Origin of the sequence: Pseudomonas sp. GD03858, assembly GCF_029840925.1 — a bacterium.
Taxonomy (GTDB): domain Bacteria; phylum Pseudomonadota; class Gammaproteobacteria; order Pseudomonadales; family Pseudomonadaceae; genus Aquipseudomonas.
This window is the reverse complement of record NZ_JAOCDM010000016.1, coordinates 1-57476: the sequence shown is the minus strand read 5'-3', so window position 1 is coordinate 57476 and position 57476 is coordinate 1. Positions and strand designations below refer to the sequence as shown.

Here is a 57476-nt window from a genome sequence, read left to right as displayed (position 1 = left end):
TCGGCGCAGGCGCCGCAGCCGGTGCTTCGGCCGCCTGACGACGGGCTTGCTCTTCGTTGCGCTGGCGTACTTCGGCCTCGACCTTCTCGCGGGCGGCGTTTTCCGCCGCGCGGCGCTCTTCCTGCTCGCGCTTCTGCTCGGCCTGGATCTCTTCCGGGCTGCGCTGCACGAAGACTTTCTTCTTGCGTACTTCTACGCTGATGCTCTTGCTACCGGCGACACGCAGAGTGCTGGTGGTCTTGCGCTGCAAGGTGATCTTGCGCGGCTCTTCCGCCTTGCTCTTGTGGCTGCTCTTCAAATGGGTCAGCAGGGTCTGCTTCTCATTGTCGGTCACTACCTGACCGGCGTCGGTGTGCGGCAGACCTGCCTCACGCATCTGCTGCAGCAGGCGCTCTACCGGTGCCTCGACCTCTTGGGCCAGTTCTTTCACCGTGACTTGCGTCATGCACTTCTCTCCTCAGGCCGCGCCTAATTACTCGAACCAGTGGGCTCGGGCGGCCATGATCAACTTGCCGGCACGCTCTTCGTCGATGCCGTCGATGTCGAGCAGATCGTCGATCGACTGCTCGGCCAGGTCTTCGCGGTTAACCACGCCGCGCACCGCCAGTTCCGCCGCCAGGTCCTTGTCCATGCCCTCGAGGGAGAGCAGGTCGTCGGCCGGATGGGCGTCTGCCAGTTTTTCTTCGGTAGCGATGGCCTTGGTCAACAAGCGGTCCTTGGCACGAGCGCGGAGCTCGTTGACGATGTCCTCGTCAAAGCCATCGATGTTGAGCATTTCTTCCAACGGTACGTAAGCAATTTCTTCGAGGCTGGTGAAGCCTTCGTCGACCAGCACTTGTGCCAGCTCCTCGTCGACTTCCAGTTCCTCGATGAAGTTACGCAGGATGTCGCCTGTTTCCGCCTGTTGCTTGGCCTGGATGTCCTTCTCGGTCATCACGTTCAGGGTCCAGGCGGTCAGCTGGCTGGCCAGGCGGACGTTCTGACCGCCACGGCCGATGGCCTGGGCCAGGTTGTCCTCGGCCACGGCGATGTCCATGGCATGGGCATCTTCATCAACGATGATCGCGGCAACCTCTGCCGGCGACATGGCGTTGATGACGAACTGCGCCGGGTTCTCGTCCCACAGGACGATATCCACACGCTCGCCACCCAGCTCGCCGGATACGGCCTGGACGCGCGAACCACGCATGCCGATACAGGCACCTTGCGGGTCGATGCGCTTGTCCTTGGAGCGGACGGCGATCTTGGCGCGCGACCCCGGATCACGGGAGGCGGCCATGACTTCGATGAGACCTTCGGCGATTTCCGGCACTTCGATGCGGAACAGCTCGATGAGCATCTGCGGCGCGGTGCGCGACAGGATCAACTGCGGACCGCGGTTCTCGGTGCGGATTTCCTTGAGCAGCGCACGCAGGCGCACGCCGACGCGGAAGGTCTCACGCGGGATGATGTCTTCACGAGCCAGCAGCGCCTCGGCATTGTTGCCCAGGTCGACGATGACGTTGTCGCGGGTGACCTTCTTCACGGTGCCGGAGATGATCTCGCCGACGCGCTCGCGATAGGCGTCGACCACCTGGGCGCGCTCGGCTTCGCGAACCTTCTGCACGATGACCTGCTTGGCGGTCTGGGCGGCGATACGGCCGAATTCGATCGACTCAATCTTCTCTTCGATCACGTCACCGATCTTGGCGTCCGGGTGCGTGTCCTGGATCTTTTCCAGCCAGGTCTCGATCGCCGGATCGTCCAGGTCGTTCTCGTCGACCACGGTCCAGCGGCGGAAGGTCTCGTAGCTACCGGTGTGGCGGTTGATTTCCACACGCAGGTCGACTTCGTCCTCAAAACGTTTTTTGGTTGCAGTGGCCAGGGCCACTTCCAGCGCTTCGAAAATGACGCCGGGCGGTACACCCTTTTCGTTGGATACCGATTCAACAACCAGCAGTACTTCTTTGCTCATCGTACGCCTCGCCTTGCGCAAGCCATTGGGCCCGGAAAGTCCGCCGGGCCCGGCACGTCTCAGTCAAAACTGGGAATAATATTGGCCTTGTCGATCGAGTCGATCGGCAGCAGGAACTCGTTGTTGTCCACCTGGACCACCACATCCTGCTCCTCCACACCACGGAGAAGGCCCTGGAAGTTACGACGACCCTCGAAGGGCGTACGCAGCTTGATCTTCACCTGCTCGCCGGCATGCGAAGCAAACTGTTCAAGGGTGAACAGCGGGCGGTCCATGCCTGGAGAGGATACCTCGAGGGTATATTCAGAGCTGATCGGATCTTCCACATCGAGGATGGCGCTGGCCTGACGGCTGACCGCTTCGCAGTCGTCCACCAGGATCCCGTCTTCCTTGTCGATGTAGATACGCAGTACCGAATGCTTGCCTTGGGAGACGTATTCGATCCCCCAGCATTGATAGCCCAGACCCTCGACAACCGGGGCCAACAAGGCCTGCAACTGTTCTAGCTTGCTCGACACCTGAACCCCCTCGTGCATGCTGTGCAAATAAAAAATGGGCGAAGCGCCCATCCCTGAAAGCGCCGTTGGACAACGGCACCTAAAACTGTTCGGCTAGCAAAAAGCCCCTGAAAAGGGGCTCCGCTGAGACTGGTTGCGGGGGCTGGATTTGAACCAACGACCTTCGGGTTATGAGCCCGACGAGCTACCAAGCTGCTCCACCCCGCGACAAAGCTGGGGCGAAAGTATAAGACTGAACCCTTTGCTGGGTCAATCCGACCTCCACCTGCAAGAAAGCCCGCTACAGCGGGCTCTCATGCTTCAATTGGTACCGAGAAGGGGACTCGAACCCCTACACCCTATGGGCACAACCACCTCAAGGTTGCGTGTCTACCAATTCCACCACCTCGGCAATACTACTTCTTGAAACCCGTTACTGCTGCTCTTTGGCTGGAGGAGGTACGTCACCAGAGTTGGTGGTTTCGCTCTTCTGCTGCTGGAGCACCGGTACATCATCATTGACTGCCGGCTTTGGCTCTTTGACTTCCAGCACCGCTGGATCTGGCAAGCCAGCTTGATTCAGCTGGTGAGCCTGCTGCTTGGCGAAGTATCCTAACCCAAGTGCAGTCAAAAAGAAAGTGGCAGCAAGTATAGCAGTAACTTTACTCAAAAAGGTAGCGGAACCTTGGCTTCCGAACACAGTATTTGAAGCACCTGCGCCGAAAGATGCACCTGCTTCCGCACCTTTACCCTGTTGCAGCAGCACCATTACAACCAGTGCCAACGCTGCCAACAGATGAAAAACAACGATGACTGTTTCCAGCATTTGTTCAGTTTCCTGCGGCGCGACAAATTGCACCGAATTCGTCTGCGTTCAGGGACGCTCCACCAATGAGCCCCCCATCGATATCCGGCATGCCGAACAGTTCGGCCGCATTGGCCGCCTTCACGCTGCCGCCGTAGAGAAGTCGCACATTCGCTGCAACTTCGGCGTCCTTCGCCGCCAACTGCTTGCGGATGGCTGCATGCACATCCTGGGCTTGCTGTGGCGAGGCCGTCAAACCAGTACCAATGGCCCATACAGGCTCATAGGCAATTACTGCATTGGCGAAAGCCTTGATACCGAACATCTCGATAACACTGCTTAGTTGACGCTCTACAACTTCGAGCGTTTCGCCCGCTTCGCGCTCCGCGAGAGTTTCCCCTATACAGAGCACCGGCGTCAAACCACTTTTCTGAGCGGCTGCAAACTTCTGATTCAGCACTTCGTCACTTTCACCAATAATCTGGCGACGCTCGGAGTGCCCGACCAAAACATACTTGCAACCTGCTTCAGCCAACTGACTCGGTGCAACTTCCCCGGTCAGCGCGCCTTGTTCAAGCTGTACAGCAGAATTCTGTGCGCCTACGGCGATTTCCTTGCCCTCGAGCCCATCAACAACTTGATTGATGAACAAGGCCGGTGGAAACACCGCGACTTCCACACCGTTCGGCAGGGGCATATTGCCCAAGCCCTGGGTCAGCTCAGCGACGCTGGCGCGGGTACCGTGCATCTTCCAGTTACCAGCTACCATGGGGCGACGCATGCTTTACCTCGTCGGTCAAAGTGGGCGCAGATCTTACCCAACACGATCTGCGCTGGCAAGCCTCTTTCAGGCACAAACTTCTTCGACGAGCTTGGCCAGGGCCTCGGCATGGCCGCGCACCTGCCCTTCGTCGTCACCTTCGACCATCACCCGCACCAGCGGCTCGGTACCGGACTTGCGCAACAGCACGCGCCCACGCCCCGCCATGGCTTCGGTCGCCTTGGCGCTGGCTTCCTTGACCAGTGGGTTTTCCAGTGGGTCGCTCTTGCCCGCCGCGAAACGCACATTGATCAGCACCTGCGGGCACTTGCGCACGGCCTGACGCGCCTGGGACAGGTTCTCGCCCCGGCGCTTGAGCGCCATCAGCACCTGCAAGGCCGCGATGATCGCATCCCCCGTGGTGGTGTGGTTGGCGCACACGACGTGCCCGGAGTTCTCGCCACCCAGCAGCCATTCGCGCTCGAGCAGTTCGGCCATGACGTAACGATCACCGACTTTCGCCCGCACGAACGGGATATCCAGCTCCTTGAACGCCAGTTCCAGGCCCAGGTTGCTCATCAACGTGCCAACGACGCCACCCTGCAGCTTGCCGCGCTCCTGCAGGTCACGACCGATGATGAACAGCAGCTCGTCACCGTCGACGATGGCGCCGGTATGGTCGACCATCAGCACGCGATCACCATCGCCATCGAAGGCGATGCCGAGGTCCGCATGCCCAACCAAGACCGCAGCCTGCAGCGACTCGATGTGGGTCGAACCACAGTTTTCGTTGATGTTCAGACCATCCGGAGCGGCATGCAGCACCGTGACATCGGCACCCAGCTCACGGAATACGCTCGGCGCTACCTTGTAGGTGGCGCCGTGAGCGCAATCCACGACGATCTTCAGGCCGTCGAAGCTGGTGCTGCTAGGCACGCTGCTCTTGCAGAATTCGATGTAGCGCCCGGCGGCATCATTGATGCGCGAGACCTTGCCCAGCTTGCTGGAGTCGACGACGTTCATCGGCTGATCGAGCAGCTCTTCGATCATCAGCTCGACTTCGTCCGGCAGCTTGGTGCCGGCACCGGAGAAGAACTTGATGCCGTTGTCGTCATGAGGATTGTGCGAAGCACTGATGACGATCCCGGCTTCGGCATGAAAGGTACGGGTCAGGTAGGCGATGGCCGGGGTCGGCATCGGCCCGAGCAGCATCACATCAGCCCCCGCTGCGGACAGGCCGGCCTCCAGGGCGGACTCGAACATGTAGCCGGAAATCCGTGTGTCCTTGCCCACCAGCACCCGGCAATTGCCTTGCTTGCGGAACGCCATGCCGGCGGCCCAGCCGAGCTTCAGCATGAAGTCGGGGGTGATGGGGTACTGGCCAACACGACCACGGATACCATCGGTACCAAAGTATTTTCTGCTCATAGTGACTCCAATGTTCTTATTCGGCGCTCTGCACGGCGGCGATCATGCGCACGACATCGACGGTTTCGGCGACGTCGTGTACCCGCAGGATGCTCGCGCCCTTGGTCATGGCCAGGGCGGCCAGGGCCAGACTGCCGTAGAGCCGCTCGCCAACCGGACGATCCAGCGCGAGGCCGATCATGCTCTTGCGCGAGACGCCCACCAGGAGTGGCCGCCCCAGGCGGTAGAGCGCTTCCATGTGTTTGAAAAGGCTGAGGTTGTGCTCAAGAGTCTTGGCAAAGCCGAACCCCGGATCGAGGATGATGCGCTCAGCCCCGATGCCGGCCGCCGCGCAGGCGGCCATACGCTGTTCAAGATAGCGCGTTACATCGGCTGTCACATCCTCGTACTGCGGATTGTCCTGCATGTTGCCCGGCTCGCCACGCATGTGCATGAGGCAGACCGGCAGGCCGGTATCGGCCGCCGCATCGAGCGCGCCATCACGCTCCAGGGCACGCACGTCGTTGATCAGCCCTGCACCAAGGCGGGCCGTCTCACGCATGACCGAAGGTGTCGAGGTGTCGACCGAGATGATCACATCGAGCCGACTGCTGATCGCCTCGACAATGGGCGCCACGCGCTCCAATTCCTCGATAGGCGAGACGGCGCGAGCCCCAGGACGGGTGGACTCGCCACCTACGTCGATCAGGGTCGCACCGGCCGCCACCATCTCCTCGGCATGGCGCAACGCTGCATCGCGCTGACTGAAGCGCCCACCATCGGAGAACGAGTCTGGGGTGACATTGAGGATACCCATGACATGGGTACGGGACAAATCAAGAACCCGGTTGCCGCAAGGCAACCGGGTCGGGTACTGCGTCAAGCTCATAGATACCCTTAGTGTTGAGCCGCTGGACCGCCGATCGGCGACTCCGGACGATCGTCCTGGGAAGCCTGGTTACCGGAGGTACCCGAGTCATTATCCCAGTCACGCGGCTCGCGCGGGGTACGACCCGCCATGATGTCGTCGATCTGGTCGGCATCGATGGTTTCGTACTTCATCAAGGCTTCGGCCATGGCGTCGAGCTTGTCGCGGTTGTCGGTGAGAATCTGCTTGGCCGTGGCGTAGCACTGGTCGATGATGCTGCGCACCTCGGAGTCGATCATCTTGGCGGTCTCGCCCGAGACGCTGGCGTGCTGGCTGCCAGCGCTGCGACCGAGGAACACCTCGCCCTCCTCTTCCGCGTACATCAGCGGGCCGAGTTTCTCGGACAGGCCCCACTTGGTGACCATGTTCCGGGCAATCTGGCTGGCACGCATGATGTCGTTGGAAGCACCGGTGGTGACGCCATCGAAGCCCAGGGTCATCTCTTCGGCGATACGGCCGCCGTACAGCGAACAGATCTGGCTGATCAGCGCGCGCTTGGACAGGCTGTAGCGATCTTCCTCCGGCAGGAACATGGTCACGCCCAGGGCACGACCACGAGGAATGATCGACACCTTGTAGACCGGATCATGCTCGGGAACGACGCGACCGACGATGGCGTGGCCCGCCTCGTGGTAGGCGGTGTTCTGCTTCTCTTTCTCGGACATGACCATGGTCTTGCGCTCGGCGCCCATCATGATCTTGTCCTTGGCCAGCTCGAACTCCTTCATTTCGACCAGGCGCTTGCTGGCACGGGCGGCGAACAGCGAGGCCTCGTTGACCAGGTTGGCCAGGTCGGCACCGGAGAAGCCAGGCGTACCACGGGCGATGACCGCGGCATTGACGTTCTCGCCGACCGGTACTTTGCGCATGTGGACTTTCAGGATCTGCTCGCGACCACGGATATCCGGCAGGCCGACCACGACCTGGCGGTCGAAGCGGCCAGGGCGCAGCAGCGCCGGGTCGAGCACGTCCGGACGGTTGGTGGCGGCGATGACGATGATGCCATCGTTCATCTCGAAGCCATCCATCTCGACCAGCAACTGGTTCAGGGTCTGCTCGCGCTCGTCGTGACCGCCACCCATGCCGGCGCCACGGTGGCGACCGACGGCGTCGATTTCGTCGATGAAGATGATGCACGGCGCGTGCTTCTTGGCCTGCTCGAACATGTCACGAACACGGCTGGCACCCACGCCGACGAACATCTCGACGAAGTCGGAACCGGAAATGGTGAAGAACGGTACCTTGGCTTCACCGGCAATGGCCTTGGCCAGCAGGGTCTTACCGGTACCGGGCGGGCCGACCATCAGCACGCCACGCGGGATGCGACCACCCAGACGCTGGAACTTGCCCGGGTCGCGCAGGAATTCGACCAGCTCGCCGACTTCTTCCTTGGCCTCGTCGCAACCGGCAACGTCGGCCAGGGTGGTCTTCACCTGGTCTTCGGACAGCAGGCGCGCCTTGCTCTTGCCGAAGCTCATCGGCCCGCCCTTGCCACCGGCGCCGCCCTGCATCTGACGCATGAAGAACATGAACACGGCGATGATCACCAGGATCGGGAAGCTGGCCACCAGCAGCTGGGTCCAGATGCTCTGCTGCTCCGGCTGCTTGCCTTCGACGGTCACGTGATTGTCGACCAGGTCGCCGATCAGGCCGTTGTCGGTGATGGCCGGGCGCACGGTCTTGAAGTTGTCGCCATCGGTGCGCTTGCCGGTAATGATGTAGCCGTCGACGGTCACGCGCTCGACCTTGCCATCCTTGACCTGCTGGATGAAGTCGGAATAGTTGAGGGTCTGCGGCTCGTTAGGGCTGGAGAAGTTGTTCATCACCGTCACCAGGACGGCGGCGATGATCAACCACAGGATCAGATTCTTTGCCATGTCGTTCAATTCGCTACCCTCTGAGGCCGGCGCACGACGCAGCCGTGCCTCGCATGATATTCATCGCCCTAACTTACTACATTACCTACGCATCCGCAGGCACCGTCTGTAACCCTTTGTGAAAGCTAGACTACACGAAGTTCGGACGATCCAGACGGGGCTGCCGATTGGAAATAACTATCGGCAACCCCGCAAAACGCCTCTCATGCCCCCTTGAAGCCCCTGGCCAGCAGGTACTGCTCGCGGGAGCGATCCCGCGAAGACGACGGCTTGCGCATCTGCACCTTGTCGAACTTGCCTCGTACCTCCTTGAGGTACACATCGAAACCTTCACCTTGGAAGATCTTGATCAGGAAGTCGCCGCCAGGGCGCAGTACACGGGTTGCCAAATCGAGCGCGAGCTCGCAGAGGAACATGGCGCGCGGGATGTCCACCGCGGGCGTACCACTCATATTGGGGGCCATGTCGGAAATCACAAGGTCCACGTGTGAATCGCCCACCGCCTGCAGGATGTCGGCGAGCACTTCGTCCTTGGTGAAATCGCCCTGGATGAAGGTCACGTCGGCGATCGCGTCCATCTCCAGGATGTCCGAGGCGATCAAGCGACCCTGGCCACCGATCAGACGACTGGTCACCTGGGACCAGCCTCCGGGCGCCGCGCCGAGGTCGATGACGCTCATGCCGGGACGGATCAGCTTGTCCTTTTCCTGGATCTCCAGCAGCTTGTAGCTGGCGCGCGAACGGTAGCCGTCCTTCTGCGCCTGCTTGACGAAGGGGTCGTTGAAATGCTCTCGCAGCCAGTTTGCGCTGCTTTTGGAACGTTGTACCACGGGGCACCTCGATGATATGCGTCGTGATTGACTGGGCGGAGCCACAGGCCCTCGGGTAAAATGCCCGTCAATTTTACAGAATCAGACGAAAAGGGTCAGATTATGCCGCTCAACAACGAGCAGAAGAAGCAATACAAGTCCATTGGTCATGACCTGAAGCCGGTTCTGATCGTCGCGGGCAATGGTTTGAATGAAGGTGTCATCGCCGAACTGGAGCGCGCCCTGGCTGATCACGAGCTGATCAAGGTCGAAATCCGCTCGGAAGACCGTGAAGAGCGCGCCGCCGCCATCGCCGAACTGTGCAAGGCCGGCCGCGCAGAGCTGGTGCAGACCATCGGCAAGAAAGCGCTGATCTATCGCAAGAACCCACAGCCGAACAAGCAGCTGTCCAATATCCACCGCTACAAGTAATTGAGCGTATGGGACTGCTGCGCAGTCCTTTCGCGGCACAAGGCCGCTCCTACAGGAGATCGCGCCTCTTGTAGGAGCGGCCTTGTGTCGCGAAAGGGCCGCAAAGCGGCCCCGGCGAACCTGGACTGCTTACCGCCGCGCCCTGACCGGGACCGGCTGGGCCACCAGCACGATGCCGGAGAAGCCCAGCACCAGGAAGCAGAACATCTGCCAACGCTCGCCCACGGAAATTCCGTAGCGCAGCGTGTAGTAGCTGACACAGGCGCCAAAGCCGAGCAGCAGCATCTGGCCACGGAATTGCCGCCACCAGGCCGCCAGGCCATCTACCCTCGCCAACACCGCCAGCTGGGTCAACAGCCCGAGCATCGCCACGCCGATCAACCAGCGGTCGATCTGCGCGGCCACATCATGCACCAGCAACGGCGCCAGGCCACTGACCTTCAGCGCCGGCACCAGCCCCACGTGGAACACCCACAGGCCGCCGACCCAGAACACCTGGGCCAGCTGCCAGAGGATACCCTCGAGGGATGGCGCCCGCAGGCGCCGGTCAGATGTGCTTGACTTCGACAATCTCGTACTCGACCGTGCCGCTTGGCGTCTTGACGACGACAGTATCACCTTCTTCCTTGCCGATGATGGCCTTGGCGATCGGAGCACCGCTCGAGAGCTTGCCCTGCTTCACGTCGGCTTCGTCCTCGCCGACGATCTGGTAGGTCACCTCTTCATCGGTCTCGGTGTTCGCCAGCACCACGGTGGTGCCGAAGATCACCTTGCCGGTGTGGGCGATGGTGGTGACGTCGATCACCACCGAGTTCTGCAGACGGCCTTCGATATCGCGGATACGCGCCTCGACCATGCCCTGCTCCTCACGGGCGGCATGGTACTCGGCGTTTTCCTTGAGATCGCCCAGCTCGCGAGCCTCGCCGATCGCCTGGCTCAGGCGCGGGCGCTCGGTCTTGCTCAGGAACAGATGCTCTTCTTCCAGGGCGCGAGCGCCCTGGACGGTCATCGGGTACTTGGTAATGCTCATGCTTTGAGTCCTGCATGCAGATCCTGCAGGCGACGAACGGTCTTTTCCGGACCGAATTTCAGCGCCTCGCAGATGGCTTCACCAGCCGCAATGGTCGTGGTGCAGTAGATCTTGTGCTGCAACGCATTGCGACGAATCGAGTAGGAATCGGCGATCGACTGGCGGCCTTCGGTGGTGTTGATGATCAGCGACACTTCGTCGTTCTTGATCATGTCGACCACGTGCGGGCGACCCTCGGTCACCTTGTTCACGCGACGCACTTTCAGGCCAGCCGCCTCGATCACCTTGGCGGTGCCGGCAGTGGCGACCACTTCGAAGCCCAGGGCGATCAGGTCGCGGGCAACGCCAGCCACTTGCGGCTTGTCGTCGTCACGCACGCTGATGAAGGCGGCACCGCCGGTCGGCAGCACTTCGCTGGCGCCCATCTGGGCCTTGGCGAAGGCTTCGCCGAAGCTGTCGCCAACCCCCATGACTTCACCGGTGGATTTCATCTCAGGGCCGAGGATCGGGTCAACCCCCGGGAACTTGGCGAATGGGAAGACGGCTTCCTTGACGCTGTAGAAGTTCGGGATGATTTCCTGGGTGAAGCCCAGCTCTTTCAGGGTTTTGCCAGCCATTACGCGAGCCGCGATCATCGCCAGGGAGGTGCCGATGCACTTGGACACGAATGGCACGGTACGCGAGGCGCGCGGGTTGACTTCGATCACGTAGATCTTGTCTCCCTGCAGGGCCAGCTGCACGTTCATCAGGCCGACCACGCCCAGCTCCAGGGCCATTTTCTTGACCTGTACGCGGACTTCGTCCTGCACTTCCTTGCTCAGCGAGTAAGGCGGCAGCGAGCACGCCGAGTCACCGGAGTGAACGCCGGCCTGCTCGATGTGCTGCATGATCGCGCCGATCACCACGTCGGTGCCGTCGCAGACCGCATCCACGTCCATCTCGATGGCGCAGTTGAGGAAGTGGTCGAGCAGTACCGGGCTGTCGTTCGAGACCTGTACCGCTTCACGCAGGTAGCGCTTGAGCTCGTCCAGTTCGTAGACGATCTCCATGGCGCGGCCGCCCAGCACGTAGGACGGACGCACCACCAGCGGGTAGCCGATGCCGCCCGCGGCGCTGATGGCTTCTTCCTCGCTGCGCACGGTGGCGTTTGGCGGCTGCAGCAGGTTCAGGCGCTGAACCATCTGCTGGAAGCGCTCACGGTCTTCGGCGCGGTCGATGGCGTCCGGGCTGGTACCGATGATCGGTACACCGGCTTCTTCCAGGGCGCGAGCCAGTTTCAGCGGGGTCTGGCCGCCGTAGTGGACGATCACGCCTTTCGGCTTCTCGACGCGGCAGACTTCCAGCACGTCTTCCAGGGTCAGCGGCTCGAAGTACAGGCGGTCGGAGGTGTCGTAGTCGGTGGAGACGGTTTCCGGGTTGCAGTTGACCATGATGGTCTCGTAACCGTCTTCACGCAGCGCCAGCGCGGCGTGCACGCAGCAGTAGTCGAACTCGATGCCTTGGCCGATACGGTTCGGGCCGCCACCGAGGATCATGATCTTGTCGCGGGTCGACGGGTTGGCCTCGCACTCTTCCTCATAGGTCGAGTACAGGTAGGCGGTGTCGGTGGCGAACTCGGCGGCGCAGGTGTCGACGCGCTTGTACACCGGGAACACTTCCAGCTTGTGGCGGTGACGGCGCAGGTTCTTGTCGGTGATGCCGAGCAGCTTGGCCAGGCGCTGGTCCGAGAAGCCCTTGCGCTTGAGGCGCAGCATGTAGTCCTTGTCGATCGCCGACAGGGCCAGGGTCTTGACCTTCTCTTCTTCCTTGATCAGGTCTTCCATCTGCACCAGGAACCACAGGTCGATGCCGGTCAGCTCGAAGATCTGTTCGATGGTCATGCCGGCACGCATGGCGTCGGCCACGTACCAGATGCGCTCGGCGCCCGGCACGGTCAGCTCGCGCTTGAGCGTGCTCATGGCATCGGCGCTGGCCAGGTCGACTTTCGGGTCGAGGCCGCAGGCGCCGACTTCCAGGCCGCGCAGGGCTTTCTGCAGGGACTCCTGGAAGGTACGACCGATGGCCATGACTTCGCCCACGGACTTCATCTGGGTGGTCAGGCGGGCGTCGGCTTTCGGGAATTTCTCGAAGGCGAAGCGCGGCAGCTTGGTGACGACGTAGTCGATCGACGGCTCGAAGGAGGCCGGAGTGCGACCGCCGGTGATGTCGTTCTGCAGCTCGTCCAGGGTGTAGCCGACGGCCAGCTTGGCGGCGATCTTGGCAATCGGGAAGCCGGTGGCCTTCGAGGCCAAGGCGGACGAACGCGAAACGCGCGGGTTCATCTCGATCACGACCATGCGACCGGTGTTCGGGCAGATGCCGAACTGCACGTTGGAACCGCCGGTCTCGACACCGATTTCACGCAGCACCGCCAGCGAGGCGTTGCGCATGATCTGGTATTCCTTGTCGGTCAGGGTCTGGGCCGGCGCGACGGTGATCGAGTCACCCGTGTGCACGCCCATCGGGTCGAAGTTCTCGATGGAGCAGACGATGATGCAGTTGTCCTTCTTGTCGCGGACCACCTCCATCTCGTATTCCTTCCAGCCGATCAGCGATTCGTCGATCAGCAGTTCCTTGGTCGGCGACAGGTCCAGACCACGGGCGCAGATTTCCTCGAACTCTTCACGGTTGTAGGCGATGCCGCCACCGGTGCCGCCCATGGTGAACGACGGACGGATGATGCACGGGAAGCCCAGGCGCTCGAGAACGGCGTTGGCTTCTTCCATGCTGTGGGCAATACCGGAACGCGGGCATTCGAGACCGATGTCTTTCATGGCCTTGTCGAAGCGCGAACGGTCTTCGGCCTTGTCGATGGTGTCGGCGTTGGCACCGATCATCTCGACGCCGAACTTCTCCAGAACGCCGTGGCGCTCCAGGTCCAGGGCGCAGTTCAGCGCGGTCTGGCCGCCCATGGTCGGCAGCAGCGCGTCAGGGCGCTCCTTCTCGATGATCTTGGCCACCGATTGCCACTTGATCGGCTCGATGTAGGTGGCATCGGCCATGGCCGGGTCGGTCATGATGGTGGCTGGGTTGGAGTTCACCAGGATGACGCGGAAACCTTCCTCGCGCAGCGCTTTACACGCCTGGGCGCCGGAATAGTCGAACTCGCAGGCCTGGCCGATCACGATCGGGCCAGCGCCGAGAATCAGGATGCTTTTGATGTCTGTACGTTTTGGCATGGTTGTCACTCAAATCCGCGGGTCAGTCGGCAAGCCGTCTTGAACAATCTGGGTCAGGCGCTTCCGGGCGCGGCACAAGCCGCCCCGGGGCCTTGATGCAGGATGCTCAGCGGCGCTTGGCCATGGCATCGATGAAACGATCGAACAGTGGCGCGACGTCGGTCGGGCCTGGGCTCGCTTCAGGGTGGCCCTGGAAGCTGAACGCGCTCTTGTCGGTGCGCTCGATGCCCTGCAGGGTACCGTCGAACAGCGACTTGTGGATGGCGCGCACGTTGCCCGGCAGGGTGGCTTCGTCGACGGCGAAACCGTGGTTCTGGCTGGTGATCATGACCACGCCGGTGTCCAGGTCCTGGACCGGGTGGTTGGCACCGTGGTGGCCGTGGCCCATCTTCACGGTCTTGGCGCCGGAGGCCAGGGCGAGCAGCTGGTGGCCGAGGCAGATGCCGAACACCGGGATCTCGGTGTCGAGGATCTCTTTGATCGCCTGGATCGCGTAGTCGCAAGGCTCGGGGTCGCCAGGACCGTTGGACAGGAACACGCCATCAGGGTTGAGCGCCAGGACTTCGCTGGCCGGGGTCTGGGCCGGTACCACGGTGACGCGGCAGCCACGGGCGACCAGCATGCGCAGGATGTTCAGCTTCACGCCGTAGTCGAAGGCGACGACGTGGTACGGCAGGTCGGCGGCGTCGATGGTCGGGTGGCTGTCGGTCTTCAGCTCCCACACGCTGGAGCGCCATTCGTAGCGTTCCTTGGTGGAGACGACCTTGGCCAGGTCCATGCCTTTCAGGCCCGGGAAGGCGCGAGCAGCGGCGATGGCGGCTTCTTCGCTGATGTCGTCGCCGGCCAGGATGCAGCCGTTCTGGGCGCCCTTCTCACGCAGGATGCGGGTCAGGCGACGGGTGTCGATGCCGGCGATGGCGACGACGTTGTTGGCTTTCAGGTATTCGGGCAGGGACTGGGTGTTGCGCCAGTTGCTGGCCAGCAGCGGCAGATCGCGAATCACCAGGCCGGCGGACCAGACGCGATTCGATTCGGCGTCCTCGGCGGTGGTGCCGGTGTTGCCGATGTGCGGGTAAGTCAGGGTAACGATTTGCTGGGCGTAGGAAGGGTCTGTGAGGATTTCCTGGTAGCCGGTCATTGCAGTATTGAACACGACCTCACCAACGGTCTGACCGTCGGCTCCAATGGCTTCACCGCGAAAAATGCTGCCATCGGCAAGGGCGAGTATGGCTGGCTTAGTCAAGAAGACCTCCCGTAAATCAAGCCTGAAAGGGCGATCGCAGGTTGCAAAAAAGCGGAATGACGTATGGACACGTCACCCCGCTTTTATGCTGAATTAGTCTGCGCGCTTTTAGTGGACACACTAAAGCTGTAGCTTACAGGAATTGTGGTTTTCGGTCTACCGCGTATGTGTCTCTAAAACACAGGATTGCGACAGGCAGACTTCGGCGGCGCCTGCTTCGCGGGCTTGCCCGCGAAGAAGCCAACACCGATCGAACTGATCAACGCAGCTCGAGCACATCCTGCATGTCGTACAGCCCCGGCTCGCGCCCATCCAGCCACAGCGCCGCACGCACCGCGCCCTTGGCGAAAGTCATGCGGCTCGACGCCTTGTGGGTGATCTCCAGGCGCTCGCCCTCGGCGGCGAACAACACCGTGTGGTCGCCGACCACGTCACCGGCACGCACGGTGGCGAAGCCGATGGTCTTGCGATCACGGGCGCCCGTCTGGCCTTCACGACCATAGACCGCCACTTCCTGCAGGTCACGCCCCAGCGCATTGGCGACCACTTCGCCCATGCGCAGCGCGGTCCCCGACGGCGCATCGACCTTGTGCCGATGGTGAGCCTCGATGATCTCGATATCCACATCGTCGCCCAGCACCCGTGCCGCCATGTCCAGCAGCTTGAGACTGAGGTTCACACCGACGCTGAAGTTCGCGGCGAAGACGATCGGGATCTCCTTGCCCGCCTCGACCAGCAACTGCTTCTCTTCGACACTGAAACCGGTGGTGCCGATGACCATGGCCTTGCCCGCCTTGCGGCAGAACGCCAGGTTCTTCAGGGTGACCGACGGATGGGTGAAGTCGATCAGCACATCGAACTCGTCGACGACCTTGACCAAGTCGTCGCAGATGGTCACGCCGATACGCCCCAGGGCCGCCAGCTCGCCGGCATCGGCCCCGACCAGCGAACTGTCCGGGCGATCGATCGCCGCCGTCAGGCCAGCCTGAGGGGCCTGCTGCTGCACGGCCTCGATGAGGGTCTTGCCCATCCGCCCCGCCGCACCCATTACCGCAATACGTCGCATAGCCTGTTCCTTGTCAGAGATCGCCGAAGAAGCGCTTCATGCCGTCGAACCAACCGGTGGCCTTGGGCGAATGGGAATTGTCACCCTCGAGCGAATCGCGCAGCTCTTCGAGCAGCTCACGCTGGCGACGGCTAAGGTTGACCGGCGTTTCCACCGCCACGCGGCACAGCAGGTCGCCGGCCGCGCCGCCGCGCACCGGCGCCACGCCCTTGCCGCGCAGACGGAACTGCTTGCCGGTCTGGGTCCCTTCGGGAATCTTCAACTTGACCCGGCCATCGAGGGTCGGCACTTCCAGCTCGCCGCCCAGCGCCGCATCGGTGTAGCTGATCGGCACTTCGCAATAGAGATGCTTGCCATCACGCTGGAAGATCTCGTGCTCGCGCACATTGACGACCACGTACAGGTCACCGGTCGGACCGCCATGGGCGCCCGCCTCGCCTTCGCCCGACAGGCGAATGCGATCACCGGTATCGACGCCCGCCGGCACCTTGACCGACAGGGTCTTGTACTCCTCGACACGGCCTTCGCCATGGCACGAGGTGCAGGGGTCGGTGATGATCTTGCCTTGGCCATGGCAGCGCGGGCAGGTCTGCTGTACCGCGAAGAAGCCCTGTTGCATGCGCACCTGGCCGATACCGCCGCAAGTCGGGCAGGTCGACGGCGTCGAGCCTTTCTTGGCGCCGGAGCCATCGCAGGGCTTGCAGTTGACCAGCGTCGGGACACGGATGTTGACCGTGGTGCCACGCACTGCCTCTTCGAGGTTGAGCTCGAGGGTGTAGCGCAGGTCGCTGCCACGCTGGGCACCACCACGACCACCGCCACGCCCGCCACCGAAGAAGTCGCTGAACACGTCGCCGAAGATGTCGGAGAAGTTGGCGCCGCCGAAGCCAGCACCGCCGCCGCCCATGCTCGGGTCGACACCGGCATGACCGTACTGGTCGTACGCGGCGCGCTTGCTGGCGTCGGACAGCACCTCGTAGGCCTCGTTGGCCTCCTTGAACAGGTCTTCCGACTCTTTGTCGCCCGGGTTGCGGTCCGGGTGGTACTTCATCGCCAGGCGGCGGTAGGCCTTCTTGAGGTCACCCTCGCTGGCGCCACGCTCGACACCCAGGACCTCATAAAAATCACGCTTTGCCATAGGTCATTTGCACTCTTGGGGGCGTTCGGCATACCTCGGCGCCTCAGTGCGCCATGCCGTCAGCACCTGTCGACTTACGCGAACGCGCCCTGACAGATGCTGTAAATAATTCTCGTGTTCCAGACACGCCAACGCGGGAGCAAGCTCCCGCGCGGCGACATCCTAGCAGTTCACCGCCAAACGGCGGTGAACTGACCGACAACATGCAGCAATTACTTCTTGTCGTCGCCTTTGACTTCTTCGAACTCGGCGTCAACCACGTCATCGTGCTTGGCTTCCGGCTCGGCCTGCTGGGCACCGCCCTGCGGTTGCTCGGCCTGCTCGGCGTACATCTTCTGAGCGACAGGCGCCGAGACCTTGGACAGCTCCTCGACCTTGGCGTCGATGGCGGCCTTGTCGTCACCTTTGACGGCGGCTTCCAGGGCGACCACGGCGGCCTCGATGGCGGTCTTCTCTTCAGCGGTGACCTTGTCACCCGCTTCGCTGACCATCTTGCGGGTCGAGTGGACCAGCGCGTCACCCTGGTTGCGGGCAGCGGCCAGCTCTTCGAACTTGCGGTCTTCCTCGGCATTGGCCTCGGCGTCACGCACCATCTTCTCGATCTCTTCGTCGGACAGGCCGGAGTTGGCCTTGATCACGATCGACTGAGCCTTGCCGGTGGCCTTGTCCTTCGCGCCGACGTGCAGGATGCCGTTGGCGTCGATGTCGAAGGTCACTTCGATCTGCGGTACGCCGCGCGGTGCCGGCGGAATGTCGGCCAGGTCGAACTTGCCCAGCGACTTGTTCTGCGAAGCTTGCTTGCGCTCGCCCTGCAGCACGTGGATGGTCACGGCGCCCTGGTTGTCGTCGGCGGTCGAGAACACCTGCGACTTTTTGGTCGGGATGGTGGTGTTCTTCTCGATCAGCGCGGTCATCACGCCACCCATGGTTTCGATACCCAGGGTCAGCGGGCTGACGTCCAGCAGCAGCACGTCCTTCACGTCACCGGCCAGAACGGCGCCCTGGATGGCGGCGCCCATGGCGACGGCTTCGTCCGGGTTGACGTCCTTGCGCGCTTCCTTGCCGAAGAAATCGGCAACGGCCTTCTGCACCATCGGCATACGGGTCTGGCCACCGACCAGGATCACGTCGTCGATCTTGCTGGCGTCGATACCGGCGTCCTTCAGGGCGATGCGGCATGGCTCGATGGTACGGGTCACCAGGTCTTCGACCAGCGATTCCAGCTTGGCGCGGGAAATCTTCACGTTCAGGTGCTTCGGACCGGTCGCATCTGCAGTGATGTACGGCAGGTTGACGTCGGTCGACTGAGCGGAGGACAGCTCGATCTTGGCTTTTTCAGCGGCTTCTTTCAGACGCTGCAGGGCCAGAGGATCGTTCTTCAGGTCCATGCCGGACTCTTTCTTGAACTCGTCGACGAGGTAGTCGATCAGGCGCATGTCGAAGTCTTCGCCACCCAGGAAGGTGTCGCCGTTGGTGGCCAGTACTTCGAACTGGTGCTCACCGTCGACTTCGGCGATTTCGATGACCGAGACGTCGAAGGTACCACCACCGAGGTCATAGACGATGACGGTGTGGTCGCCCTTGGCCTTGTCCATGCCATAGGCCAGCGCGGCGGCGGTCGGCTCGTTGATGATGCGCTTGACGTCCAGGCCGGCGATGCGACCGGCATCCTTGGTGGCCTGGCGCTGGCTGTCGTTGAAGTAGGCCGGAACGGTGATGACCGCCTCGGTGACTGGCTCGCCGAGGTAGTCTTCGGCGGTCTTCTTCATTTTCTTCAGGACTTCGGCGCTGATCTGCGGCGGCGCCATTTCCTTGCCGGAAGCCTCGACCCAAGCGTCACCGTTGCCGGCCTTGACGATCTTGTAAGGCACCAGCTTGATGTCTTTCTGCACGACGTCTTCTTCGAAGCGGCGACCGATCAGGCGCTTCACCGCGAACAGGGTGTTGTGCGGGTTGGTGACGGCCTGGCGCTTGGCCGACTGGCCGACCAGGATTTCGCCGTCGTTGGCGTAGGCCACGATCGACGGAGTGGTGCGCGCGCCTTCGGCGTTCTCGATGACCTTGGCGGTGCCGTTTTCCAGCACGGAGACGCAGGAGTTGGTGGTCCCCAGGTCGATACCGATGATTTTGCCCATGTTAACTCTCCCGAAACTTGAATTGGGTGGCAGCGGCTACATTGGCCAACTGCGGTAATATTTGAATGCTTGACACCTAGATGGGGATGCCCGGAAGGATTTCAAGCCTTTTCATCAATAGAAGGCTGAGCGGCCGATGGCGCCTTGCTGACCACCACCATGGCGGGGCGCAGCAGACGGCCGTTGAGCAGGTAGCCCTTCTGGAACACCTTGAGCACGCTATTGGGCTCGACATCGGCGCTTTCCTGCATGGCCATGGCCTGGTGGTGCTCGGCGTTGAACGGCTCGCCGTGCGGCTCCAGGGCCTCGAGGTTGTAGCGCTTGAGGGTGTCGTGGAACATCTTCAGGGTCAGCTCGATGCCTTCGCGCATCGGCTTGATGGTCTCGTCGTCGGCGCTGGACAGCTCCAGGCCACGCTCCAGGCTGTCGATGATCGGCAGCAGGTCGCCGGCGAACTTCTCCAGGGCGAACTTGTGGGCCTTCTCGACATCCTGCTCGGCGCGACGGCGAATGTTCTGCAGGTCGGCGGCGGCGCGCAGGGACTGATCCTTGGCCGCGGCCAGCTGCTCCTCGAGCTCCAGGACGCGGGCATCGACATTCGCTGCACCAACTTCTTCGGAATTCAGGTTCTTCTCATCCAGCTGTTCGTCAGCCATTAGGTTTCTCCTCCACAATTTCTGTCGTGCGAGCCAGGCTCGCCATGTCTTGCCGGCTATATGGGGCCGGAAAATCCAGGTTCAAGGGGCAGGCCCGTTTTCCACATTCATCGGGCGGGCATTGTCAGCCCGGGGAAAAGCACTGTATAAATATCCAGACAAGACCCTTCGGGAGCCGACCCATGCTGGTGCACCTGTCCATTCACAACTACGCCATCGTCGAACACCTCGACCTCGAGATCGCCCGCGGCATGTCCGTCATCACCGGCGAGACCGGGGCCGGCAAGTCGATCATGCTCGACGCCCTGGGCCTGGCCCTGGGCGATCGCGCCGATAGCGGCGTGGTGCGCCCGGGCACCGACAAGGCCGATATCCTCGCCACCTTCGACCTGGTCGACATCCCCGAGGCGCACACCTGGCTCGCCGAGCGCGACCTGGAAAGCGACGGCCCGTGCATCCTGCGCCGAGTGATCACCGCCGAAGGCCGCAGCCGGGGCTATATCAACGGCACGCCCTGCCCGCTTGGCGACCTCAAGGCGCTGGGCGAACTGCTGATCGACATCCACAGCCAGCATGAGCACCAGTCGCTGCTCAAGCTCGATACCCACCGCCGCCTGGTGGACGAGTACGCCGGCGCCAGCGACCTGGCCCGCCAGGTGCAGCTGGCAGCCAAGCGCTGGAACCAGACGCGCCTGGAACTGGAGCGCCTGAGCAATTCCGGCGACGAGCAGCGCGCGCGCCACCAACTGCTCAGCTACCAGCTGGAAGAGCTGGACAACCTGGGCCTGGGCGAGAACGAGCTGGAGCACCTGGAACAGGAACACAAGAACCTGACCAATGCCGAAGCGCTGTTCGGCATCTGCCGCCAGGTCATCGACCAATGCAGCGAAAGCGACTCGGGCAATGTGTTGAGCGCCCTGACCGTCAGCCTCAACCGCCTGACCGCCGTCGCCAACACCCCCAAGGCGCTGGGCGAGGCGGTCAACCTGATTGCCAGCGCACAAATCCAGATCGAGGAAGCCGTCGGCGAGCTGAACCGCTTCCTCGACCACTTCGACGCCGACCCGCTGCGCCTGCAGGCGCTCGAGGAGCGTCTCGACACTATCTACACCCTCGCCCGCAAGCACCGCGTGCACCCCACCGAACTTCCCCACCTGCAACAGCGCCTGATGGAAGAGCTGGAGGGGCTGAATGCCAGCGATGAATCCATCGAGCGCCTGGGCGAAGAGCTGACCGCCTATGCCCACCACTATAAAGAGAAGGCCGGCGAGCTCAGCGCCCTGCGCCAGCACGCCGCCAAACAGCTGGCCACAGCCGTTGAGCAGGAAATCCAGCGCCTGGGCATGCCTGGCGGGCGCTTCTGCATCGAACTCACGCCTTTCGAGCAGGGCGACCTGTCACCCCACGGCCTGGAGCAGATCGAACTGCTGGTCAGCGCCAACCCCGGCCAGCCGCTCAAGGGCCTGGCCAAGGTCGCCTCGGGTGGCGAGCTGTCACGCATCAGCCTGGCGATCCAGGTGATCACCGCGCAAACCTCGCGCATTCCCACCCTGGTATTCGATGAAGTGGACGTGGGCATCGGCGGCCCTACCGCGGAGATCGTCGGCCAGCTGCTGCGCCGCCTGGGCGAACGCGGCCAGGTGCTGACCGTGACCCACCTGCCGCAGGTGGCGGCGCAGGGGCATCACCACCTGTTCGTGCACAAGGTGCGCAACAGCGACACGACCCACACCGCCGTCGCCAGCCTGGGCAAGCGCGAACGGGTCGAGGAGGTGGCACGCATGCTGGGCGGGATCGACCTGACCAAGGAGTCCCTGGCCCACGCGCGCAAGATGGTAGTGAGCAGCAAGGCCTGATACCAAGACAACGCCCTTTCGCGGGCAAGCCCCACCCACATCAGTGAGCCAAGGCCAGAAAGCACAAAGGCGACCCTAGGGCCGCCTTTGTCATGAGCAACGACCGAAATCGTTACTTCTTCTTACGCACATACAGGACCAGATTGTGGTCCACCAGCTCGAAACCATGCTCTGCCACGATTTCCTTCTGGCGCCGTTCGATCTCGGCATCCATGAACTCGATGACTTCGCTGGTATCCACGTTGACCATATGGTCGTGGTGACCGCCATCCGCCAGCTCGAACACCGCGTGGCCGCCGTCGAAGTTGTGGCGAACCACCAGACCCGCCGCTTCGAACTGGGTCAGCACGCGATACACGGTCGCCAGACCGACGTCCTCGCCAGCTTCCATCAGCGCCTTGTAGACATCCTCGGCACTCATGTGCCGCTGTTCGGTGGAGTCGAGCATCTGAAGAATCTTGACCCGAGGCAGGGTTACCTTCAGGCCCGCTTTGCGCAATTCGCTATTTTCAACCATGGTCAGCTTTCTCGCCGATGCTGCTTCGCAGCTTCTCTTAATACGGGTATGATCGGGGTTTACGTTGTCCAGCCAAGATAGTGGAAGTCGCCCACCGATGCAAAACAACACCAAGCTCTTGCTAACCAGTTTCACTCTCGTGGGACTGCTCGCACTCGCCGGTTGCTCGTTTCCCGGGGTTTACAAAATCGACATCCAGCAGGGCAATGTCGTTACGCAGGACATGATAGACCAATTGCGCCCGGGAATGACCCGCCGGCAAGTAAGGTTTATCATGGGCAACCCGCTGATCCAGGACACCTTCCACACCAATCGCTGGGATTACCTGTACAGCCTGCAGCCCGGTGGCGGCCAGCGCCAGCAAGAGCGCATGAGCATCTTCTTCAACGAAAGCGACCAACTGGTCAGCCTTTCCGGCGACTTCATGCCGGGCGTCAGCCGCGACCAGGAGATCCTCGGCGGCAGCGGCGATACCACCGTCAGCCCGGACAAACAGCCGAGCCAGCCTGAAAAGCCGGCCAAGCCAGGCTCGCTGGAAGACACCCTGCAAAAAGAAATCGACAACATCGAGACTACTCCGGTACCCACCCCGGCCCCGCTCGAAACCTCGCCACAGTAAGCACAGGCGACCACGAAAAAGCCCGGACATGTCCGGGCTTTTCTATGGGCGCCTGCTTGACGGCTCTGTCAGCTGTAGAGCTGCTTGGCGCGCTGGCAGAATGCATCGACCATGGTGTTGGCCGCTTGGTTGAACAGCGGCCCCAAGGTGGCCCGCACCAGCGCCCCCGCATAGTCGAAGGACAGGTCAAGGCTGATCTTGCAGGCCTTTTCGCCCAATGGCTTGAAGATCCACAACCCATGCAGCTGGGTGAACGGCCCCTCCTCCAGATTCATCTCGATCGACTGCCCCGGCACCAGCACATTGCGCGTGACGAACTGCTGGCTCATGCCGCCCTTGGCCACCTCCAGCCGGGCGCGCATATGCGTGTCGCTGGCCTCGAGCACCGTGGACGCCGAGCACCAGGGCAGGAACTCCGGGTAGCCGGCCACATCGTTGACCAGATCGTAGAGCGCCTGGGCGGGGTACGGCAGCAGAGCGGAGCGTTGAATATGGGTAGTCATCCAGGCGTCACTTCCAAACGGGGCGGCAGCGCTTTTCAGCGCCTCGGAAACGGTTCCGCGGGGCAGAACGAGGGTTGCATTGTCCGGGATTCACCCAACAGGCTCAAGCGCACCTAAACCCCATAGCCGAGGACGCGGACTCTCCCTATAATGCGGCCCCTATGGCTAAGCAAAAGAAACATCCGACCGGGACCATCGCGCAGAACAAGAAAGCGCGACACGATTACTTCATCGAACACAAGTTCGAGGCCGGGCTGGTCCTGTCCGGCTGGGAAGTAAAGAGCCTGCGGGCCGGCAAGGCGCACCTGACCGACAGCTACGTGCTGCTCAAGGATGGCGAAGCCTGGCTGTTCGGCAGCCACATCACCCCGCTGACCACCGCCAGCACCCACGTCATCGCCGACCCGATCCGCACGCGCAAGCTGCTGCTGAACAAGCGCGAGCTCGAGCGCCTGGAAGCGGCCGTGGCACAGAAGGGTTATACCTGCGTGGCGATGTCGCTGTACTGGAGCAAGCACCTGATCAAGTGCGAAATCGCGCTCGGCAAGGGCAAGAAGGAGTTCGACAAGCGCGACACCGTGCGCGAACGCGACTCCAACCGCGAGCTGCAGCGCACCATGCGCAACAAGGGCAAGGAAGAGTAAAACCCTGCCCTTTGCAGCCCGTGGGAGCGGGCTTGCCCCGCGATAGCGTCAGGCGGACCAACACGATTGGCCCTGCAATCGCCATCGCGGGGCAAGCCCGCTCCCACGAATGAAGCTGTTCTCAGCGCCCGCTGCGCCGCTCCGCCCGCGCCAGCCGCTGGGCTTCTTCCTGGGCCTCTTCCAGCACTTCCTGCACATACAGAATGTGCCGGCTGGACACCTCCCGCGCCTCTTCGGCACGCCCCTCGACAATTGCCTCGTACAGCTCACGATGCTGGCTGATCAGCATGTCACGCGTCTCGCTGCGCTGCTGGTACATGCCGCCGATGTTGGTCACCACATTGCGCTTGAGCAGGTCGAACAGCCCGCGAATGGTATGCAGCAGCACGGCGTTGTGGCTGGCCTCGGCAATCGCCAGGTGGAAACGCGCATCGGCCGCGCCCTCCTCTGCCCGATCGACTTCTCCGACCCGGTTATAGCAATCCTGGAGCGCATCGAACGCCACCTTCAGCCGCTCACGATCCGGCCCGGTGGCCCGCTGGGCCGCGTAATAGGCGCAGGATGCCTCCAGCGTATGGCGAAACTCCAGCAGGTCGCGCTGCGCCTCGGGACTGCCCTCGAGCAGCTTGAGCAACGGATCGCTGAAGGTCGAACCCAGCGACTCGGCCACATAGTTGCCGCCACCCTGGCGACTGACCAGCAGCCCCTTGGCCACCAGCTTCTGGATCGCCTCGCGCAGCGAAGGCCGAGACACACCGAACTGCTCGGCCAATGCCCGCTCGGCCGGCAGGCGCTGCCCCGACGTGAGCGTGCCTTCGAGAATCATCCCTTCCAACCGATCGACGATGTCGTCGGACAGGCGCCGCTGGCGGACCTGATCAAAAACCATCACATGCTCTCCACGAACCCCGGGATGCGGATCCGGGGGCGCCTATTCTGCGCCTAACAGGCCCGCCCCGACACCTATCAGATGGCGTTTTTCGCCACCCACCAGCCGCCCGTTCATCGGCATCCGCGCAAACTTTTCCACAGGACAAATTGACACACCCGCAACGGCGCTTTTAACCTAGCGACCAGCCATTGTAAATTGGTCTTACCAATTATCCAATGCCAGTGCCTTGACCAACAACAATTAGGGGCCACCCCATATGCAAACCTGGCAACAACTCTATACCCCGCTTGGTAGCCTCGGCCTGTCCGCGCTGGCGGCGGTCATTCCCATCGTGTTCTTCTTCCTCGCCCTCGCCGTGTTCCGCCTCAAGGGCCACGTCGCCGGCAGCATCACCCTCGCGCTGTCGATCCTGGTGGCGATCTTCGCCTTCCAGATGCCCGTCGACATGGCCCTGGCCGCCGCGGGTTATGGCTTCCTCTACGGCCTGTGGCCGATTGCCTGGATCATCGTCGCCGCGGTGTTCCTCTACAAACTCACGGTCAAGAGCGGCCAGTTCGAAGTGATCCGCAGCTCGGTGCTGTCGATCACCGACGACCAGCGCCTGCAAGTGCTGCTGATCGGCTTCTGCTTCGGCGCCTTCCTCGAAGGCGCGGCCGGCTTTGGCGCCCCGGTGGCCATCACCGCCGCGCTGCTGGTGGGCCTGGGCTTCAACCCGCTGTACGCCGCCGGCTTGTGCCTGATCGCCAACACCGCGCCAGTGGCCTTCGGCGCCCTCGGCATCCCGATCATCGTCGCCGGCCAGGTGACCGGCATCGACGCCTTCCATATCGGCGCCATGACCGGCCGCCAGCTGCCGCTGCTGTCGCTGTTCGTGCCGTTCTGGCTGGTATTCATGATGGACGGCATGCGCGGCGTGAAGGAGACCTGGCCAGCAGCCCTGGTCGCAGGCGCAAGCTTCGCCGTCACCCAGTACTTCACCTCCAACTTCATCGGCCCGGAGCTGCCGGACATCACCTCGGCCCTGGCCAGCCTGATCGCCCTGACCCTGTTCCTGAAAGTCTGGCAGCCCAAGCGCGCGTTCACCGAAGCCAAGGGCAGCGTCGGCGCCGCCGTGGTGCAATCGGGTGGCAGCCAGCCTAGCCCGTACAGCTTCGGCGAGATCTTCAAGGCCTGGTCGCCGTTCCTGATCCTCACCGTGCTGGTGACCATCTGGACCCTCAAGCCGTTCAAGGCCGCGTTCGCCCCGGGCGGCGCGATGTACAACTTCGTGTTCAACTTCGCCATCCCGCACCTCGACCAGCTGGTGATCAAGACCGCGCCGATCGTCACCGCGCCGACCGCCATGCCAGCGGTGTTCAAGCTCGACCCGATCTCCGCCACCGGCACCGCGATCTTCCTCTCGGCGCTGATCTCAATGTGGGTGCTGAAGATCAACTTCAAAACTGGTCTTACCACTTTCAAAGAGACCTTCTGGGAGCTGCGCTGGCCGATCCTGTCGATCGGCATGGTGCTGGCCTTCGCCTTCGTCACCAACTACTCGGGCATGTCCTCGACCATGGCCCTGGTACTGGCCGGCACCGGCGCCGCGTTCCCGTTCTTCTCGCCGTTCCTTGGCTGGCTGGGCGTGTTCCTGACCGGCTCCGACACCTCGTCCAACGCCCTGTTCAGCTCGCTGCAGGCCACCACCGCGCACCAGATCGGCGTCAGCGACACCCTGCTGGTGGCCGCCAACACCAGCGGCGGCGTCACCGGCAAGATGATCTCGCCGCAATCGATCGCCGTGGCCTGCGCCGCCACCGGCCTGGTCGGCAAGGAATCCGATCTGTTCCGCTTCACCGTCAAGCACAGCCTGTTCTTCGCCACCATCGTCGGCCTGATCACCCTGGTCCAGGCCTACTGGCTCACCGGCATGCTGGTTCATCACTAAAGTGAAAGGGGCCGGGCGCCGTGGCGCGCCCGGCATCACCTTCAACCCACGCTGCGAGAATCCATGATCATTTCCGCCTCCACCGACTATCGCGCCGCGGCCCAACGCAAGCTGCCCCCGTTCCTCTTCCACTACGCCGACGGCGGCGCCTACGCCGAGCACACCCTGCGCCACAACGTCTCGGACCTGGCCAGCATCGCCCTGCGCCAGCGCGTGCTGAAGAACATGTCCGAACTGAGCCTCGAGACCCGGCTGTTCGACGAGACCCTGAGCATGCCCGTGGCCCTGGCCCCGGTCGGCCTCACCGGTATGTACGCCCGCCGTGGCGAAGTGCAGGCGGCGCGCGCGGCGGCGGCCCATGGCATCCCCTTCACCATGTCCACCGTGTCGGTGTGCCCGATCGAGGAAGTGGCCCCGGCCATCGACCGGCCGATGTGGTTCCAGCTCTACGTACTGAAAGACCGCGGCTTCATGCGCAACGCCCTGGAGCGCGCCAAGGCCGCTGGCGTGAAGACCCTGGTGTTCACCGTCGACATGCCCGTGCCCGGCGCCCGCTACCGCGACGCCCACGCCGGCATGAGCGGTCCGAACGCGCCGCTGCGCCGCGTATGGCAAGCCATGACCCACCCACAGTGGGCGCTGGACGTCGGCCTGCTCGGCCGCCCCCACGACCTGGGCAACATTTCCAAATACCGTGGCAACCCCACGGGCCTTGCCGACTACATCGGCTGGCTCGGCGCCAACTTCGACCCGTCCATCTCCTGGAAAGACCTGGAGTGGATCCGCGAATTCTGGGACGGCCCGATGATCATCAAGGGCATTCTCGATGCCGACGACGCACGCGACGCGGTCAAGTTCGGCGCCGACGGTATCGTCGTCTCCAACCACGGCGGCCGCCAGCTCGACGGCGTGCTGTCCAGCGCCCGCGCCCTGCCGGCCATCGCCGACGCGGTCAAGGGCGACATCAAGATCCTCGCCGACTCCGGCATCCGCAGCGGCCTCGATGTGGTGCGCATGATCGCCCTGGGCGCCGACACCGTGCTGATCGGTCGCGCCTTCCTCTACGCCCTGGCCACCCACGGCGAAGCCGGCGTGAAGAACCTGCTGGAGCTGTTCGAGAAAGAAATGCGCGTGGCCATGGTGCTGACCGGCGCCAAGTCCATCAGCGAGATCACCCGCGACTCGCTGGTCCGCGAACTGGGCGCCTGAACGCGCCCGCCACCGCCTGATTGCCCGGGGCACGCCGCGCGCCAGACGCCGCGGCCCCGCGAGGAGACTGCATGAGCCTGCCCGCTGCGTTCCTGCGTGATGCCGAGCGCCTGATCCCCGCCGAACGCCGTTTCGACGACCCCACCTCGACCCTGGCCTTCGGCACCGACGCCAGCTTCTACCGGCTGATCCCCAAGCTGGTGGTGCGCGTGGAATCCGAGGACGAAGTGGTCGCGCTGATCCAGCTGGCCCAGCGCGACCGCGTGCCGGTGACCTTCCGTGCCGCCGGCACCAGCCTGTCTGGCCAGGCCATCAGCGACTCGGTGCTGATCGTGCTCGGCGACAACTGGAACGGCCGGGAAATTCGCGGCCAAGGTGAGCAGATCCGCCTGCAACCCGGCGTGATCGGCGCCCAGGCCAACGCCTGGCTGGCCCCGTACGGACGCAAGATCGGCCCCGACCCGGCCTCGATCAACGCCTGCAAGATCGGCGGCATCGTCGCCAACAACGCCAGCGGCATGTGCTGCGGCACCGCGCAGAACACCTACCATACCCTGGCCGGCCTGCGCCTGGTGCTGGCCGACGGCACCCGCCTGGACAGCGAAGACCCGGCCAGCGTCGCCGCCTTCGAACAGAGCCACGCCACGCTGCTCGACGAACTCGCCCGCCTGGGCCGCGAGACCCGCGCCAACACCGAACTGGCCGATCGCATCCGCCACAAGTACCGACTGAAAAATACCACCGGCCTGTCGCTCAACGCCCTGGTGGACTACGACCAGCCGCTCGATATCCTGCAGCACCTGCTGGTCGGTTCCGAAGGCACCCTCGGCTTCATCAGCGCCGTCACCTACGACACCGTGCCCGACCACCCGCACAAGGCCAGCGCCCTGCTGGTGTTCCCCAGCGTCGAAAGCTGCTGCCGCGCCGTCACTGTGCTCAAGCGCCAGCCCGTGTCCGCCGTGGAGCTGCTCGACCGCCGCAGCCTGCGCTCGGTGCAGGCCATGCCAGGCATGCCGGCCTGGGTCAAGGACCTGTCGGCCAACGCCTGCGCTCTGCTGATCGAATGCCGCGCCGCCAGCCAGAGCCTGCTGCACGAACAGCTCGACCAGGTGATGGACTCCATCGCCGACTACCCGCTGGAGCAGAAGGTCGCCTTCAGCGAAGACCCAGCGGTGTACAACCAGCTGTGGAAAATCCGCAAGGACACCTTCCCCGCCGTCGGCGCCGTGCGCCAGACCGGCACCACGGTGATCATCGAAGACGTCACCTTCCCCATCGAGCAACTGGCCGAGGGCGTCAACCGCCTGATCCAGCTGTTCGACAAGCACCGCTACGACGAGGCGATCATTTTCGGCCACGCGCTGGAAGGCAACCTGCACTTCGTCTTCACCCAGGGCTTCAACAGCGCCGAAGAAGTGGCCCGCTACCAGGCCTTCATGGACGACGTGGCACAACTGGTGGCCGTGGAGTTCGGCGGCTCGCTCAAGGCCGAGCACGGCACCGGGCGCAACATGGCGCCTTTCGTCGAGCTGGAATGGGGCAAGGACGCTTACCAATTGATGTGGCAGCTCAAGCACCTGCTCGACCCCAACGGCATCCTCAACCCCGACGTGGTGCTGAGCAGCGACCCGGATATCCACCTGAAAAACCTCAAGCCGCTGCCGGCCGCCGACGAGATCGTCGACAAGTGCATCGAGTGCGGTTTCTGCGAGCCGGTGTGCCCGTCGAAAGGGCTCACCCTCAGCCCACGCCAGCGCATCGTCATGTGGCGCGATATCCAGGCCAAGCAGCGCGCCGGCCTCGATACCCGCGAACTGCTGCGGACCTACCAGTACCAGGGCATCGACACCTGCGCCGCCACCGGCCTGTGCGCCCAGCGTTGCCCGGTGGGCATCAACACCGGCGAGCTGGTGAAGAAACTGCGCAGCCAGGCCGCCGACCACACCAAGGCCGCCGACTGGCTGGCCGAGCATTTCCACACCACCCTGCGCGGCGCCCGCCTGACCCTGGCCGCCGCCAACGGCGCGCGCCAGCTGCTCGGCGCCCCACGCCTGGCCCGCCTGAGCGCCGGCCTGCGCAAGGCCAGCCACGGCCGCCTGCCGCAATGGACCCCGGCCATGCCCCAGCCGCTGCGCGCCGTCACATTGCCGCTGCCCAGCCACGACGCCCGCCCACGCGTGGTCTACCTGGCCGCCTGCGTCTCGCGGGTGATGGGCCCGGCCTACGCCGACCGCGAGCAGAGCTCGCTGCTCGACAAGACCCGCGCCCTGCTGGAGAAAGCCGGCTACCAGGTGGTGTTCCCCGACAACGCCGATAGCCTGTGCTGCGGCCAGCCGTTTGCCTCCAAGGGCTATCCCGAACAGGCCGAGCACAAGCGCCAGGAACTGATCGCCGCATTGCTGCACGCCAGCCGCGGCGGCCTCGACCCGATCTACTGCGACACCAGCCCCTGCACCCTGCGCCTGGTGCAGGACCTGGCCGAGACACGGCTGGACCTGTACGACCCAGTGCGCTTCATCCGCACCCACCTGGTCGACAGGCTCGAGTTCACGCCCCAGGAAGAGCCGGTGGCGGTGCATGTGACCTGCAGCACCCAGCATCTGGGCGAGAGCCAGGCGCTGATCGATTTGGCGCGGCGTTGCAGCAAGAATGTGGTGATTCCTGAAGGTATCCATTGCTGTGGGTTTGCTGGCGACAAGGGGTTCACCACGCCCGAGCTCAATGCCCACTCGCTGCGCACGCTCAAGGATGCGGTGCAGTATTGCAGTGAAGGGATTTCTACCAGTCGTACCTGTGAGATTGGGTTGTCGAGCCATAGTGGGATCGACTATCACGGGTTGGTGTATCTGGTGGATCGGGTTACGCGGGCGCGGGCGATTTGATTGTTGGCTGAGATCGCGTGAGGGCAGCCAGGTGCATGCCGGGGTATTCGGTGAGGGCCACCAGGTGTTCGCCGATGTTTTTGCAGCGCCCTTGAGATCGAGCGCCGCCCGCGCGGCGCATCGCGACGCAAGGCCGCTCCTACATCTGTTTCGGGCCAGTCAATCCTGTGCCATTACCTGGTCCGCCTTGTTGGCTCGACACAATTTCAGCGTGGGCGTTGCTGCCGCCCCACATGGCTCAAGGCATGCGCCAAGGCGGGCAGCGGTACTTTCACAGGACTCATTGGCCCGAAACAGATGTAGGAGCGGCCTTGCGTCGCGATGCGCCGCGCGGGCGGCGCTCGATCTCAAGGGCGCTGCAAGAACATCGGCAGGCACCTGGTGGCCCTGACCCAATCTTTCGACATGCACCTGGTGGCCATTACCAGATCCTGATCAGGCACCCCGCAACGGCGTAAGACATTTCCGAACCTGCAACCAAATGCTTCAGCCCAAAAGGCTTGGGACCTATCCTACGCACCTGTCGGAAGCCGCCGCGTTGCCGGGGAAATACCCCAGGGATAACGTCACTCCGTCGCCACATTTGGTGACCGGGCGTGAGAACCCGAGGTGTTAGGAGTTCGGCAATCCTGTTATGGCAGCCGTGCATGGGCAGACTTCGGTCTGGCCGAGTTTCTCCTGCGCCTCGGTTTCTCACCCCATGCAAGGCTGCCACCCTTCGTCCCGTGAGAAAGGCACGGCTGGCAGCATTCATTCAATGCGCCGGAGCGCTCACCATGAAGAAGGTTGTCCCTGACCCACCCCACATCGCGTCCTACCTCACCATCTCTCCCACCCTCACCCGCGAAGACGCCATGGCCGCCGCCGTCGAGGTAGCCACTGCCATTTCCGATGTACTGGATGTCTACTTCAAGACCGAGCCTGGCGACTACCGCGACCGCCTGTTCACCGCCAGCGACTACCTCGGCCAGCTCGCCTGCGCGCTGCTCGAACACAAGCCAGGAGCGCAGCCATGACCGTCACCCCAGGAAAGACCACCTGCATGGACATGTTCTGCGTGCAGCCCGGCATCCCGTTCGCCGATGCCTTCAGCGAGTTGTCGATACTGCTCGGCTGCATCCGCCACCTGACCTGTGAAGCCGAGATGGAAAGCGACCTGCTCGCCGGCAGCTCGGCGCGCATCCTCAGCGCCATGGCCAAGGCACTGATCGACGACATGGAGCTAGCCCTGGAAAAGCTCACCCACTAACCCCTCCCCCTGTAGGAGCGGCCTCGTGCCGCGAAAGGGCCGCAAAGCGGCCCCGACGATCTTTACTCAACACTGAAACCCAGGGGGACCGCTACGCGCCTCTTTCTCGGCAAAAAACCACCCCCACAAGCATCACCCCGTCCATCCCATGTAGGCGCCGTCTTACCGGCGAACCACCTCCAGACGTTTCGTACCGATCATTCAGCCCGAGCTGAATAGCCGCACATCCACTCCAGTGACATCGTTCGATGCCCATGGATCAAGGCCCCAAAGGCGGCCGAAGGGACGCACCCATGCAAGTCGACAAGACCTATCACGTCATTGCCTCATACGGCATTGCGTTCGACGTGCACACGTTCGTGATTGCACCCGAGCAATGCTGTCACCTGCGCGCCCTGAGCTTGCCGTTCGTGCACAAAGGGCACTATCAGGTCGTCGAAAAAGTGGCTGAGCTCTACGACAGGATGCTGCCCGGCAAACTGCCGTGCCATATGCGGGTCGCCGTGTCGCGTCCGCTCAGTCGCTTGCAGGGCGATCTGTTGAATGAGCAACGCCACGACATCTTGAATCTGCTGGGTGCATCAGTAGGCCAGGCGGCAACGACACTCGTCGGTGGCCCTGCAGGTTTTGCCGCCGGATTGCTTGCCGGAGGCGCAGCCGGTACCACGGCCAGCCAGTTGGCCAAAAGCAGGCTCCCCACGTTTCATGCCGGTGATGTACTGGTTTCCCTTTATGCCCAGGTTAATGGCGGCATAGGCCCACAAACATCCTCCATGCTCCTCATAATTCAACCAGGCACGCCATGACGACACTCTACTTCCTCACTTGCTTGATGATCACGGGCGTCTTGCTCGACTGGGCCTTCAAATCAAGAACCATCAGATGCGTGCTTTACGTTGTGCTCACCGCCACAGGTATCACCACCTGTACCCAGCTGCGCGAACAGCAAGTGTGGCATCTCGATGGTGGGGACTGGGGAATACTGTTGGTGCTCGTAGGCTACCGGCTGCTTTTCAAACGGTCGCGCTACTCTCGCAACGACGATGACTAAGAGAGTACCTGCCCCACTCGTGGGAGCGGGCTTGCCCCGCGAACACCGGCCAAGCCGGTGCCATCAATCACAACGTCTGATTTGCAGGCCAGCTCACTCCCATAGGTATCACCCCGCCCAACGTCACGACTTCTCGGATCTGTTCAGTACAGCAACAGGACAAGCGGTGAGCACACTCGTAGCGGGGCCTATGGGGTTCACCGCCGGTTTGCTTACCGGCGGCGTGACCAAAAGCGCGACAAACCAGCTGGCCAGAAGCCGACTACCTACGTTTCACGCGGGCGATGTACTGGTCTCCCTCTTTGCCCAGGTGACCGGTGGCATAGGCCCACAAACGTCCTCAGTACTCCTCATGATCTGACTGGACACTCCATGGCGGACCTCTATTTCCTAGCGTGCTTGATGATCGCGGGCGTCTTTCTCGACTGGGCCTTCAAATCGAGCACCATCAGATGCGTGCTCTGCTTCGTGCTCACGGCCACAGGTATCACCGCCTGTACGCAGCTTGGCCAAGAGCAAGTGCTGCGCCTGGATGGCGGACAGTGGGCAAGCCTGTGCCTGCTCATAGGCCAACGGCTGCTTTTCAAACGGTCGCGCTACTCTCGCAACGATGATGACTAAGAGAGTGCCCCGCGATAGGGTTCCCTGCATCGCTCCCACACCAACGTCCCCCTCCTCGCCCCTGCCATCACATCGATTGAACCCTCGCCCACCGTCGACCGTCCACCGTTCAGGCCCACCCTCCAGAGGCCTGCACAAGGAGACTCCCATGAAAGGCACTGCGCTATCCGCCCTGTTCGCGGCCGCAACCCTGCTGGCCTCGCCTGTGTTCGCCGCCGATGACCTGTGCGCCATCAACCTGCAGAAGATCGACGATGCCATGGCCACCGCCGGCGCCACCTCCGAAGGCCTGGACAAGGCCATCACCGAGCACGTCGACAAAGCCAAGGCCGCGCAAGCCGCGGGCAACAACAAAGAGTGCATCGCCATCACCAGCAAAGTGCTCGAGCGCCTGGAAAAGACCGAGAAAGGCAGCGGTTCTGCAGGCGGCAGCGGCGCCTGACCTCGCACGGGCGGCCCGCCTGTCGACGCCGCCCGCGCAAAGGCGTATACTCCACCTCGCATCCCGTAAAAGGGACGCCAGCTAGAGCTGAGTGTGGGGCCGATTAGGATTCGACGCCGGTAGCGAAACTCTAGGTGCATGCCGAGTTGGTAACAGAACTCGTAAATCCACTGTTGCAACTTTCTATAGTTGCCAATGACGAAAACTACGAGGGCTACGCTCTCGCTGCGTAAGCAGCTGAGCCCGCTCTCCTGGTAGCTTCGGCTCCAGCAATCATCAGGGGATGCCTGTAAACCCGAAATGATTGTCATACAGAACAGGATCGTCGTGCAGCACGTTGGGGGCGAAGCGACTAAAACTTACCCAACTCGTCCAAAGCACCCTGCCCGTCGGGCGGCTGCGGATTAACTCAGTAGACACGGCTAAGCATGTAGTACCGACAGCGGAGTACTGGCGGACGGGGGTTCAAATCCCCCCGGCTCCACCAAATCCAAATAAGAAGACGCCCTCGGGCGTCTTTTTTGTGCCTGGGATTCAGTGCCGCAAGGGCACCGACACCACACCGTCACTTTTCCCTCTACTCCTTCATCGCCTCCAGTTTGCTGAACTGCTCACTGGCCAACCGGCTGATGATCCGGATCGCCTGGTGAATCCCCGCCGTGTTGCGAAAGCTCAGCTGCGGGTAGTGCAAGCAAGCAGAGCGCATAGCCGCGCAAGGCTAAGGGAAGCAATCCGGCCGGCAGTCAACAGCAGAGGGAAAGCACAAAAAAACCTGCGGGCGCAGCAAAAACTCTTACAATCACAGGCCGGATTTCCTACACGCCTTCTCCATCGATGCCCAAGAGAAAACCCCGTGAGTGACTCAGACTGCTCATCCGCGCCGCTGGTTGACGTCGTGAAGCTTGCCGCATCCCTGCAGCGATTCGCGGACGATCGCGATTGGCAGCAGTTCCACTCCCCAAAAAATCTCATCCTGGCTCTCACTGGCGAGGTAGGAGAGCTGTGCGAGATTTTCCAATGGATGAGTGATGCCGATTCTATCTCCGCCGCAACAGATCCCGAAATCGGCCAAGCCGTCATGGATGAACTGGCGGACGTACTGATGTACCTGGTGCGCCTGAGCAGCGTACTCGGCGTGGATCTCAACGAAGCAGTAACACGGAAACTCGCCTCGAACGGCCAGAAATACCCTGTGGATAAAGCCAAAAGCAGCAGCAAGAAGTACGACCGACTCTGATCAACCCGGATCTAAGGACAACCCGTGATCGTTTACGCTGCGACCAAACAGCAATTTCTTAAAGACAACGATAACGATGACATTGAGGAGGTGATCCTCAGGCATTACAAGGAAGCTACCGGCAAGAACGTTGGCTCCTCGGAAATCAGGTCGTGGCAAGGGTCCCTGACGTACATGGCCAAGGTCCTTAGAGATGAGGCCCTCCCGAGCGATGCAGGCCTGGCCATTGAGTTGCACATTCCGCAGTCGTCGAAGCGAATCGACTTTCTACTCACCGGTCGCGACGAAAACCAGGCAAAAAAAGCCGTACTGATCGAGCTGAAGCAATGGAGCAAGGCCAACGCCACAACCAAGGATGCCATCGTCAAAACGGCATTGGGTGGCGGCCTCGTTGAGACCATCCACCCGTCCTATCAGGTGTGGTCATATGCAGCGCTGTTGGAGGGTTTCAACGAGGCGGTGTATGACAAAAGCATCGAAATCCGTCCGTGTGCCTACCTCCATAACTACGTCAGCGACGGCGTCATAGATTCAGCGCACTACGAGCCCCACATCAGCAAGGCTCCGCTATTTCTGAAAGGCCCGGAAGAGCTCAGTAAACTCCGAAGTTTTCTGAAAAAGCATATAACTCATGGCGACAACAAAGAGGTTCTTTACGAACTGTCCGAAGGAAAAATTCGTCCGTCCAAGGCGCTAGCCGAAGCCCTCGGTGGGTTGATGAAAGGCAAACCCGAGTTCGTATTGATTGACGATCAGAAAGCAATTTTCGAGTCGGCGCTGGCGGCAGCAAGCGAGGCCTCGGACCAAGCACCCAAGGTGATGATCATCGAAGGTGGGCCGGGTACCGGGAAAACTGTTCTGGCTATTAATCTGCTGGTGAAGCTCACCGAATTGAAGCTGATGAGCAAATACGTCTCCAAGAATGCTGCCCCACGCAAGGTCTACGAAAGCAAACTGGTTGGCACCATCAAGCGCAGCCATTTCTCGAATTTCTTTTCAGGCTCTGGGGCATTCATCGACACTGAGTCCAACACATTCGATGCGCTAATCGTGGACGAAGCTCACCGGCTGAATGAGAAAAGCGGGCTTTACGGAAACCTTGGGGAGAACCAGATCAAAGAACTGGTTGACTCAGCGAAATGCTCAATTTTCTTCATTGATGAAGACCAGCGTGTAACGTTGAGCGATATCGGCAGCAAGCAGGCGATACGCGCCTTTGCAAAAGCCAAGGGTGCTGTGGTTGAAGAACACGTGCTGTCTTCACAGTTTCGCTGCAGTGGTTCTGACGGTTACCTGGCATGGCTGGACGACACGCTAGGCATTCGCTCGACGGCAAATCCAACGCTTGAGGCTCAAGAGTACGAGTTTAAGGTGTTCGACTCACCTCAAGCGATGCATGAAGCAATCAACGAGAAAAACCACGGAAACAAAGCTCGTGTGGTCGCGGGCTATTGCTGGCCTTGGTTGAGCAAGAAAGACCCTTCCGCTGCTGACATCGTCATTGGTGGCTACAAACGCCAATGGAACCTGGACCAGGATGGCAGCCTATGGATCATCGCTGAGAACTCCATCGAGCAGGTTGGCTGCATTCATACCTGCCAAGGTTTGGAAGTCGACTACATCGGGGTGATCATCGGGCCAGACCTAGTCGTACGTGACGGTCAGGTAGTGACATCCCCGGATGAGCGTGACAAGCACGATAAATCGATTCGCGGCTGGAAAAAAATGATGAAAGAGCAACCTACCCTCGCGAAGAATGAAACAGACCTGATCATCAAAAATACTTACCGAACCCTGATGACGCGCGGGATGAAGGGTTGCTACCTGTACTGCACCGACAAAGAGACTGCGCAATACTTCGAAAGTCGGCTTAGCCAACACAGCAATCCTTGACGGTATCGTTTGCCAGGTGTTCGGTCACAGTTAGTCATGGCGGCTTTCCAGCCATGTAGCGGCCCCTGATGGAGCCTCACCCCGCGCATGGTTGAACGAACTGAAGCAACCAACCGCCTGTAGCACAAGACCTTCATCTTGCCCGAGAAAGTTTCTGACACACTGAGGGCCACAACCCGGCAGCCAGGTGATAGTGATCAGCTGGTGTCGCAGTGCCAGGACGAAACGATGGTCTACGAGCCAACCGCGTGGCAGATCAACCCGCCATAGGTCAGTCACCACTCCATCGACGACTGCCAGGCTCACTCCTGGCACAGCCGCGTCGAAAAAGCGCCAGCAGTAGCGCGCTACATTGACGGAGCACACCAGCATGCCCCCCAACCGCACCCCATGGCTCTGCCTAATCACCTGCCTGGCCCTGTTCAGCACCACCACCATCGCCGCCCCCCAGCTATTGCACCTGGGCCAAACCCACCCTTACAACTTCCTCGCCTACAGCAACACCGACCTGACACAACCCCAACCAGCAACCCGCGCAATCGTCATCCTCCATGGCGTGCGCCGCAACGCCGAGGACTACTACCGCAGCGGCCTGCAACTGCTGGCCAACGCCGGCCTGAACGGGCAAGACACCTTGCTGCTGGCCCCCAACTTCCTCACCCCACGCGACAGCACTGCCACCCGCGACATGCCGCTATGGCCAAAAGACCGCTGGATGCATGGCAGCCCTTCGACAGATGGCCAGCGCGGCATCGCGGCCTTCAGCGTGCTCGATGACCTGCTGGCCTACCTGACTGACCGCCAGCGCTACCCGCATCTGCGAGAGATCGTGCTGATCGGCCACTCCGCCGGGGCGCAACTCATGCAGCGCTATGCGGTACTGACTGACAGCACACCGCAAACGCCGGGCATCGCTATCCGCTACGTGGTTTCCAGCCCGTCCACCTACCTGTACCTGGACAGCAACCGACCACGGCAGGGCGGCTTCGCGCCATTGCCCCTCGGCCAATGCCCGGACTACAACCACTATCGCTACGGCCTCGAACAAGCGCCGCCCTACTTCACCCGTCAAGGCCTGGATGCCCGACAGCTGTTTCGCCGCTATGCCTCGCGCGATGTGACCTACCTGGTGGGCGAGCGCGACACTCACGCCGACAGCAAGGTCATGGACCACAGTTGCGGCGCCGAGGCTCAGGGGCGGAATCGACTCGAGCGCCAGCTCGACTACCTGCGTTACGAAGGTTTCCTGTCACGCACCTGGGGTGTCGCCGTTGCGCATCGCCAGTTCGTCATTCCCGAGGCAGGGCACGATGCCGGCCATCTGTTCGCCAGCCCGAGCGTGGCCGAGGTGCTGTTTGCGCGCAAACCCTAGCGCTGTGCATCGAGGGCATAGAACTCCTGCAGCTTGGCCTGCAACAGCGCCTTGTCCGGCAGGCGGGTCTGGTACTCGGCGATCAGCGCCGGCGACAGGCTGCGGTTGAGGGCGTACTCGACCACTTCATCGTCCTTGCTGGCACACAGCAGCACGCCGATGGCGGGGTTTTCGTGGGCTTTGCGTTCGTTGCGGTCGAGGGCTTCGAGATAGAAATCCAGCTTGCCCAGGTATTCGGGTTCGAAGCGCCCCACCTTCAGTTCAATGGCCACCAGGCAGTTGAGGCCACGGTGGAAGAACAACAGGTCGAGGGCGAAGTCACGGCCGCCCACTTGCAAGGGGTAGTGCGAGCCGACGAAGCAGAAGTCGCGGCCCAGTTCGACCAGGAAGTCCTTGAGGCGGCCGAGCAACCCCTGGTGCAGGTCGGCCTCGGCGTGCCCGCCCGGTAGGCCGAGGAACTCGATCATGTAGGCATCGCGGAACACTTCCAGGGCCGACGGATGAGCCAGGGTGAGCGCGGCCGATGCCTTGGCCGGTTGCGTCATGCTGCGCTCGAATAGCGCGGCCTTGAGTTGACGCTCAAGCTCACGGCTCGACCACTTCTCCTGCGCCGCCATACGCAAGTAGAACTCACGCTCTTCGGGGCGTTTGCACTGGCTGAGGATGATCAGGTTTTGGGTCCATGGAATTTGTGTCAGCAGTGCTGACACTTTCTCCTCATGCCCACGATATACCTCATAAAACTGACGCATGCGGAACAGGTTCCGTCGGGTAAAACCTCTCAGCCCCGGCTGGGTCAGTGCCAGATGATCCGCCAATTGGCTGATCACACCGTCACCCCACTCGGCTGCCTCCAGTTTGCGACTGATGTATGCCCCAACCTGCCAATGCAACTCGATCAGTTGGGTGTTCACGGCCTGGACCGCGCGCTGGCGAGCCGTCTGGATCAGTGCAATCACTTCAGCGAAGCGCGTGCTGGCCGTTACGGACGCGGTTGCACCTCGAGACTCGGTGTTCATGCGACGACTCCCTGGCGATGATCGATGAGCGCAAGAGTCTATGGGCATTCATCACATTGGCTGACAACGTAACTGTTGCAAAACGCAAAGAGGGCGCCCTGTGGCGCCCTCTCGTCCCCGGCAAAGCCATCAGCCCATCGACCTTGCTCCCACCACCCGCCCATGCCCGCGCGTGGTGACGATGCCCAGGAACGAAATCACGATCGCCAGGCTCAGTGTCGCGGTCACTTCGGCGCGGTGTTCCTCGGTGAACATCATCACGCCCAGGGCGCCGGAGATGAACAGGATCACCGCCCAGGTCAGCCAGGGGAACAGCCACATGCGGAACTTCAAGTTGGCGTTCTCGCGCTCCAGGCGGGCGCGCATGCGCAGCTGCGATATGGCGATCACCAGGTACACCAGCAGCGCGATGGCGCCGGAGCTGGCCAGCAGAAACTCGAACACGCCCTTGGGCGCGAAGTAGTTGAGGATGGCGATGGCCGCGCCGATCAAGGTGCTGCCGAACACCGCCGCGCGCGGCACGCCGACCTTGGAGGTGTTCTTCAGCAGGGCCGGGGCATCGCCGCGCTTGGCCAGCGAATACATCATCCGCGAGGCGATGTAGATCGACGAGTTCATGCAGCTGGTCACGGCGATCAGCACCACGAAGTCGACCATCAGCGCGGCGTTGGGAATGTTCATGATCTCCAGGGCGCGCTGGTAGGAGCCCACCACCGCCAGTTGCGGGTCGTTCCACGGCACCACCGAGATGATCACGAAGATCGACAGAATATAAAAGGTGCTGATGCGCCAGATCACCGAGCGGGTGGCCTTGGCGATGTTGCGCGCCGGGTCGCTGGACTCGGAGGCGGCGATGGTCACCGCCTCGGTGCCGATGAAGCTGAACATCACGGTGATGAAGGCGCCGACCACCGCCGACCAGCCCTTGGGCGCGAAGCCGCCGTGCTCGTCGATCAAGCTGCTCAGGCCGCTGACTTCGCGCTCGGGCAGCCAGCCCAGCAACGCGGCAACGCCCAGGCCGATGAAGCCGAGGATGGCGGTGACCTTGAGAATCGCGAACCAGAACTCGAACTCGCCGTACTTGGCCACGCTGAACAGGTTGGTGCAGGCCAGCAGCAGCACCGAGGCCAGGGCGAAGATCCAGCTGTCCACCTGGGGGAACCAGGCATTGAGCACATGGCCCGCGGCCAGTGCCTCGATGGGGATCACCAGCACCCAGAACCACCAGTACAGCCAGCCGATGGTGTAGCCGGCCCAGCGGCCGATGGCCTGGTCGGCGTAGGTGGAGAACGAACCGGTGTCGGGATGGGCCACGGCCATTTCGCCGAGCATGCGCATGACCAGCACCACCAGGGTACCGGCCACGAAATAGGAGAGGATGGTGGCCGGCCCGGCCGCCGCGATGGCGTGCCCGGAGCCGACGAACAGTCCCGCGCCGATGATGCCGGCGATGGACAGCATCGTTACGTGACGAGGCTTGAAACCTTGAGCAAGGTTGCCATCAGTTCCCACGGTGTTCATTGATGTTGTTCTCTTTTTGCTGACACAAGGAAGGGACGGGCAGGCGTAGGCGAAAACGGTCTCCTCGGCAAAGGGCGGAGTACGTTGCGCACGCTCTGTTATCGGCCTTCTCACGCGCCTGGGGCAACGCACCATGGGGATGCGGGCTTCACTTTAAGCCGGGCGCGGCGCCAGCAAAATGCTCGGGAACGCCAGGTAAGTGTTCGATCACGACACTGCGTGCCTATCCACGCCAGTCAAGCCCCTCGGCATGCCTGAGAGCGTCAGTCGCGGTCACGCAGGTGGTCCCGGTAGAAGTTCAGCACGGCGAAAACCACGATCGCGGTGACGATCATCAGGCCGATCTGCAGGTTGCTCATGGGCTCTGCGGATTAACGATCGAAACTGGCCGGCTATGCAGGGCTTCGCCAGCATGGTTGGCACCTACGGGTTAGGGTGAAACGCTGGTGCCTGTGGGAGCGGGTTTACCCGCGAAAGGGCCTGTGGATTCTCCAACGCATTCGCGGGTGAACCCGCTCCCACAGGACCGCGATGTTTTCCCGATCGTGCCAGGCGCTTGAGCGCCAGCACCATCAATACGCCCAGCAGCATCATCGCCAGCACCAGCAGCGCATAAGCCAGCCACCATGGCACGCCTGCGGTCATCATGCTGAATTCGGACATGCCGCCAATGCTGGCGATCAGGTTCAGCGGCAGGAACACCACGTTGATCAGGGTGAGCTTGCGCAGGGTTTCGTTCATCGCGTTGTTGGCCAGGTTGCCACGGGCGTCCATGAGTCCGGCGAACACCGTCGAGTAGATCTCGGCCTGCTTGTGGCACTGGGTATTCTCGATGACCAGGTCGTCGATCAGCGCCAGCACCTCGGGATTGAAATGGCGCTTCTCGCCATGGGCGCGCAGCCGCGAGAGCACCGCGCCATTGCTGTGGATGGCGTTGATGTAGTGGATCAGGCTCTCGCTGAGGTTGAACATCTGCATCAGGTGGTGGTTTTCCAGCGACTGCTCGAAGCGCTGCTGCAGTTCGCGGGCGACCATCTTGATCACCTTCAGGTGCCCCAGGTAGTGGTGCAGGTTGTCCAGCAGGATGGCCAGCAGGACATCCATCGGGTCGTGCAGCGCATGGCGTTGCCCGAGGCCATCGAGCAGGGAGGCGTCCGGGGCGATCAGCACCAGGTGGCCGTCGACCATCAGCATGCCGAACGACGACACCTGGAAGGCGAAGCTGTCGCCTCCGGTATAGCTCTCCGGGCGCTTCCAGATCAGGAACAGACCGTCGCGGTGCAGCTCGATCCGCGACACCTCGTCCGGGTCCAGCGCCGACGCCAAGGCATGGGCGTCCAGATGGAACCAGGCCTGCAGCAGTTCACGCTCGGCACTGTCCGGTTCGACGAACAGCAGCACCTCGCAATCGAGCCCTTCGCGCTTGCGCAACTGGCCATGGGCCAGGCTGTAGCTTTCGATCATGCCAGCACCTCGTTACCAGGCTTGCCCCCGGCGCTTCTGCTCCAGGCGGCGGATGAATTCCTCCAGCACCAGGGTGTAGAGGTCGTCGTGCAGATAGGCATCCTCGATGCCGGCGTCGAGGTTGGGGTTGTCGTTGACCTCGATCACCACCACCCGGTCGCCCACCTGCTTGAGGTCCACGCCATACAGCCCGTCGCCAATCAGGTTGGCGGCCTTTACCGCCAGCTCCACCACCGCGCGCGGTGCCTCGTGCACGGCCAGGGTGCGGCATTCGCCGTTGACCTCGTCACGCTGGGCCTGGTGGTTGAAGATCTGCCAGTGCCCTTTGGACATGAAGTACTGGCAGGCGAAGATCGGCTTGCGGTTGAGCACGCCGATGCGCCAGTCGTACTCGGTGTAGAGGTATTCCTGGGCCAGCAGCAGCACCGAATGCTCGAACAGTTCGGCGGTGGCGGCCTGGAGTTCGGCGGGGTCCTTGACCTTGATCACGCCGCGGGAGAAGCAGCCGTCGGGAATCTTCAGCACCAGCGGGAAGCCCAGGCGCTCGCCGATCCCTTCCAGGGCCTGGGGGTTGTCGCGGTAGAGGATCTCGCTGGCCGGCATGGCCAGGCGATGGCTGCGCAGCAGGTCGGTCAGGTAGACCTTGTTGGTGCAACGCAGGATCGACGCCGGGTCGTCCATCACCACCAGCCCTTCGCTCTCGGCCTTCTTGGCGAAGCGGTAGGTGTGGTTGTCGACGCTGGTGGTCTCGCGGATCAACAGTGCGTCGTACTCGGCCAGGCGCGCGTAGTCCTTCTTGCCGATCAGCTCGACGTCGATGCCCAGCTGATGCCCGGCACGCACGAAGCGCTCGAGCGCCTCGGGGTTGGACGGCGGCAATGCTTCGTCGGGGTCGTGGAGGATCGCCAGGTCATAGCGCGCCACGCGACGTGAACGCGGCTGGCGCCAGATTCTGCGGCTGAAACCGTCGAGCGCATTGGCGAACTGGTCCTGCTGGTCTTCGCGCAGCTTGTGCAGCGCGCCGGCCTTGACCCCGGCGATATGCCAGGTGCTGCTCTTGCGAAACTCCACCAGCAGGATCGGACACGGGAAACTTTCGAACAGCTGGCGGGCGATATCCTGCAGCGGTTCCAGGTCGGTACGGCCGAAATACAGGGTCAGGGTGAAGCCTTCGGTTTCGCCATAGGGGTGATTGGCCAGGGCACTCTCCAGGCGACTGGTCATGTCGTCGAGGGCCAATCCATACAGCGACTTGCGGGTCAACTCACTGATACTTCTTACCGACGGAATAACTTTATGCCCGCGCGCCTCGGCCAACAGCGAACAATAATAACCATGGCCTAGGTACTTATAATTACGACATAAGTTTATGACTTGAACGCGTTTGCCACTTTCCGCTTCGCGCGGCTGTTCCAGATATTCCTGAGCCGTCACGACATCCTCGCTCGGGAGGTACGAAGCCCAGTCATCACGGCGTTCCACGATAATCACCAACTGGCTTGACTTGCTGTCCAGCGGCAGTGGATAAATAACACCAGTTGCGGATTGGTTTGAACTTTCCCTGGTCCAACCAGGCAAGGGTTCCTGAAACGAAGACATTTTTGAAGCCCTGTGTTGGGTACACACTGCTTCTATTAAGCACGAAGTTTTTCGAATGTCCCGTTTCATTACGCAACTTTTACGGCGGCTCTATGCATATCGAATTTCGCCTGGCAACCGTTGATGACCTGCCGGACCTGCTGGCGCTGGAGAACCAGTGCTTCGCCCTGGACCGGCTCACCCCACGCAGCTTCCGCTGGATGCTGTCCCATGCCAATGCCAGCCTGCTGGTGGCCCAGCGCGATGGCCAGCTGATGGGCTACGCGCTGTTGCTGTTTCATCGCGGCACCTCGCTGGCACGGCTGTATTCCATTGCCATTGCCGAAGCCGCGCGCGGCCAGGGGCTGGGCGCCCGCCTGCTCGAACAGGCCGAACGTTGCGCGCTGGAGCACGAGCGCGCCTACCTGCGCCTGGAAGTGCGCATCGACAACCCATCAGCCATCGCCCTGTACGAACGCCACGGCTACCGGCGCTTCGCGCTGGTGGACGACTACTACGAAGACCACGCCAGCGCCCTGCGCTACGAGAAGCGCATCCTCCAGCGCCCGACCGTCGAGTCGCGCCCGGTCCCCTACTACGCCCAGACCACCGATTTCACCTGCGGCCCGGCCTGTCTGTTGATGGCCATGGCGGCCCTGCAACCGCAGCGCCAGCCCACGCGCCACGAGGAACTGCGCCTGTGGCGCGAGGCGACCACGGTGTTCATGACCTCCGGCCACGGCGGCTGCAGCCCGCACGGGCTGGCACTGGCCGCCTGGCGCCGGGGTTTTCGTGTACGCCTGCAGGTCAACACCGAAGGGCCGCTGTTTCTCGATGGCGTGCGCCAGCCGGCGAAGAAGGAGGTGATGCGCCTGGTCCACGAGGACTTCTGCGCCGAGCTGCACGGCAGTGACGTGACGATCGCCCGGCCGGCGCCCGACCTGCCTCGGGTACTGGCCGAAGGCGGCCTGGCGCTGGTACTGATCAGCAACTACCGGCTGACCGGGAGCAAGGCGCCGCACTGGGTACTGGTCACCGCCTGTGATGACGACTTCGTGTATCTGCACGATCCTGACATCGACCACGGTCGCCATCGCCAGGCCCTGGACTGCCAGCACCTGCCGGTCAGCCACCAGGAGTTCCAGCGCATGAGCCTGTTCGGTGGTCGCAAGCTGCGGGCGGCGGTGGTGGTGCATGCGCGGGACGCAATGGCGGCGTAAACGAAAAAGCCCCGGCGAACCGGGGCGATGCTGCACGGGCGTCTGCCTACGCCAGGCCATAGGCCAGTGGCAGCGGGAAAAGTTGCCGGGACTGTACCGGCCCTTTCGCGGGCAAGCCCGTTCCCACAGGTGCTGGAACCAGCCCCTGTTCTCTGTGGGAGCGGGCTTGCCCGCGAAGAGGCCGGCGCAGCTCTGCCTCAGCGCACCAGGCAAGGCCGCTTGTTGTCGAAGGTCCACCCCGGCATCAGATACTGCATGGCCACGCTGTCATCGCGCGCCCCAAGCCCCATGTTGCGATAGCACTCATGGGCCTTGGCCAGCTGGTCTTCATCCAGTTCGACGCCCAGCCCCGGCCGCTCGGGCACGCGCACATGCCCCTCGACGATGCGCAGCGGCTCGCGGGTCAGGCGCTGGCCGTCCTGCCAGATCCAATGCGTGTCGATGGCGGTGATCTCGCCCGGCGCGGCGGCGGCCACCTGGGTGAACATGGCCAGGGAGATATCGAAGTGGTTGTTCGAATGCGAACCCCAGGTCAGGCCCCAGTCATGGCACATCTGCGCCACCCGCACCGAGCCCTGCAAGGTCCAGAAATGCGGGTCGGCCAGCGGGATGTCCACCGCCTGGGACTGGATCGCGTGGCCCATCTGTCGCCAGTCGGTGGCGATCATGTTGGTGGCGGTGCGCAGCCCGGTGGCGCGGCGGAACTCGGCCATCACTTCACGCCCGGAGTAACCGTTCTCGGCACCGCAAGGGTCTTCGGCGTAGGCCAGCACCTGGTGCTTGTCGCGGCACAGGGCGATGGCTTGCTTCAGCGACCAGGCGCCATTCGGGTCAAGGGTGATACGCGCATCAGGGAAGCGCTCGGCCAGGGCGACGACCGCCTCCATCTCCTCTTCACCGCGCAGTACACCACCCTTGAGCTTGAAGTCGTTGAAGCCATAACGGGCCTTGGCGGCTTCGGCCAGGCGCACCACCGCTTCCGGCGTCAGGGCCTGTTCATGGCGCAGCCGGAGCCAAGCGTCGTCGGCATTGGCCTCGTTGCGATAGGCCAGGTCGGTGCGCTGGCGATCGCCGATGTAGAACAGGTAACAGAGCATCTTCACCGCCTCACGCTGCTGGCCCTCGCCCAGCAGCGCGGCCATCGGCACGCCCAGGTGCTGGCCGAGCAGATCAAGCAGGGCGGACTCCATGGCGGTGACCGCGTGCACGGTGATGCGCAGATCGAAGGTCTGCAGCCCTCGCCCGCCCGCATCACGGTTGGCGAAGGTCTCGCGCATGGCGTTGAGCACCCGCTGGTAGTGGCCGATGGGCTGGCCGACCACCAGCGCCCGGGCATCCTCCAGGGTCTGGCGGATCTTCTCGCCCCCGGGCACTTCGCCCAGCCCGGTGTTGCCGGCGCTGTCGAGCAGCACCACGACATTGCGGGTGAAGAACGGGCCGTGGGCGCCGCTGAGGTTGAGCAGCATGCTGTCGTGCCCGGCCACCGGGATCACGCGCAAATCCGTGACCACCGGGGTGCCGAGGTGAGCCTGTGGGGTTGTCTGCATGTTCATGGAGTCTCTCGCGGGGTCAGTTGGCCGAAGCGGCCTTGAAGTCAGGGGACGCCGCGCCTTTGGGGCGCATGCGCACGAAGAACACGGCGATGGCGGCCAGCACCGAAGTCACCGCCAGGCCGTACAGGCCGCCCTGGATCGAGCCGGTCTGCTGCTCCAGCAGGCCGAAGGTGGTGGGCGCGACGAAGCCGCCGAGGTTGCCCACCGAGTTGACCAAGGCGATCACCGCCGCCGCGATACGCGCATCCAGGTAGCCCTGGGGAATCGGCCAGAACAGCGACGAGGCAGCCTTGAAGCCGATGGCGGCGAAGCACACCGCGACGAAGGCGAACACCGGGCCGCCAGTGGTGGACATGAACATGCCGCATGCCGCGACCAGCAGGGCCGCAGCCACCCAGGCCTGCTGGAACCTCCAGCGCCTGGCGCAGGCGGCGAAGGCGTACATGGCGATGATCGAGATCAGCCAGGGGATCGAGTTGAAGAAGCCGACCTGCAGGTCGCTCAGCTCGCCCATGCGCTTGATGATGCTCGGCAGCCAGAAGGTGGCGGCGTAGATGGTCAGCTGGATGCAGAAGTAGATCAGGCAGAACAGCACGATCTGACGGTCCTTGAGCAGGCGCCAGGCCGATACCTTGGTCGCGCCGCCGGTCTCGCGCTCGCGCTGCTCCTGGTCGATCGCCGCCACCAGCGCATCCTGCTCGGCACGGCTCAGCCACTTGGCGTCGTGGGGCTTGGAATCGAGCCAGAAGAACACGAAGAAACACAGCACCACCGAAGCCATGCCTTCGATGAACAGCATCCACTGCCAGCCGTGCAGGCCCATGCCCTGGATCTGCATCAACGCACCGGCCAGGGGGCCGGAGATCAGCGAAGCCACGGCCGAACCGCTGAGGAAGATGGCGATGGCCTTGCCGCGTTCGGCTGCCGGCAGCCAGCGGGTGAAGTAGTAGATCACACCGGGGAAGAACCCGGCTTCGGCCACCCCGAGCAGAAAGCGCAGCACGTAGAACTGGGTCTCGGTCTGCACGAAGGCCATGGCCGTGGCCACCAGGCCCCAGGTGAACATGATGCGGGTCAGCCACAGGCGCGCGCCGACCCGCTGCAGGAGCATGTTCGAGGGCACTTCGAACAGGGCGTAGCCGATGAAGAACAGGCCGGCGCCGAAGCCATAGGCCGCCGCGCTGATGCCCAGGTCGCTCTCCAGGTGCGGGCGGACGAAGCCGATGTTGACGCGGTCCAGGTAGTTGACGATGAACATGATGACGAACAGCGGCAGGACATGGCGCTTGACCTTGGCCACGGCACTGGCAAGCGTGTGCGCAGACGGATCTAGGGTGTCGTTCATGGGGGCTCCCACTCATTGTTTTTATTGGGGGGCTGGTGCTGGACAGAGTTGTCTGACCTCCAGGTGAGCAAGAGCATATTCCCGAGGAGGTTGTACGACAACGACAATTTTTCAGGTAAATCCGAAAATACAAGCGAATACCTGTATAAAATCGGCAAAAAATCCACAAACGAGAAAGTTGAAGCTGGCAATCGGTTGCCAATTTCCAGATCAAAAAATTCTTTGTGCAGAACTTGTCATACAAGTAGATTGGCTATCGAAAGGCTGGCCCACGCCATCTGTGGGAGCGGGCTTGCCCCGCGATCGGGCCGCACCCGCCATCCCCTCACCAGAGAGCCTCCGATGTCCCGCGCCCACGACCTGGTCTCACGCCTCACCCAGCAGATCCTCCTCGGCACCTACGCACCGGGCGACCGACTGCCCTCGGAAAACGCGCTGGTGCGCGATCACGCCATCAGCCGCACCGTGGTGCGCGAGGCGCTGTCGAAACTGCAGGCATCCGGCCTGGTGGAAACCCGTCATGGCATCGGCACCTTCGTCATCGAGCGCCAGGCCCAGCCCGGGCTGCGGGTTGGCCCGGAAAGCGCGGCCAGCGTGCGCGACCTGCTGGAGTTGCGCCTCGGCCTGGAAGGCCAGGCCGCCGCCCTCGCCGCCCTGCGCCGCGACGAGCGCCAGCTGGCGCAGATGCGCCAGGCGCTGGACGACTACCAGGACCTGGCAGCCGCCGGCGACAGCTGCATCGAAGCCGACCGACGCTTTCACCTGCTTATAGCCGAGGCCACCGGCAACCTGTATTTCGGCGAGATGATGGCGCACCTGGGCACGGCGCTGATCCCGCGCAATCGCATCGCCCAGGCCGAGCGCGCCGGTGCCCGCCTGGCCCGGCACGCGTACCTGGCGAACCTGGAACACGAGGCGATCCTCAATGCCATTCGCCGCCAGGACCCGGACGCGGCACGAGCGGCCATGTGCCTGCACCTGTCCAACAGCCGGGATCGTCTGGTACCGGACTGAAGGCGGTCATGATCGAGGTGGCACAAACCCTTACAACTTTTCAGCGCTGCAACGACTAACCTTCACCATCACTTCAGCGACAGGCATGGATGCCATGGCCATCATCCTCGACGACCCCACGCTCGCACTGGTCGAGCGCTACCGCGACGATTCGCACCTGCGCGGCGAACTCAACGCCCTCACCCGCCAGACCTACGGCTTCGACTTCGAAACCTGGTACCAGGCGGGGTTCTGGCAGGACGGCAACCAGCCTTGCTCGCTGGTACGAGCCGGGAAGATGCTGGCCAATGCGTCGGCCAACCTGCTGGACTTCACCCTCGATGGCAGGCGCTTGCGCGGTGTGCAGATCGGTACGGTGATGACCGCTCCAGAGGCTCAAGGCCGTGGCTACAGCCGCTACCTGATGGAAGTGCTGGTGCAGCGCTGGGCAGGCCAATGCGACCTGCTGTACCTGTTCGCCAACAGCACCGTGCTCGATCTCTATCCAAAGTTCGGCTTCCATCGAGTGATCGAACATGAGTACTACCAGCCCTGGTCGGCACAACCAAAGACCAACACCTTCCACCCGGTGAACCTGGACGATGGCGAACAACGCCAACGCTTCATCGACGCGGTGAAAAAGAGTTGTCCACAGGCGCGATTGAGCCTCATGCCGAATGTGCCGTTGACCATGTTCTATTGTGACGGGCCTTACCGGGAGGCCCTGTTCCACTCGGCACGGCACGAAGCCTATGTGGTCGTGGAACACGACGGTGAACGGATGGTGCTGGTCGAGGTGTTCTGCCCGCGCGCGCTGGCGCTGCACGACGTGCTGGCCGAGCTGGTCACGGATCGCACGCAAGAGGTGGTGCTGGGGTTCGCACCGCTGCACGGCGACGGGTTCGCCACGCGGGTTGTGGATAACGATGATGCGCTGTTCGTCTGGGGTACGACACAGACAGGCCTCGAGGCCCAGCCGCTGATGTTCCCGTTACTGTCACATACCTGATGCAGGGACCTGTGGGAGCGGCTTTAGCCGCGAACACCGGCGCAGCCGGTGCCATCCACCGCATCGCTTGCTTCGCGGCTAAAGCCGCTCCCACAGGGTCAAGCTGACTCAACGGGTGAACCTGCAAGGCTCGGCTCACCAGGTCAGGCAGATCTTGCCGAAATGCCGGTTGCTCTCCTGGTACTTGAACGCCTCGACGATCTGCTCCAGTTCGAAATGCTTGTCCACCACCGGCCGCATGCCGTTGGCATCGATGGCGCGCACCATCGCCTGCTGCTGGGCGCGGCTGCCCACCAGCACGCCCTGCAGGCGGATCTGCCGCACCAGTGCCTGCACCAGCGGCAACTGCCCGGCCACCCCGGTGAGGATGCCGATCAGCGACACCTGGCCACCAATGCGCGCGGCGATCATCGATTGCTCCAGCGTCGCCGGGCCACCGACTTCGATCACATGATCGACGCCACGGTTGTCGGTCAGCCGGCGCACCTGCTCGCCCCAGGCCGGGGTGCTCTTGTAGTTGATCAGATGATCGGCGCCGAGGGCCTTGAGTCGTTCGAGCTTGGCATCGCTGGACGAGGTGGCGATCACCGTGGCGCCGGCCAGCTTGGCGAACTGCAGGGCGAAGATCGACACGCCACCGGTGCCCTGCACCAGCACGCTGTCGCCGGGCTTGAGATGGTCGTCGCTCATCAGCGCGCGCCAGGCGGTGAGGCCCGCGGTGGTCAGGGTCGCCGCCTCGGCGTGGCTGTAGCCTTTGGGCGCGAGGGTGAACGAAGTGGCGCGCGCGGTCACCTGTTCACGCGCGTAACCGTCGATGCCATCGCCGGGCACGCTGGCGAAGCCTTCGACTTCGGCCTGGCCGTCGAGCCAGTCGGGAAAGAAGGTGCTGACCACCGTGTCGCCGACCTTGAACTCGCTGACCCCTGAGCCCACCGCGATCACTTCGCCGGCGCCATCGGCCATCGGGATACGCCGCTCGCTCGGCCCCCACATGCCGCTGACCACGGCGAAGTCGTGGTAGTTGAGGGAGCTGGCGTGCAGCCGTACGGTGATCTCGCCCGCCTTGGGCGCGGCGGTTTCGCAGGTGCCGACCTGGACCTTGTCGTAACCGCCGCCGGGCAGCACGTAGATGGCCTTGGTACTCATGGATGACGTCTCCATCGTGGGAAAAGGTGCAGTCAGCTTAGACAGGTCTGGGCGATCGCGGGGCCAGCCCGCTCCCTCGATGTGGACTGCCCCCAAGGGTTGGATCGATGTCCAGCTTCTCGGGGCAGTCCAATGGATGCGTGGGAGCGGGCTTGCCCCACGATAGCGCCGTCAGCCGAGCAACGCCCTCAGCGCCCGGCAATCGACCGCATGCCAGTCGGCCAACTGCGGCCATGGGTTGTCCGGCAGGTTGACCAGCACGGTGCGGGTGCCGGCGGCCCGGCCACAATCGAGGTCGAAGCGATAATCACCGACCATCACCATCTCACCAGGGCTCACGCCCCACGCCTGGGCGATCTGCAACAGCCCGTCCGGGCTGGGTTTGGGCGCCGCCTCGTCACGGCCGAGGATATGCTCGACCGGGAAGCAGTCGGCCAGGCCGATGGCCTCCAGGGTGACATGGGCCAGCTCACGGGCATTGCGGGTAAGAATGGCCAGCCGGCAATCGCGCGCGGCCAGTTCCCGTACCAGCGCCACCGCGCCGTCCGCGGCCTGCGAGGCGATCGCCAGGTCACGTTCGTGCTCCAGCAACCAGGCATGCTTGGCCGCGGCCTGCGCCGCCGGCAAGGCGGCCAGGTGAGTGAGGATGTCATGGTCGGGCGGGATGCCGAGCGCCTCGCGAATGGCCGCGAAGTCATGCACGGCGACGGTCAGCGTGCCGTCCATGTCGAACACCCAGTGGCGGATGTCACGCAGGTTCATGCCCAGTCCTTGCGGTGGCGAATCAGGCCTTCCTGGGTGGACGAGGCCACCAGTTGCCCGGCGCGGTTGAAGATGCTGCCACGGGTGAAGCCACGGGCGTTGCCGGCCCACGGGCTGTCGGTGGCGTACAGCAGCCAGTCGTCGGCGCGCAGGTCGCGGTGGAACCACAAGGCGTGGTCGAGGCTGGCGATCTGCATGTCCTTCTGCCACACCGACTTGCCATGGGGCAGCAGCGCGGTGGTCAGCAGGCCGAAGTCCGAGGCGTAGGCCAGCAGGTACTTGTGCAGCGCCGGAATGTCCGGGAGCGTGCCATCGGCGCGAAACCAGGCGTACTTGACCGGATCGCCCGGCTTGGGGTCGAACGGGTCGCGCTCGGTGACCGGACGGATCTCGATCGGCTTGGCGCACAGCACCTTGTCGCGAATGCGCTCGGGCAGCTTGTCGGCCATGACACTGGCCAGCTCGACTTCGCTCGGCAGGTTTTCCGGGCCGACCACGTCGGGCATCTGCGCCTGATGCTCGAAACCGTCTTCGTCGTACTGGAACGATGCGCTGCAGGTGAAGATCGGCTGGCCCTTCTGGATCGCCGTCACGCGCCGGGTGCTGAAACTGCCGCCATCGCGCACGCGGTCCACCGAATAGACCACCGGCATGCTGGCATCGCCCGGGCGCAGGAAGTAGCCATGCAGCGAATGCACATGGCGGGCATCCTCGACCGTCTGGCTGGCCGCCGACAGCGACTGGCCGAGCACCTGGCCGCCGTACAGCTGGCGAAAGCCCAGGTCCTGGCTGCGGCCACGGAACAGGTTCTCTTCGATGGATTCGAGGCTCAGCAAGTCGACCAGATCGTCGAGTACGTGGCTCATGCGGTTCTCCTGGCAAGGCAATTCGGCGCGGTTATACCGGCGAATGATACAGGGTTTTGCCACTCGTCCCGTCGCACGAATGGCGACCTATTCAGCCGCGCAGATTCTGTTGCCAGCGGTCGCGGTCGATGCGGTACAGCACGTGTGGGCGCAGCGGATCGCCAACGGGCAGGCGGGGGTGCTCGAAACTGCCTTCAAGGTCCTGGACCATGCCGATGGCCTGCATCACTTTCTGCGATGGCAGGTTGCTCTGGGTGGTAAACGACACCACTTCGTCCAGGTGCAACTGCGCGAAGGCACAGCGCAGGCAAGCCCAGGCCGCCTCGCTGGCGAAGCCCAGCCCCCAGTGCCGGCGGGCCAGGCGCCAGCCGATCTCCACCGCCGGGCCGAACGGCGCGTCGAAGTTGACGTTGAGCAGGCCGGTCATGCCGATGAAGGCACCACTGTCCTTGCGCTCCAGGGCCCACAGGCCAAAGCCGTACTCGTTGAAATGGCCACGGATCCGCCCGATCAACGCGGCTGTCTCCACGCGGCTCATCGGCGCCGGGAAGTAACGCATCACCTGGGGATCGGCGCACAGGGCGGCGAACTCGCGCAGGTCGTCGTCCTGCCATTGGCGCAGCACCAGGCGTGGGCTTTCCAATTCAAGAATGGGGGTCATCGGTGCGGCTCCGAAATCGCGGTCTGGCAGTCTACAGCGTAGGACGATGTAGAAACTTTCATCGTCGCATTCGCTGCACGATGCTTTTTTCACATCGCCTTCACCGCCCTCCAACAGGCCACTCCAGAGAATGCCGGCAACCACCGCGGCCATCGTCGACGCCGCACTGCCATCGGAGTGACGCATGCTGTCCAGCACCACCTTGCACAACCCAGCCCTGCTGGCCAGCCCCAAACGGCGCCGCTCGCGCACGACGATCGGCGCCGCGATCGGCCTGTTGCTGGCATTGGCCGGCGCCGGCACATGGCTCGTGACGAGGACGCACATCGTGAACCTTGGCAATGAACAACAGTTGAGCGACAGCGGCTTGCTGCAGGACTGGAAAGAGGGCGCGGTGATCGTCATGATCCGCCACGCCGAGCGCTGCGACAGCGCGCCAGGCCCGTGCCTGGACGACTCGACCGGCATCACCGTCGCTGGCAGCCAGGCGGCGCAGCGGGTCGGCCTGGGCATGCGGCAACTGGGACTGGCCGATGCCGACCTGCTCAGCAGCCCCAAGCTGCGCACGCGCCAGACCGCGCATTTCCTTCTCGGCCAGGCCGTGGCCAGCGAAGACTGGCTGGAAAGCTGCGATCAGCAGTTCCCCGCCGAAGCCATGGCCCGCAAGCGCCCAGGGCACAATCTTGTGCTGGTGACCCACAACGGCTGCATCGACCACTTCGCCCGCCAGCAGCATGTGCCCGGTGGCGAGCGTGAAAGTGGCTACGCCAGCGCGCTGTTCGTGTCGGTGGATGGCAGCGGCAAGGCACGCATCCTCGGGCGCATGAACGAGCCGGACTGGCAAAGGGTGCTGGCCTCGGCCAACCGGTGATCGGCTGTCGGTCTTTGCTCAGCCCTGTGGGAGCAACTGTCTTGCTGAGATTTCTTAACTGACGTGATCTGTGTAGGAGCGGCGTAGTACCTGTGGGAGCGGGTTTACCCGCGAAGCAGACAACGCGATGGATGGCACGGGCTTCGCCCGTGTTCGCAGCGGTTCGGCGCCCCGACAAGCCCGCTCCCGCAGGGATCGCGCCAGGCCGAGGCGTCTGAACATCCCACAGAAGTCACCAATCCTGGCAAGATCGGCTCTCGCCCCTACCGCGCCGACACCATGCCCCTGCCGCTGATCTACCACGACGACTACAGCCCTGAGTTCCCGCCGGACCATCGCTTTCCGATGGACAAGTTCCGCCTGCTGCGCGATCACCTGGTCGACAGTGGCCTGACCACCGACGCCGCGCTGCTGCGCCCGGAAATCTGCCCCAGCGAGATCCTCGCCCTGGCCCACGACCGCGACTACATCGCGCGCTACATGCAGGGCGAACTGTCCCGCGAGGACCAGCGCCGCCTCGGCCTGCCCTGGAGCGAAGCCCTGGCCCGGCGCACGGTGCGCGCCGTCGGCGGCTCGCTGCTGACCGCCGAGCAGGCCTTGCAGCACGGCATCGCCTGCCACCTGGCCGGCGGCACCCACCACGCCCATTACGACCACCCCGCCGGCTTCTGCATCTTCAACGACCTGGCGGTAATCAGCCGCTACCTGCTTGAGGCCGGTCGCGTGCACCGGGTGCTGATCTTCGACTGCGACGTGCACCAGGGCGACGGCACCGCGCGCATCCTCCACGACACCCCGGAAGCAATCACCGTGTCGCTGCACTGCGAGCAGAACTTCCCGGCACGCAAGGCCCGCAGCGACTGGGACATCCCCCTGCCGCGCGGGATGAACGACGCCGCCTACCTCAAGGTGGTCGAAGACGCACTGAACTACCTGCTGCCGTTGTACCAGCCCGACCTGGTGCTGTACGACGCCGGGGTGGATGTGCACAAGGATGATGCCCTGGGCTACCTGCAGCTGACCGATGCCGGCCTCGCCGCCCGCGACGAGCACGTGCTGCGCCAGTGCCTGGGCCGGGACATTCCGGTGATGGGCGTGATCGGCGGCGGCTACAGCAAGGACCGTGAGGCGCTGGCCCGACGGCACGGCATCCTCCATCACAGCGCGGCACGGGTCATCGGTTGTTCACAATGACTGTGGAACCGCCTGTGGATAACCTGCGAGAAAGCGGCTCCAGCCCTTTAACTACCTGAGCTGCAAGGAACTGATCATTTATTGAGCAGTGTTTCCGGATAGCCCGCTAAGGTAGAATGCGCGGTCTTTTCCACAGCCTGTCGCCCGCCATGAACGATCCTCGCCCCACTTCCCGTCCCCTCGTCGCCGTGATCGGCGGCGGCCCTGCCGGCCTGATGGCCGCCGAGGCCCTGGCCCGGCGCGGGGTGGCGGTCGAGGTGTTCGACGCCATGCCCTCGGTGGGGCGCAAGTTCCTGCTGGCCGGCGTCGGCGGCATGAACATCACCCATTCCGAGCCCTACCCGGCCTTCGTCGGCCGCTACGCCGAGCGCCAGGGCGAGCTCGACGCGCTGTTGCGCGGCTTCGATGCCGAGGCCCTGCGCCAGTGGATTCACGGCCTGGGCATCGAAACCTTCGTCGGCACCTCGGGCCGGGTGTTCCCCCGCGACATGAAGGCCGCGCCGCTGCTGCGCGCCTGGCTCAAGCGCCTGCGCGAGGCGGGCGTGGTTATCCACACCCGCCATCGCTGGCTGGGGTGGCATGCCGACGGCGCCTTGCGGATAGGTTATCCACAGGGCGAATTACAGGTTCGAGCCGACGCCGTGGTCCTGGCGCTGGGCGGCGGCAGTTGGGCACGCCTGGGCTCGGACGGGGCCTGGGTGCCACTGCTGGCCGAGCGGGGTGTGGATATCTCGCCGTTGCAGGCCAGCAACTGCGGCTTCGAGGTGCAGGGCTGGAGCGAGCTGCTCAAGGACAAGTTCGCTGGCGCGCCGCTGAAGAACATCGCCTTGAGCGTGCCCGGCGCCGCACCGCGCAAGGGCGAATTCATCCTCACCGCCCAAGGCGTGGAAGGCAGCCTGGTGTATGCCTGGTCGGCGGCGGTGCGTGAAGCGATCCACCGCGACGGACGTGGCACCCTGCTGCTCGACCTGCTGCCCGACCGGCCTGTGGACAAGATCGCCCAGGCCCTGGCCAAGCCCCGCGGCTCGCGCTCGATGGCCAAGCACCTGCACGGCCAGCTCGGGATCGACGGAGTAAAGGCGGCCTTGTTGCGCGAGCTGACCGACCAGGCGACCTTTGCCGACCCTGTGCGACTGGCTGCCGCCATCAAGGCCCTGCCGATCGAACTGGTGCGTGCGCGGCCGCTGGATGAAGCGATCAGCAGTGCCGGTGGCGTGCGCTTCGAAGGGTTGGATGAAGGGCTGATGGTGCGCAACCTGCCCGGGGTGTTCTGCGCGGGGGAGATGCTGGATTGGGAGGCACCGACTGGCGGGTACTTGCTGACGGCGTGTTTCGCCAGTGGGTTGCGGGCGGGAAATGCGGCGGCGGATTGGCTGGCGCGCCTGGCCTGAAGAATGCCGGGACC

Annotated in this window: 52 protein-coding genes, 2 tRNA genes and 1 other RNA gene (1 of these 55 running past the window's edge); 23 read left to right on the top strand and 32 right to left on the bottom strand. The window is 63.2% G+C overall.

Going from position 1 to position 57476, the window contains the following annotated elements; translation table 11 throughout:
• The 11 genes from infB to rlmE form a co-directional block, all read right to left on the bottom strand.
• Positions 1–445 carry the beginning of a translation initiation factor IF-2 gene (infB, locus tag N5D48_RS07120; protein WP_279882602.1) on the bottom strand. 2096 nt of this gene lie to the left of the window's left edge, so the window shows 445 of its 2541 coding nt (coding positions 1–445); its start codon is at positions 443–445; its stop codon lies beyond the left edge, outside the window.
• A gap of 27 nt (positions 446–472) precedes the next feature.
• The gene (gene nusA / locus N5D48_RS07115) at positions 473–1954 is read right to left on the bottom strand and encodes a transcription termination factor NusA (RefSeq protein WP_028691253.1); all 1482 of its coding nucleotides are present in this window, start codon (positions 1952–1954) and stop codon (positions 473–475) included.
• Positions 1955–2013: 59 nt separating this feature from the next.
• Entirely contained in the window at positions 2014–2472 is a 459-nt protein-coding gene (gene rimP / locus N5D48_RS07110) for a ribosome maturation factor RimP (protein ID WP_171031009.1), read from the bottom strand.
• Between the two features lie 130 nt (positions 2473–2602).
• Positions 2603–2679: transfer RNA gene (locus N5D48_RS07105), tRNA-Met, on the bottom strand.
• Between the two features lie 98 nt (positions 2680–2777).
• A tRNA-Leu gene (locus tag N5D48_RS07100) sits at positions 2778–2863 on the bottom strand.
• 21 nt (positions 2864–2884) lie between these two features.
• Positions 2885–3277 carry a preprotein translocase subunit SecG gene (gene secG, locus N5D48_RS07095; protein ID WP_279882599.1) on the bottom strand — a complete coding sequence of 131 codons (393 nt, stop codon included), beginning with the start codon at positions 3275–3277 and terminating at the stop codon, positions 2885–2887.
• A gap of 4 nt (positions 3278–3281) precedes the next feature.
• On the bottom strand, positions 3282–4037 hold the full coding sequence (tpiA, locus tag N5D48_RS07090) for a triose-phosphate isomerase (protein WP_279882597.1): 756 nt from the start codon (positions 4035–4037) through the stop codon (positions 3282–3284).
• Between the two features lie 66 nt (positions 4038–4103).
• Positions 4104–5444 carry a phosphoglucosamine mutase gene (gene glmM, locus N5D48_RS07085; RefSeq protein WP_279882595.1) on the bottom strand — a complete coding sequence of 447 codons (1341 nt, stop codon included), beginning with the start codon at positions 5442–5444 and terminating at the stop codon, positions 4104–4106.
• A gap of 16 nt (positions 5445–5460) precedes the next feature.
• Positions 5461–6312 carry a dihydropteroate synthase gene (folP, locus tag N5D48_RS07080; RefSeq protein WP_069016465.1) on the bottom strand — a complete coding sequence of 284 codons (852 nt, stop codon included), beginning with the start codon at positions 6310–6312 and terminating at the stop codon, positions 5461–5463.
• Between the two features lie 8 nt (positions 6313–6320).
• A complete protein-coding gene (gene ftsH, locus N5D48_RS07075) occupies positions 6321–8228 on the bottom strand; it encodes an ATP-dependent zinc metalloprotease FtsH (RefSeq protein ID WP_279882591.1) in 1908 nt (635 codons plus the stop codon).
• A 203-nt stretch (positions 8229–8431) separates the two neighbouring features.
• On the bottom strand, positions 8432–9058 hold the full coding sequence (rlmE, locus tag N5D48_RS07070; protein WP_279882589.1) for a 23S rRNA (uridine(2552)-2'-O)-methyltransferase RlmE: 627 nt from the start codon (positions 9056–9058) through the stop codon (positions 8432–8434).
• 102 nt (positions 9059–9160) lie between these two features.
• Here rlmE and yhbY point away from each other — a divergent pair, with 102 nt between their 5' ends.
• A complete protein-coding gene (gene yhbY / locus N5D48_RS07065; protein WP_054892619.1) occupies positions 9161–9469 on the top strand; it encodes a ribosome assembly RNA-binding protein YhbY in 309 nt (102 codons plus the stop codon).
• A 129-nt stretch (positions 9470–9598) separates the two neighbouring features.
• Here yhbY and N5D48_RS07060 read toward each other — a convergent pair whose 3' ends face one another.
• The 8 genes from N5D48_RS07060 to grpE all read right to left on the bottom strand — a co-directional run bounded on the left by N5D48_RS07060 (position 9599) and on the right by grpE (position 19955).
• Positions 9599–10039, bottom strand: coding sequence for a hypothetical protein (locus N5D48_RS07060; RefSeq protein ID WP_011532132.1), 441 nt, complete (start codon positions 10037–10039; stop codon positions 9599–9601).
• Positions 10017–10499, bottom strand: coding sequence for a transcription elongation factor GreA (greA, locus tag N5D48_RS07055; RefSeq protein WP_279882584.1), 483 nt, complete (start codon positions 10497–10499; stop codon positions 10017–10019). Before greA ends, N5D48_RS07060 begins: the two co-directional genes overlap by 23 nt.
• On the bottom strand, positions 10496–13717 hold the full coding sequence (gene carB / locus N5D48_RS07050) for a carbamoyl-phosphate synthase large subunit (RefSeq protein WP_279882582.1): 3222 nt from the start codon (positions 13715–13717) through the stop codon (positions 10496–10498). The genes greA and carB overlap by 4 nt, the downstream gene beginning before the upstream one ends.
• Before the next feature lie 106 nt (positions 13718–13823).
• Positions 13824–14960, bottom strand: coding sequence for a glutamine-hydrolyzing carbamoyl-phosphate synthase small subunit (carA, locus tag N5D48_RS07045; RefSeq protein WP_279882580.1), 1137 nt, complete (start codon positions 14958–14960; stop codon positions 13824–13826).
• A gap of 259 nt (positions 14961–15219) precedes the next feature.
• The gene (gene dapB / locus N5D48_RS07040; RefSeq protein WP_279882578.1) at positions 15220–16026 is read right to left on the bottom strand and encodes a 4-hydroxy-tetrahydrodipicolinate reductase; all 807 of its coding nucleotides are present in this window, start codon (positions 16024–16026) and stop codon (positions 15220–15222) included.
• 13 nt (positions 16027–16039) lie between these two features.
• The gene (dnaJ, locus tag N5D48_RS07035; RefSeq protein ID WP_279882576.1) at positions 16040–17164 is read right to left on the bottom strand and encodes a molecular chaperone DnaJ; all 1125 of its coding nucleotides are present in this window, start codon (positions 17162–17164) and stop codon (positions 16040–16042) included.
• 212 nt (positions 17165–17376) lie between these two features.
• Positions 17377–19299: a molecular chaperone DnaK gene (gene dnaK / locus N5D48_RS07030; RefSeq protein WP_279882574.1), complete on the bottom strand. Its 1923-nt coding sequence runs from the start codon at positions 19297–19299 to the stop codon at positions 17377–17379.
• Positions 19300–19400: 101 nt separating this feature from the next.
• On the bottom strand, positions 19401–19955 hold the full coding sequence (gene grpE, locus N5D48_RS07025; RefSeq protein ID WP_279882573.1) for a nucleotide exchange factor GrpE: 555 nt from the start codon (positions 19953–19955) through the stop codon (positions 19401–19403).
• Positions 19956–20137: 182 nt separating this feature from the next.
• Between grpE and recN the strand changes: the two genes are divergently transcribed.
• Positions 20138–21811 carry a DNA repair protein RecN gene (gene recN / locus N5D48_RS07020; protein WP_279882570.1) on the top strand — a complete coding sequence of 558 codons (1674 nt, stop codon included), beginning with the start codon at positions 20138–20140 and terminating at the stop codon, positions 21809–21811.
• Between the two features lie 112 nt (positions 21812–21923).
• Here the strand turns inward: recN and fur are convergent, their stop codons facing one another.
• On the bottom strand, positions 21924–22328 hold the full coding sequence (gene fur, locus N5D48_RS07015; protein WP_134692394.1) for a ferric iron uptake transcriptional regulator: 405 nt from the start codon (positions 22326–22328) through the stop codon (positions 21924–21926).
• A 97-nt stretch (positions 22329–22425) separates the two neighbouring features.
• Here fur and N5D48_RS07010 point away from each other — a divergent pair, with 97 nt between their 5' ends.
• Positions 22426–22947 carry an outer membrane protein assembly factor BamE gene (locus N5D48_RS07010; protein WP_279882567.1) on the top strand — a complete coding sequence of 174 codons (522 nt, stop codon included), beginning with the start codon at positions 22426–22428 and terminating at the stop codon, positions 22945–22947.
• Between the two features lie 68 nt (positions 22948–23015).
• Here N5D48_RS07010 and N5D48_RS07005 read toward each other — a convergent pair whose 3' ends face one another.
• Positions 23016–23450: a type II toxin-antitoxin system RatA family toxin gene (locus N5D48_RS07005; protein WP_279882565.1), complete on the bottom strand. Its 435-nt coding sequence runs from the start codon at positions 23448–23450 to the stop codon at positions 23016–23018.
• Positions 23451–23611: 161 nt separating this feature from the next.
• Between N5D48_RS07005 and smpB the strand changes: the two genes are divergently transcribed.
• A complete protein-coding gene (gene smpB, locus N5D48_RS07000; protein WP_011532120.1) occupies positions 23612–24094 on the top strand; it encodes an SsrA-binding protein SmpB in 483 nt (160 codons plus the stop codon).
• A gap of 121 nt (positions 24095–24215) precedes the next feature.
• Here smpB and N5D48_RS06995 read toward each other — a convergent pair whose 3' ends face one another.
• Positions 24216–24983 (bottom strand): FCD domain-containing protein, encoded by a 768-nt coding sequence (locus N5D48_RS06995; RefSeq protein ID WP_279882563.1) that lies wholly within the window; start codon positions 24981–24983, stop codon positions 24216–24218.
• A gap of 259 nt (positions 24984–25242) precedes the next feature.
• Between N5D48_RS06995 and N5D48_RS06990 the strand changes: the two genes are divergently transcribed.
• The 13 genes from N5D48_RS06990 (at position 25243) to N5D48_RS06930 (ending at position 38869) form a co-directional block, all read left to right on the top strand.
• Positions 25243–26913, top strand: coding sequence for a lactate permease LctP family transporter (locus N5D48_RS06990; protein ID WP_279882561.1), 1671 nt, complete (start codon positions 25243–25245; stop codon positions 26911–26913).
• 63 nt (positions 26914–26976) lie between these two features.
• Entirely contained in the window at positions 26977–28122 is a 1146-nt protein-coding gene (lldD, locus tag N5D48_RS06985) for an FMN-dependent L-lactate dehydrogenase LldD (protein WP_279882558.1), read from the top strand.
• A gap of 71 nt (positions 28123–28193) precedes the next feature.
• Positions 28194–31004, top strand: coding sequence for an FAD-binding and (Fe-S)-binding domain-containing protein (locus N5D48_RS06980; protein ID WP_279882556.1), 2811 nt, complete (start codon positions 28194–28196; stop codon positions 31002–31004).
• Between the two features lie 776 nt (positions 31005–31780).
• Positions 31781–32020 carry a hypothetical protein gene (locus tag N5D48_RS06975; protein WP_279882554.1) on the top strand — a complete coding sequence of 80 codons (240 nt, stop codon included), beginning with the start codon at positions 31781–31783 and terminating at the stop codon, positions 32018–32020.
• Positions 32017–32253 carry a DUF3077 domain-containing protein gene (locus N5D48_RS06970; protein ID WP_279882552.1) on the top strand — a complete coding sequence of 79 codons (237 nt, stop codon included), beginning with the start codon at positions 32017–32019 and terminating at the stop codon, positions 32251–32253. Before N5D48_RS06975 ends, N5D48_RS06970 begins: the two co-directional genes overlap by 4 nt.
• Positions 32254–32546: 293 nt before the next feature.
• A complete protein-coding gene (locus N5D48_RS06965) occupies positions 32547–33059 on the top strand; it encodes a hypothetical protein (RefSeq protein WP_279882550.1) in 513 nt (170 codons plus the stop codon).
• Positions 33056–33304 carry a hypothetical protein gene (locus N5D48_RS06960; RefSeq protein ID WP_279882548.1) on the top strand — a complete coding sequence of 83 codons (249 nt, stop codon included), beginning with the start codon at positions 33056–33058 and terminating at the stop codon, positions 33302–33304. The genes N5D48_RS06965 and N5D48_RS06960 overlap by 4 nt, the downstream gene beginning before the upstream one ends.
• Before the next feature lie 372 nt (positions 33305–33676).
• On the top strand, positions 33677–33925 hold the full coding sequence (locus N5D48_RS06955) for a hypothetical protein (RefSeq protein WP_279882546.1): 249 nt from the start codon (positions 33677–33679) through the stop codon (positions 33923–33925).
• Between the two features lie 148 nt (positions 33926–34073).
• Complete coding sequence (locus N5D48_RS06950; protein WP_279882544.1) at positions 34074–34367, top strand: hypothetical protein; 294 nt, start codon at positions 34074–34076, stop codon at positions 34365–34367.
• Positions 34368–34462: 95 nt separating this feature from the next.
• Positions 34463–34854: a transfer-messenger RNA gene (gene ssrA / locus N5D48_RS06945) on the top strand.
• Between the two features lie 366 nt (positions 34855–35220).
• A complete protein-coding gene (locus N5D48_RS06940) occupies positions 35221–35604 on the top strand; it encodes a nucleotide pyrophosphohydrolase (RefSeq protein WP_279882542.1) in 384 nt (127 codons plus the stop codon).
• Positions 35605–35628: 24 nt separating this feature from the next.
• The gene (locus N5D48_RS06935) at positions 35629–37497 is read left to right on the top strand and encodes a DUF2075 domain-containing protein (RefSeq protein WP_279882539.1); all 1869 of its coding nucleotides are present in this window, start codon (positions 35629–35631) and stop codon (positions 37495–37497) included.
• A gap of 370 nt (positions 37498–37867) precedes the next feature.
• Entirely contained in the window at positions 37868–38869 is a 1002-nt protein-coding gene (locus tag N5D48_RS06930) for an alpha/beta fold hydrolase (protein WP_279882537.1), read from the top strand.
• On the opposite strand, the gene N5D48_RS06925 is transcribed toward N5D48_RS06930, so the two are convergent.
• From N5D48_RS06925 to N5D48_RS06910, 4 genes are all read right to left on the bottom strand, one after another.
• A complete protein-coding gene (locus N5D48_RS06925; protein ID WP_279882535.1) occupies positions 38866–39888 on the bottom strand; it encodes a PDDEXK nuclease domain-containing protein in 1023 nt (340 codons plus the stop codon). The genes N5D48_RS06930 and N5D48_RS06925 overlap by 4 nt on opposite strands.
• Positions 39889–40017: 129 nt before the next feature.
• Entirely contained in the window at positions 40018–41409 is a 1392-nt protein-coding gene (gabP, locus tag N5D48_RS06920; RefSeq protein ID WP_279882533.1) for a GABA permease, read from the bottom strand.
• Between the two features lie 423 nt (positions 41410–41832).
• Positions 41833–42873, bottom strand: a complete 1041-nt coding sequence (locus tag N5D48_RS06915; RefSeq protein WP_279882531.1) for a magnesium transporter CorA family protein — start codon at positions 42871–42873, stop codon at positions 41833–41835.
• Positions 42874–42885: 12 nt separating this feature from the next.
• Entirely contained in the window at positions 42886–44472 is a 1587-nt protein-coding gene (locus tag N5D48_RS06910; protein ID WP_279882529.1) for a RimK family protein, read from the bottom strand.
• A 92-nt stretch (positions 44473–44564) separates the two neighbouring features.
• Here N5D48_RS06910 and N5D48_RS06905 point away from each other — a divergent pair, with 92 nt between their 5' ends.
• Positions 44565–45671 carry a peptidase C39 family protein gene (locus N5D48_RS06905; protein WP_279882527.1) on the top strand — a complete coding sequence of 369 codons (1107 nt, stop codon included), beginning with the start codon at positions 44565–44567 and terminating at the stop codon, positions 45669–45671.
• 197 nt (positions 45672–45868) lie between these two features.
• Here N5D48_RS06905 and gudD read toward each other — a convergent pair whose 3' ends face one another.
• The gene (gene gudD / locus N5D48_RS06900; RefSeq protein ID WP_279882525.1) at positions 45869–47224 is read right to left on the bottom strand and encodes a glucarate dehydratase; all 1356 of its coding nucleotides are present in this window, start codon (positions 47222–47224) and stop codon (positions 45869–45871) included.
• A 16-nt stretch (positions 47225–47240) separates the two neighbouring features.
• Positions 47241–48569 (bottom strand): MFS transporter, encoded by a 1329-nt coding sequence (locus N5D48_RS06895; RefSeq protein ID WP_279882523.1) that lies wholly within the window; start codon positions 48567–48569, stop codon positions 47241–47243.
• A 342-nt stretch (positions 48570–48911) separates the two neighbouring features.
• Between N5D48_RS06895 and N5D48_RS06890 the strand changes: the two genes are divergently transcribed.
• Positions 48912–49583 carry an FCD domain-containing protein gene (locus N5D48_RS06890; RefSeq protein ID WP_279882521.1) on the top strand — a complete coding sequence of 224 codons (672 nt, stop codon included), beginning with the start codon at positions 48912–48914 and terminating at the stop codon, positions 49581–49583.
• A 94-nt stretch (positions 49584–49677) separates the two neighbouring features.
• Entirely contained in the window at positions 49678–50571 is an 894-nt protein-coding gene (locus N5D48_RS06885; RefSeq protein WP_279882519.1) for a GNAT family N-acetyltransferase, read from the top strand.
• A 135-nt stretch (positions 50572–50706) separates the two neighbouring features.
• On the opposite strand, the gene N5D48_RS06880 is transcribed toward N5D48_RS06885, so the two are convergent.
• From N5D48_RS06880 to N5D48_RS06865, 4 genes are all read right to left on the bottom strand, one after another.
• Positions 50707–51717 (bottom strand): NAD(P)-dependent alcohol dehydrogenase, encoded by a 1011-nt coding sequence (locus N5D48_RS06880; RefSeq protein WP_279882517.1) that lies wholly within the window; start codon positions 51715–51717, stop codon positions 50707–50709.
• A 171-nt stretch (positions 51718–51888) separates the two neighbouring features.
• On the bottom strand, positions 51889–52479 hold the full coding sequence (locus tag N5D48_RS06875) for an HAD family hydrolase (RefSeq protein WP_279882515.1): 591 nt from the start codon (positions 52477–52479) through the stop codon (positions 51889–51891).
• A complete protein-coding gene (gene tesB, locus N5D48_RS06870) occupies positions 52476–53345 on the bottom strand; it encodes an acyl-CoA thioesterase II (protein ID WP_279882513.1) in 870 nt (289 codons plus the stop codon). The genes N5D48_RS06875 and tesB overlap by 4 nt, the downstream gene beginning before the upstream one ends.
• Positions 53346–53436: 91 nt before the next feature.
• On the bottom strand, positions 53437–54006 hold the full coding sequence (locus N5D48_RS06865; RefSeq protein WP_279882511.1) for a GNAT family N-acetyltransferase: 570 nt from the start codon (positions 54004–54006) through the stop codon (positions 53437–53439).
• A gap of 184 nt (positions 54007–54190) precedes the next feature.
• On the opposite strand from N5D48_RS06865, the gene N5D48_RS06860 reads away from it, so the two are divergent.
• From N5D48_RS06860 to N5D48_RS06850, 3 genes are all read left to right on the top strand, one after another.
• A complete protein-coding gene (locus N5D48_RS06860; RefSeq protein ID WP_279882509.1) occupies positions 54191–54877 on the top strand; it encodes a histidine phosphatase family protein in 687 nt (228 codons plus the stop codon).
• A gap of 279 nt (positions 54878–55156) precedes the next feature.
• Positions 55157–56071, top strand: coding sequence for a histone deacetylase (locus N5D48_RS06855; protein WP_279882507.1), 915 nt, complete (start codon positions 55157–55159; stop codon positions 56069–56071).
• 149 nt (positions 56072–56220) lie between these two features.
• Positions 56221–57462, top strand: a complete 1242-nt coding sequence (locus N5D48_RS06850; RefSeq protein ID WP_279882505.1) for a TIGR03862 family flavoprotein — start codon at positions 56221–56223, stop codon at positions 57460–57462.
• Positions 57463–57476: the final 14 nt, after the last annotated feature.

Bases quoted from the DNA above. Each gene is read 5' to 3' on its own strand.
- nusA (WP_028691253.1), bottom strand. From the start codon at position 1,954: ATGAGCAAAGAAGTACTGCTGGTTGTTGAATCGGTATCCAACGAAAAG.
- secG (WP_279882599.1), bottom strand. From the start codon at position 3,277: ATGCTGGAAACAGTCATCGTTGTTTTTCATCTGTTGGCAGCGTTGGCA.
- tpiA (WP_279882597.1), bottom strand. From the start codon at position 4,037: ATGCGTCGCCCCATGGTAGCTGGTAACTGGAAGATGCACGGTACCCGC.
- glmM (WP_279882595.1), bottom strand. From the start codon at position 5,444: ATGAGCAGAAAATACTTTGGTACCGATGGTATCCGTGGTCGTGTTGGC.
- folP (WP_069016465.1), bottom strand. From the start codon at position 6,312: ATGAGCTTGACGCAGTACCCGACCCGGTTGCCTTGCGGCAACCGGGTT.
- ftsH (WP_279882591.1), bottom strand. From the start codon at position 8,228: ATGGCAAAGAATCTGATCCTGTGGTTGATCATCGCCGCCGTCCTGGTG.
- yhbY (WP_054892619.1), top strand. From the start codon at position 9,161: ATGCCGCTCAACAACGAGCAGAAGAAGCAATACAAGTCCATTGGTCAT.
- greA (WP_279882584.1), bottom strand. From the start codon at position 10,499: ATGAGCATTACCAAGTACCCGATGACCGTCCAGGGCGCTCGCGCCCTG.
- carB (WP_279882582.1), bottom strand. From the start codon at position 13,717: ATGCCAAAACGTACAGACATCAAAAGCATCCTGATTCTCGGCGCTGGC.
- dapB (WP_279882578.1), bottom strand. From the start codon at position 16,026: ATGCGACGTATTGCGGTAATGGGTGCGGCGGGGCGGATGGGCAAGACC.
- dnaJ (WP_279882576.1), bottom strand. From the start codon at position 17,164: ATGGCAAAGCGTGATTTTTATGAGGTCCTGGGTGTCGAGCGTGGCGCC.
- dnaK (WP_279882574.1), bottom strand. From the start codon at position 19,299: ATGGGCAAAATCATCGGTATCGACCTGGGGACCACCAACTCCTGCGTC.
- grpE (WP_279882573.1), bottom strand. From the start codon at position 19,955: ATGGCTGACGAACAGCTGGATGAGAAGAACCTGAATTCCGAAGAAGTT.
- recN (WP_279882570.1), top strand. From the start codon at position 20,138: ATGCTGGTGCACCTGTCCATTCACAACTACGCCATCGTCGAACACCTC.
- fur (WP_134692394.1), bottom strand. From the start codon at position 22,328: ATGGTTGAAAATAGCGAATTGCGCAAAGCGGGCCTGAAGGTAACCCTG.
- N5D48_RS07010 (WP_279882567.1), top strand. From the start codon at position 22,426: ATGCAAAACAACACCAAGCTCTTGCTAACCAGTTTCACTCTCGTGGGA.
- N5D48_RS07005 (WP_279882565.1), bottom strand. From the start codon at position 23,450: ATGACTACCCATATTCAACGCTCCGCTCTGCTGCCGTACCCCGCCCAG.
- smpB (WP_011532120.1), top strand. From the start codon at position 23,612: ATGGCTAAGCAAAAGAAACATCCGACCGGGACCATCGCGCAGAACAAG.
- N5D48_RS06995 (WP_279882563.1), bottom strand. From the start codon at position 24,983: ATGGTTTTTGATCAGGTCCGCCAGCGGCGCCTGTCCGACGACATCGTC.
- N5D48_RS06990 (WP_279882561.1), top strand. From the start codon at position 25,243: ATGCAAACCTGGCAACAACTCTATACCCCGCTTGGTAGCCTCGGCCTG.
- lldD (WP_279882558.1), top strand. From the start codon at position 26,977: ATGATCATTTCCGCCTCCACCGACTATCGCGCCGCGGCCCAACGCAAG.
- N5D48_RS06980 (WP_279882556.1), top strand. From the start codon at position 28,194: ATGAGCCTGCCCGCTGCGTTCCTGCGTGATGCCGAGCGCCTGATCCCC.
- N5D48_RS06975 (WP_279882554.1), top strand. From the start codon at position 31,781: ATGAAGAAGGTTGTCCCTGACCCACCCCACATCGCGTCCTACCTCACC.
- N5D48_RS06970 (WP_279882552.1), top strand. From the start codon at position 32,017: ATGACCGTCACCCCAGGAAAGACCACCTGCATGGACATGTTCTGCGTG.
- N5D48_RS06965 (WP_279882550.1), top strand. From the start codon at position 32,547: ATGCAAGTCGACAAGACCTATCACGTCATTGCCTCATACGGCATTGCG.
- N5D48_RS06960 (WP_279882548.1), top strand. From the start codon at position 33,056: ATGACGACACTCTACTTCCTCACTTGCTTGATGATCACGGGCGTCTTG.
- N5D48_RS06955 (WP_279882546.1), top strand. From the start codon at position 33,677: ATGGCGGACCTCTATTTCCTAGCGTGCTTGATGATCGCGGGCGTCTTT.
- N5D48_RS06950 (WP_279882544.1), top strand. From the start codon at position 34,074: ATGAAAGGCACTGCGCTATCCGCCCTGTTCGCGGCCGCAACCCTGCTG.
- N5D48_RS06930 (WP_279882537.1), top strand. From the start codon at position 37,868: ATGCCCCCCAACCGCACCCCATGGCTCTGCCTAATCACCTGCCTGGCC.
- N5D48_RS06925 (WP_279882535.1), bottom strand. From the start codon at position 39,888: ATGAACACCGAGTCTCGAGGTGCAACCGCGTCCGTAACGGCCAGCACG.
- gabP (WP_279882533.1), bottom strand. From the start codon at position 41,409: ATGAACACCGTGGGAACTGATGGCAACCTTGCTCAAGGTTTCAAGCCT.
- N5D48_RS06915 (WP_279882531.1), bottom strand. From the start codon at position 42,873: ATGATCGAAAGCTACAGCCTGGCCCATGGCCAGTTGCGCAAGCGCGAA.
- N5D48_RS06910 (WP_279882529.1), bottom strand. From the start codon at position 44,472: ATGTCTTCGTTTCAGGAACCCTTGCCTGGTTGGACCAGGGAAAGTTCA.
- N5D48_RS06905 (WP_279882527.1), top strand. From the start codon at position 44,565: ATGCATATCGAATTTCGCCTGGCAACCGTTGATGACCTGCCGGACCTG.
- gudD (WP_279882525.1), bottom strand. From the start codon at position 47,224: ATGAACATGCAGACAACCCCACAGGCTCACCTCGGCACCCCGGTGGTC.
- N5D48_RS06895 (WP_279882523.1), bottom strand. From the start codon at position 48,569: ATGAACGACACCCTAGATCCGTCTGCGCACACGCTTGCCAGTGCCGTG.
- N5D48_RS06890 (WP_279882521.1), top strand. From the start codon at position 48,912: ATGTCCCGCGCCCACGACCTGGTCTCACGCCTCACCCAGCAGATCCTC.
- N5D48_RS06885 (WP_279882519.1), top strand. From the start codon at position 49,678: ATGGCCATCATCCTCGACGACCCCACGCTCGCACTGGTCGAGCGCTAC.
- N5D48_RS06880 (WP_279882517.1), bottom strand. From the start codon at position 51,717: ATGAGTACCAAGGCCATCTACGTGCTGCCCGGCGGCGGTTACGACAAG.
- N5D48_RS06875 (WP_279882515.1), bottom strand. From the start codon at position 52,479: ATGAACCTGCGTGACATCCGCCACTGGGTGTTCGACATGGACGGCACG.
- tesB (WP_279882513.1), bottom strand. From the start codon at position 53,345: ATGAGCCACGTACTCGACGATCTGGTCGACTTGCTGAGCCTCGAATCC.
- N5D48_RS06865 (WP_279882511.1), bottom strand. From the start codon at position 54,006: ATGACCCCCATTCTTGAATTGGAAAGCCCACGCCTGGTGCTGCGCCAA.
- N5D48_RS06860 (WP_279882509.1), top strand. From the start codon at position 54,191: ATGCTGTCCAGCACCACCTTGCACAACCCAGCCCTGCTGGCCAGCCCC.
- N5D48_RS06855 (WP_279882507.1), top strand. From the start codon at position 55,157: ATGCCCCTGCCGCTGATCTACCACGACGACTACAGCCCTGAGTTCCCG.
- N5D48_RS06850 (WP_279882505.1), top strand. From the start codon at position 56,221: ATGAACGATCCTCGCCCCACTTCCCGTCCCCTCGTCGCCGTGATCGGC.